Below are 48,740 nucleotides of genomic sequence, written 5' to 3'. Positions count from 1 at the left end.
CACAACACCACCCCCCACCACCCCCCTCACCAAAAAGTACAACACTCCGTTCCTCCCTACAAGGGGTTTGGGTGTCCGCCCCCCCGCCCCCCACACCCCCCGCCCCCCCCCCTCTTGGCGGCCCCCCGCTTCTCATTCGATGGGTTGTTCGGATGCGAAGGATTCGATGGCGCCGATGCCGAGGGCGGCATCCTGGCAGACCGAGTTGATCACCCGTGGTCGGGGGCCCGAGTTGACGCCGACGGCGTTCGCCGCGGCTACGCCACGGGTGGTGTCCCTGGCCCACGACCAGTTCCCGTTCCTCGCCTTGGCGGCGGCGGCGCAGTAGCCGTTGACGACGTTGACGTAGGCCTCGCAGTCGAGCTCGTCGCAGGCCCTTTCCGCGGCCCGCTCGGCATCGCGTTGGCTCGAGTAGTTCCACGACGCGCCGGTCGCGCCGGTCCGCTGCGAAATGGCGATCGAGGCGTAGAGGGTCGAGTCGGCCGACGCTGGGGCGGCGGTGACGGTCGCTCCGATACCAGCGAGGGTGGCGGCGGAGATCAGCTGGAAGCCAAGTGCAGCACAGGATTTCATGCTGTTGATGATTGGCCGGGTCGGTTGCGGAATCCTTGGCGGCGGCTATCGGCCGCCGCCGACTTCTTGGGCGGCAGGGGCGGATTCGGTGGGATCAGGTCGGATTGGCGGCCAGGACTCTGGCGGTTTCGCGGGCTGTGGGGGCGGGGGTGGCCAGGCCTTTGAGGCCTGCGACTTTGGCGTTGATGTTGTCGGCGACGGTGATCGGGGGGTAGCCCTGTTCGCCGGGGGCGAGGGTGCCGGGGAGGGCTTGGATTATCGCGTCGTGGTTGCCGTCGAAGAAGAAGGCGGCCGAGCGGCGGCGGCGGATGTGGCCGTCGATGATCGGGGGGTCGACGCGGTGCAGGGTCGACATCCAGCGGTCGTTGGTCCAGCGGGCCATCGCGTCGCCGAGGTTGATGAGCAGGGCGTCTTCGGCGGGCTCCACGTTGTGCCAGTGGCCGTGTTTGTCGAGCACTTGCAGGCCGGGGACGCGGTCGGCCCACAGGATGGTGAGGATGCCGAAGTCGGTGTGCGCGCCCATGCCGGTCATGTCGCCGTCGAGGCGCAGTTCGCCTTCGGGGAGGGCGTAGTTGTTCATCTTCAGTGCGTCGATGGAATGGTCGGTGAGGGTGTCGAAGTAGTCGGCGGGCAGGTTCAGGGCTGCGGTGAAGGCGCGCAGCAGGATTCGGGACAACCGCTGTGCGTGGGCGAAGTAGGTGTCGATCGCGGGGCGGAAACCGGGGGCGGCATCGGGCCAGTTGTTGGCGGCATAGGACGTCGCGGGTAGGTCGAGGCCGGGGAAGTCGGCGGACTGGGTGCCGACGATGAAGGCCTCGTAGAAGTCGTTCATCTGGTTCGCCGTCGGCAGACCGAGACTCAGGCTCAGTGCTTCCGAACGCGGCGGCGAGTAGCCGCGGTTCTCCGAGGTCGAGCGCCGGTAGCGCTTCTTGACCTCCAACGGCAGCGCGAAGAACTCGTCGAGCGCGTCGGTGAGGCCGGTGAGCACCGCGTCGGGGATGCCGTGGCCGACGATCTGGATGAAGCCGACCTCGCGGCACGCGGCATCGATCTCGGCGGCGACGGCCGCGCGACCGGATTCGTCGGCATCGGTCAGGAACGGGGTGATGTCGATGGTGGGGACGGTGAACGGTGGAGTCATCCCATCACGGTCCATTGCATGTATTGCCTCCGTATTACCGAATCGAAGGAAGAACAGACATGTAGTGAAGACGTAACGGCCGCGAAACTGCCCGGACGTTGCATGTAGACGTCGCGGGAATGCCGCGACGGCGAGGAGATCGACATGCAAAACCACCGTAGGCGCGCTGCTACCTCGGGAGCAGTGCTACTGGCCGCACTGCTCGCCGTTGTCGGTTGCGGCTCCGATACCGCGGACCAGGGTGGCGCAGCCGCCGCCCTCGAACCCGCGGCGCCCGCACAGACTCTGCGCGGGGTGTGTCCGGACACGGTCACCATCCAGCTGCAGTGGCAGCCGCAGTCCGACCAGGGCGGGCTGTTCCAGCTGCTCGGTCCCGGGTACCGGGTGGACGAGGAGACCAAGTCGGTCGAGGGGCCGCTGGTGGCCGGCGGCAAGGACACCGGTGTGCGGTTGCAGTTGCGCGCGGGTGGGCCCGCGATCGGGTTCCAGTCGGTGCCGTCGCGGATGTATGTCGACGACGCGGTCACGCTCGGGGTGGTGCACGGAGAGCAGGTGATCGCGGCGGGCGCGGCCAAGCCGGTCGTTGGGGTGACGCCGTTGCTGAAATACAGTCCCTCCATTCTGATGTGGGATCCGGCGACTCATCCGGACTGGAAGTCGATCGCCGATATCGGTCGTTCGGATGCGCCCGTTGTGGTGTCGAAGGAGCAGATCTTCCCGCAGTGGCTGGTGGCCAAGGGTCTGTTGAAGCAGTCGCAGATCGACACCGGATACGACGGCGCCCCAGCACGTTTCGTCGCCGATCCCACGATCGCCCAGCAGGGTTTCGCCAGCGCGGAACCGTATGTCTACGAGCACGAGGCCCGTGCTTGGAAGAAGCCCGTCGCCTACGACCTGATCAAGAACTCCGGCTTCGATGCCTACCCCTCGAATCTCTCCGTGCGGGCCGACAAGATCGACGGGCTGGCACCGTGTCTGGCCAAGTTGGTGCCGATCGTGCAGCAGGCGGGCGCCGACTTCGCCGCGGCACCGGCCGATGCCAATGCGAAGGTCGTCGATGTCGTTTCTCGCACACCGGCATTCAATCCGTACCCCGCGGGTCAGGCGGAGTTCGCCGCGAAGCAGCTCGTCGATCTCGGCCTGTTGGCGAACGAGGCCGACGGCTCCTTCGGCACCTATGACCAGGCCCGCACGCAGCGCAACCTCGAAGACCTGCGGCCGATTCTGGATGCGGGCGGCAGGGCTGTTCCGCCGACATTGACCGCAGCTGAGATCTTCACCAACCGATTCTCCGACCCGAAGATCGGCATTCGCTGAACTGTGTTCGGGCGGAAGTCCTTTCGTAAGCCCTAGGCCTGGCTCATCGGCTCGTCCTGTCGGCAGGGCGAGCCGGGAGAGTTACTCCGCCGGTACTACTTCCAGGCCGGGAGCGGCGGTAGGGGACCGGTCAGATCGCTGCCCGAGGTGCGGCCGACCAGCCAACCGAGGAGGGCCCAGGAGGGGCCGAGGACGGTGTGGTGGGGTCGGCCCGGGCCGATGGTGGCGATGAAATCTGTGTCGGTGGATTGGATGTCGAAAGTGGGGGTGGCGTCGGGGTGGAGTTTGGTGGAGAGGTCGGTGATGGTTTCGGGGAGTAAGCGGGCGACGAAAGGTGCCGGCCAGTCGGCGGGGGTGTAGCCGATGTCGAGATCCACGTGGTGGATCTCGGTCTCGCGCAGCCGCATCCAGGGAATCTGATCGGCGGTGAGAGTGCCGCCCTGGCGATTGCGAACCTCGGCCTGCCACTCCGCGGCGGGCATGGTGGTGGCGACGGCCTGCCAGCGATGCGCGGTGGCGGTGAAGTCCGCGTGCTGCACGGTGAGCGGCCGAGGCGCCCCCGCCTCGATATCGGCATCCCGCACCTCGACATTCGGATACTGCGGCAACTCGACCCCCGTGCGAGCCCACAGCAGCAGATTCAGCAGGCTGTCGGCATTGCGCGACAGATGCGCCAGCACATGCCCGCGAGTCCACCCCGGTAACAGGGACGGTTCAGCCAATGCCGCATCGGTGAGCGTCCCGATCGCGGTATCGAGGCACGCGGTCGAGGTGGCGACCTGATCGAGCAGGTCGGTCGGAGTTGCCGTTTCGCTGGTCACAGATCCGACAGTAATCCTCCGCTCCCGCCGCCCCGCGACAAACGACGACGTCGAAATTGCCCTGTGGATAACTCCGAACCTGTGGATAACTGGGGATATTTCGGCCGTCGACCCCGGCGAGCGGGCGTCGGCACATGTGACGATTCAGCCAGCGATGATCGCGTCCGCCTCGATCTCCACCAGCAGATCGGGGGCGATCAACGCGGTGACCTCGTACATCGAGGCCGCGGGGCGGATCGTGCCGAACACCTCGGCATGGGCGGCCGCGACTTCGGGCCAGCGGGCGATATCGGTGACGAACATGCGCGTACGAACCACGTCGCGCAGGCTCGCACCGGCCTGCTCGAGCGCGGTGGCGATACGGGCCAGGACCTCACGGGTCTGGGCACCGATGTCGTCGCCGCCGACAGCGCCACCGCCGGCGACAGCGGCCGTGGTGCCACTGACGACGACCTGGTTGCCGACCCGCACGGCCCGCGAATACCCGACGACATCTTCGAAATCGGAGGCTGAGGAAATGTTCACCCGAGTTGTGGTCACGATTGCCAGAATGGTCCACCGCGTGGTGGATGACAATTCATTTGCCGGTCGTCTGCCGGTCGGCTCGCGCCGGTATGCATGGCGGGTGAACGCACGTCCAGGTCTACGCCTCTTTCCTCTTACCGCTGCTCTGTGCGCTGCCGCCGTTGTGGCGGGCTGCTCGCCGGATCCCGATGCCCGCTTCACCGCGGGTAAGGATCAGCCGTTGGTGATCTCGCTCGACGAACTGCTGGACAAAGCGGGCGCGAGCGCGGCGCTCGGGGTCGATCTCGAGCCTGAGCACGGCAATGTCACACGCCGTGCCGACGGTGCCTACGTCTACACGCCGAGCGCCGGGTACACCGGGCTCGACCAGTTCACCGTTACCACCACCGATGCGGTTCGCCTCTACACCACCGACATTCCGGTGCTCGGCGAGTTCGGCGGGGCCACCGTGCAGGGCAGTGGGTTCGGTTCGGCGTGGACTCCGGTGCCGGGTAGTGCGGACGAGTTCTATGGGCTCACCGATCGTGGGCCCAATGTGGACGGGCCTGCGAAGAACGAGAAGATCTCGCCGACACCGGGTTTCGTGCCCAAGATCGGCCGGTTCGAGTTGGTCGACAACAAGGCTGTGCTGCAGTCGAGCATCGAGCTGCGCAGTAAGTCGGGTGTGCCGTTCAACGGGCAGGTCGACATCTCGGCGAGCACCGGGGAGACCATCAAGGATCTGCAGGGCAATGTCTTGCCGCCCACCGATCACGGTATCGATCCCGAGGGGCTGGTCGCGCTGGCCGACGGCACCTTCTGGGTCTCCGACGAATACGGCCCGTTCCTGGTGCATTTCGATGCCAAGGGGACTGAGATCGAGCGGCTCGCGCCCGGTAGCGGCCTGCCGAAGGAGATCGCTTTACGCACCCCGAACCAGGGCATGGAAGGGCTCACCATCACGCCCGACGGCAGCACCCTGGTCGGCGTGGTGCAGAGCGCGCTCAACACTCCGGGCCTGAGCGGTTCGGCCAAGGAGGTGCCGTTCGCGCGGATCGTGACCGTCGATCTGAAGACCAAGGCGCAGAAGGAATTCCTGTACCCGCTGGAGAACCCGAAGCAGTCCAAGGTCGCGGTCTCGGAGATCACCGCGCTCAGCGCCACCACCTTCCTGGTCGACGAGCGCGACGGCAACCTCGCACCCAAGTCGGACAAGAAGATCTGGACCATCGACATCGCGGGTGCGACCGATGTCGGCCCGCAGTCGACGGTGCCCGGCGCGACCTATGACGCCGAGAAGGGTGGCCTGCTGATCGACGGCAAGCCGCTGGAAACCCTGATCGGCGTCACCCCGACCGCCGACGCCGTCGCCGCACTGACCAAGGCGGGCGTCACCCCCGTCGCCAAGAAGAGCAACCTCGACTTGTCCGCGCTGGTCGTCGCGCTCGACGAGAAGGGCAGGTTCTTCGGCCACGACAAGATCGAAGGTATCGCCACCCTGGACGGCGGCAAGATCATCTACATCGCCAACGACAGCGACTTCGGTCTTGCGGCGAGCCAAGGCGAGGTGCCGCCGTTCGGCTTGAAGCCCAAGACGCTGCCCGACGGTACCCAGGACACCGGCGAGATCCTCGCGGTCGACACCACCAAGCTGCCCGCGAAGCTGGACGGCTACACCGTGAAGATCACCGTCGAGTAGTCGGCTCGCGCGCCTCGACCAGCACCGCAGCGGCCAGCGCGAGCAGCCAGACCGACATCGCGGAAACCTGGATGCGCTGGGCGATGCCGAGTGCGTAGGAGCCGGAGAGGTTGTCGGCGACCATCATCCAGATGGTTGCCGCCGACCCGATCGCCAATACCGCGACGCCGAACTCGCGCAGAATCCGCCAGCGGTGATAGCGGTAGGCGGCGACGCTGAACGCGAACGCGGCCACCGCGATCGAGGTGACGGCGAGTGTGCTGGTCAGCGCGTGAGGTTGGTGTAGCTGGGGGAACAGCCCGCTGCCGCACTCCTCGGCAGCCGGGTCGCAATCGCTCAGCGGAAACATGGTGTCGGCGATGGTGGACGCGCCGAAACACAGCAGCGCGATCCAGCCGATCGTGGTCAACCGGCGGCGCGGAAAGACGAACAGTCCGCCGAGCGCCGCCGGGATCAGTAGGAAGCCGACCACCTTGTCGGCGGTCGCGAACACCTCGCGGTAGGGCTTGCCCTCGGCGTCGAGTTCGCTGAGGAAGGAGTTGACCGGGTCGGTGTCGATCGGCAGCACGAATTCCAGCAGCCAGGACGAATAGCACAGGCCGGCGACGGCTGTCGCGAGAGCGATCAGCAACGAGTAGCCACGGGTGTGCCGTGCGGATTCGGTCACATCGACCATTGTGCTCGGCAGGTCCGGCCAGCACGGATAAGGCGCGGCGAGTGCTCGGACGTGGTTTCATTCCTGGCACGCACAGGTTGCTGTCAGGTTCACCGGGCAGGGTGGGTGGCAACCAAACGGAAAGGTCTCAGATGAGCTATGTGATCGCGCTGGCAAGCTTCGCCACGATCCTCGCGCTGACCGTGTCCGGTTTCGTCGCGGTGGACGCGTCGCGTGCGCGGGTGCGGGTTCGTGCCGAGAACACTCCGCGTCGTCGCTGAGTAACCCCGGGTCAGGGCTGGGAACGCGCGCGCACCAGTGAGCCGATCTGCTCGGCCGCCGCGTGTGGATCTTCGTGCTCCCACACCCGAACCACCTGCCAGCCCGCCGCGGTCAACGCGGCATCGGTAGCCCGGTCACGGGCCACATTCCCGGCCAATTTGTCGGCCCACCACTGCGCGTTGTTCTTGGGGTCGGTCGCGTGGTCAGGGCAGCGATGCCAGAAGCATCCGTCGACGTAGATCGCGATCCGCAGTCGGGGAAACACCACATCCGCGCGTCGGCGCTGGCCCTTGATGGGTGGGCGGTCGACGAAATAGCGCAGGCCCGCGCGGTGTAATTCGCGGCGAAGGGCCAGCTCAGGGCCGGTATTCGCGCGGCGTTGTTTGGACATGCGTGCGCTCGTCGCCGAGTCGGTCACGAGTTTTCGCGCGGTCGATGACGAAGTCCGCGGCGGCGGGCCCTGTGTGGATGTCGGCTCGGGCAACGCACCCCCACCGCGCCGCGCGCTCATGCCGCCCAGCCGCCCATGCGGTCGAGGTGGTCGCGGACGTCGTCGAGGAAGCCGGGCGGGAAGCGGAGGTTCCCCATCGACGTGCGGCGCAGGAATCCGGCGGTGGCGCGGGGGGAGAGCAGGCGGGGTTCGGTGAGGAAGTTCTTCAGGTCCTCGTAGGGCTCGTGGACCGGCCAGGTCGACAGCGGAACCCGGTGCACCACACCAGCATGCCCCCAGGCGGCGCTCGGCCACGGTTGGCCCGCGGTGATCGGCTCGCCGAGGGTGAGCGGGTCCGACGGTGCGGCCAGCCGTTCGCCGACCCAGTTCGCCATCCGCACGCTCACCGCGTTGCCCACCAGTTTCCAGCGGTGACCGTGGCGCACGCCCGGCACGTCGAGGGCGGGGGCCGTCCAGTCGGCGTCGAAGCCCTGTAATCGCTCACCGTCGACGATGCCCGGCGTCACGATCTCGCCCGCGGGCAGTCGCACGGCGGGCGGACTGGCGATGCCGAGACCGGAACCTCCCTTGAGGGTGGGCACCGCGTTCACCGCCCAGCCGAGGCCTCGCACGCCCTCGGTCCAGTAGAAGCCGCACGGATCGCAGTCCGGATCGCCGTAATCGCGCGGGCCCGCGTCGTCGCCGAAGAGCACCTGACGTGGGTCCTCGGTGCGTGAAGCCAGCATCAGCACGCGCTGACGCCGCTGGGGTAAGCCGAACGCGCGTCCGTCGACGACCCGGTAAGCCCACGTGTATCCGAGTTCCTCCAGCGCTTCGGTGATGTGGCGCATGGCCGCACCGCGCCCGAGCTGGAGCATGAACGGCACGTTCTCGATCAACAACCACCGCGGACCGCGCTGCCTGCGCACCAGCCGGAACACCTCGTCCACGAGCCCCGATCGGCGACCGGTGATGCCTGCGGTGCGTCCGGCTTGCGAAAGGTCCTGGCAGGGAAAACCCGCCGCGACCAGCTCGGTACGGGCGGGCAGGGAGCGCAACCGGGTGATGTCGCCGTGCAGATCGGTGTCGGGGAACCGCGCGGCGAGCACGCCCTGGGCGCCGGGGTCGATCTCGCACAACAACTCCGACGACCAGCCGTGCCTGCTCAGGCCGAGTTCGAGCCCGCCGATCCCGGCGAACAACCCGACCATCCGCATGCAGGACCCCTGTGTCTGTGGAACGCCGACGCGCTCGAGTTCGCGGCCCTGATCGGCCGCTGCTCAGCGCTGGTGATAGCTCACGCTTGCGCCGCATTGTATCGGGCGGCCGAACAGCGACCAGGTCTCGAGTCCGCTGGGATCCGAGTGGGCCACCGGCTCGAGCGAGCCGGTTCGGTCGGAAAATCGGTGGCCGGGGGAGGGGCTGCTCTGGGACGCTTGATGGACCGAACTTGTCGGACCCTGGTGCGAACATCACTGGGCGTCCGTTTCCGGAAAACCAACCAGCCGACCGGGCACCAAGGGGGAGTTTTGTCTGTCACATCAGAGCTGGCGACCGCCGAATCGGAGGCCGACAGATCGGAGCGGCCAGCGCCGCGGTCGAGTGGGGGAATGCGATCGCTGCGGCGGTTTCTGCCCTTTCTCCGGCCGTATCGAACGCCGCTGCTGCTGGCCAACGCGCTGGCGATCCTCATGGCGAGCACCGCGATCGCGATTCCGCTCGTCATCGCGCGGGTGATCGACGGGCCGATCGCGCGGCGGGATTTCGTCGGTCTGCTGGTGCCGGTCGCACTGATCTTCCTGCTCGGCTCACTCGAATCGTTCGGCATGTGGGGCAGGCGATGGCTGGTGTCCAAGCCCTCGACCATGTTCGAGATCACCATGCGCGCCAAGCTTTTCACGAAGCTGCAGGCGCTCTCGATCGGACGCCACGACGGTTGGCAGTCGGGTCAGCTGCTCTCCCGCGCCATCGACGACATGTCGGTGATGCGGCGGTTCGTCGCGTTCGCGGGCCCGTTCCTGATCGTCAACGGGGTGATCATGCCGACGGGGCTGATCGTGCTGTTCGCGATGAATTGGCAAGTGGGACTGATCTTCACGGTGACCTCGCTGCCGCTGACGGTGTTCTGCGCGCGATTCGTGCGCCGATTCGAAGGGGCCTCGCGGCGTTCGCAGGACCAGTCCGGTGACCTGGCCACCATCGCCCAGGAATCGGCGCAGGGTGTGCGGGTGCTCAAGGCGCTGGGGCGCGGCCGGTTCTTCGGTGCGCGATTCACGGCGCTGTCCCGCGAGTTACAGCGCACCGAGATGGTGAAGGTGCGCCTGGATGCGACGCTGTGGGCGGCGCTGGTGACCCTGCCGACCTTGTCGATCGCGGTGTCGCTCGGAGTGGGTGGCTACTCGGTGGTGCACGGGACGATGACGATGGGCACGCTCGTCGCGAGCATCACCCTCGCGACGTTCCTGCAGTGGCCGATCATCTGGCTCGGCTTCCTGCTGTCGGAGCTGTTCGAGGCACGCACCGCGGCCGATCGCTACTGGGAGATCATCGACACCCCACTCGACATCGCCGACCCACCGCACCCGGCGGAGCTACCCGCCGCGCTGCACGGGGAACTGGTCATCGACCGTGTCCGCTTCGCCTACCCGCGATCGGATGACGGGCCGGAAAAGGCGGTGCTGGAAGAGATTTCGCTGCGGATTCGGCCGGGCGAGACGGTTGCGCTCGTCGGCGCTACGGGCAGCGGTAAGACCGCGTTGCTCGAACTGATTCCCCGGCTCTACGACGTCAGCGCGGGCAGCATCACCATCGACGGCGTCGACATCGCCACCCTGCGATTGGCCGAGCTGCGCCGGGTGGTGACGGTGGCCTTCGAGGAACCGGTGCTGTTCTCGGCCAGCGTGCGCGAGAACGTGGCACTGGGGGACCCGAACGCCACCGACGCCGACGTGCGCCAGGCGCTCGACATCGCGCAGGCGAGCGAGTTCGTCGACGCGCTGCCGTGGGGGCTCGACACCCGCATCGGCGAGCAGGGCATGAGTCTGTCCGGTGGACAGCGTCAGCGGCTGGCCCTGGCCAGGGCCGTGCTCACCGGTGACACCGAAGCGCACGGCCGGATCATGGTCCTCGACGATCCGCTCTCCGCACTGGACGTGGAAACCGAAGAGCGCGTGCAGGATCGGCTGCGCGCGGTGCTCTCCGGGGCGACCACCCTGTTGGTCGCGCACCGGCCGTCCACCGCCGCGCTGGCCGACCGTGTTGCCCTGCTCGCCGACGGGCGCATCGTCGCCGAGGGCAGCCACGAGAAATTGCTGCGCACGAGCAGGCACTACCGCGAACTGATGGGAGGTGAAGCATGAGCACCGAGACCACGGAAAAGGCGGTGCCGGAGGAGAAGTCCGATCTGGCGGCGGACTGGCGCGGCATCGCCAAGGAGGACGATACCGTCACCGGAACCGGAAACCTGGTGCTGGCCGGGCGATCCCGGCGCTTGCTCCTCGACCTGGTGCGGCCCTACCGCAAGCAGGCGATTCTCACCTTCGTCCTGATCCTGCTCGACAACGCGGCCAAGGTATCGCTGCCGCTGTTCATCGCCTACGGGCTCGACCACGGCATCGACCAAGGCCGACAAGGCAATTGGGCGCCGATGATCGCGACCGTCGCCGGTTTCGTCGCGGTGACATTGCTGTCGGGGCTCACCACGTTCGCGTTCCTGCGGGCCTCCGGGACGCTGAGTCAGCGGGTGCTGTTCGACCTGCGGGTGCGTGCGTTCGGGCACACGCAGCGGTTGAGCGTGTCGTTCCACGAGAAGTACACCTCGGGCAAGGTCGTCACCCGGCTCACCAGCGATATCGAAGCACTGCAGGAGCTGCTCGAAGGCGCGCTGAATCAGGCGCTGAGCGCGGTGATCTCGGTGGTGACCATCGCGGCGCTGCTGATCTGGCTCGACCCGCTGCTCGCCTCGATCGTGCTGATCGGGTTCGTGCCGCTGGTGCTGGTCACTCGGTGGGCGCAGCGGCGTCAGCGGGCGGGGTACCGGCGCACGCGCGGTGCCATCTCGCGCGTGGTCGTGCAGTTCGTCGAATCGATGAGCGGCATGCGGGCGGTGCAGGCATTCCGGCGCGAGCACCGCAACGAGGAGGTCCTCGGGGTCGAGGATTCGGCGTACCAGAAGGCGACCACCACGGCGGTCCGCGGCATGGGCGACTACGTGGGGCTGTCCAATTTCATCGGCAAGCTGACCACGGTGATCGTGCTGCTGGTCGGGGCATGGCAGGTGATGGAGGGCAATCTCGCGATCGGTGTGCTCGCCGCGTACCTGCTCTACCTCGACCAGTTCTACGGTCCGCTCGACGAACTCGCGCAGGTGTTCAACTCCTACCAGTCGGCCGCGGCCGCGTTGGAGAAGATCTCCGGCGTGCTCGAGGAGGAACCGGCCGTCGCCGAGCCCGAACAGCCGGTCGTCCTCGAGCGGGCGAGCGGTGCGGTGCGGATGGACAAGGTTTGGTTCGGCTACAACGCCGCCGAGGTGCTGCCGGAATTCGACCTGGAGATTCCGGCCGGGCAGGTGGTGGCGCTCGTCGGTGCCACCGGTGCGGGCAAGTCCACGCTGGCGAAACTGCTCACCCGGTTCTACGACCCGAGCGGTGGCGTCATCACGCTCGACGGTGTGGATTTGCGCCACCTCGCCGATACCGAGTTGCGCAGGCACGTCGTGATGATCACGCAGGAGGCGTACCTGTTCTCCGGCACGATCGCCGACAACATCCGGCTCGGCAGGCCCGACGCGACCGATGCCGAGGTCGCCGCGGCCGCGCGTGCGGTGGGGTTGGACGTGTTCGTCGCGGGACTCCCGGATGGCTACGCCACCGATGTGCGAACGCGTGGCGGCAGGCTTTCGGCGGGGCAGCGTCAGCTGGTGGCGTTCGCGCGGGTGTTCCTGGCCGATCCGGCCGTGATCGTGCTCGACGAGGCCACCTCCAGCCTGGATATCCCCGGTGAGCGGCTGGTTCAGCACGCGCTGGAGACCCTGCTGCGCGACCGCACGGCCGTGATCATCGCGCACCGGCTGTCCACCGTGGCCATAGCCGACCGGGTGCTGGTGCTCGACGGTGGCCGGATCGTGGAAGACGGTTCACCCACCGAGCTGATCGCGGGCCAGGGCCGCTTCGCCGGATTGCACGCCGCATGGCGGGATTCGCTGGTGTGATGCGCCCGTGTTGTGCAGCCGTGGGGCTGGTGTCGCTTACCGTAGAGAGGTGACGACCCCAGCCCCGGGCCCGGCCGACGGCCCCACCGAGATCAAACCGGCCTCCCGGTGGCCTTCGGTGCTCACCTGGCGTGCCCACGACAACACCCGCATGGAATCGGTGCGGGTGACGGTGAACGGCAATCGGATCAGGGCCGCGGGCCGATTGATCGGCAGCGCGAGCGACGAGCACCCGGCGTTCAGCGCGTCGTATGACCTGGTCACCGACGAAGCGGGGGCCACCCGGCGACTGTCGCTGCGAACCACCACCGCGGCCGGTGAACGCCACGCCTCGATCTCGCGCGACGAGGAGAACTACTGGCTCGTCGACGCGGGCGGCACCCACGTGCGCTCCACCTTCGCCGGTGCACTCGACGTCGACGTGGTGCTGAGCCCGTTCTTCAACACCCTGCCGATCCGCCGCTTCGGCCTCCAGAACGCCGTCGGCGATGTGCAGGTACCGGTCGTCTACGTGCGATTGCCCGACCTGCTGGTGCAGGAAGCCGAACTCACCTATTCGAGCGCGGCCGACGGCATCAACGTCCTCTCGCCCGTCTCGAGCGCCACCCTGACGGTCGATCCGGAAGGTTTCGTCCTCGATTACCCGGGGCTTGCCGAGCGAGCCTGACACCACAGTGCTTCGCGGACAGCGGCGCACGCATAGCAGTGCCGTGGTCGCTGCGAGCGTGACCGGATCGCCTGTGTGCGGTTGTCCGCGCCGACCAGGCCAAACGGTGGGCAATCGAGGTCGGTCGATCGCGTCATCGAACACGGCCCGCGAGCGAGTTAGATCGCGCGCAGTACTCCGCCGTCGCGGCCTGCGCGACGCAGTTCGCCGAGCCAGTCGCCGGTGCCTGGCTCGATGCCGGTGATATCCCAGGTCGTGCGGTTGTCGTAGGCGGTGCGGCCCTGGAAACCCGTCTCGACAAGGTCGCCGAGAGTGCCGTCCGCGCGCAGGGCGTCGCGGGCAGTGACCAGTGTCTCGATGGCCTCGTCGAGCACCCGTTCCAGTGCGGTCGCGTTCGGTTCGCAGATGGCGCGAACGAGGTCCGGCGCGGTGCCCGCGACACGGGTTCCGTCGCGGAACGAACCCGCCGCCAGGCCGAGCGACAACTTCCCGCCGGCGGCTCCCGAGGCGGCCAGCCCTTCGGCCAGCACATGCGGCAGATGTGAGATCCGCGCGACGGCCTGATCGTGTTCTTCGGCGACGACCGGAACCACCACCGACCCGCAGTCCAACGCCAATCGCACCACCCGCGACCACGGTTCGACCTGCGTGCCCTCATCCACTCCCACGGCCCATACGGCACCTTGGAATAGCTCCGAATCGGTTGCGGCCCAACCGGATTGGGACGTGCCTGCCATCGGATGCCCACCCACGTACAGCCCCTCGAGCCCATGCTTGCGCACTGCGCCCAGCACCGGCCCCTTCACGCTCACCACATCGGTCAGCGGGCATCCGGGCGCGAGCGCGGCGATGTCGGACAGCAGGGAGTCGACCGCGGGCATCGGCACCGCGATCACCAGCAGCGCATCCACCTCGGCCGCCCGACGCAACACCGCGGACAGGTCGCCGGACACATCGAAACCGTCCGCACACGCCGCCGAAACCCCGGATGCGGAGCGGTTGTACCCGAACGCCGCATACCCCGACGCGACGGCGGCGCGCAGCAATGAACCGCCGATCAGGCCCGTCCCGAGCACGCAAACAGCCCCACGCTGGTCGATGTTCATGCGAACAGATTGGCACACGAGTTCATCATTAGGGGTGGGACAGACTACCGTTTGGTCCATGGCAGCACAGCGCTCGGGCACGAACAGGGCGACGTCGGATGACGACTTCGACGTCGAAGGGTTCGCAGTGGCCGTGGTCCGCGAAGAAGGCACGTGGCGGGTCAGCCCGCTGAGCAACGACGCGCTGCACGATCTGTCGGCCGCCGAGACCGAACTGAAGAGTTTGCGCAGCTCAGGTGCGGTGTTCGGGTTGATCGACGTCGACGACGAGTTCTTCGTCGTGTTGCGTCCCGCGCCGAGCGGCACCCGCCTGCTCGTCTCCGACGCCACCGCGGCGATCGACTACGACATCGCCGCCGACGTCCTCGACGCGCTCAATGTCGAGATCCCCGACATCGACCCCGACGACCTCGACGACGTCGAACCGTGGGAAGAAGGCGACCTCGGTGTCCTGGCCGACCTCGGCCTGCCCGAACCGGTCCTCAGCGTGATCATCGCCGAAACCGACCTCTACCCCGACGAGCAGCTCGGCATGATCGCCCAGCGCCTCGGTTTCGCCGACGAATTCGCCGCGGTCCTGGACAAATTGCCCAGGTGACCGAAGAAGACATGATGCGCGCCGCGCTAGCGGCCGCAGCCGACGCCGACCCGCGCGATGTGCCGGTCGGCGCCGTCGTCTTCGACGCACAGGGCCGCGAACTGGCCCGCGCCACCAACGCCAGAGAAGCCCTCGGCGACCCCACCGCGCACGCCGAAGTCCTCGCCTTACGCGCGGCCGCCGCAGTCCACGGCGACGGCTGGCGACTCGAAGGCGCGACCCTCGCCGTCACCCTCGAACCCTGCACGATGTGTGCGGGCGCCCTGGTTCTGGCGCGAATCGGCAAGGTCGTCTTCGGTGCATGGGAACCCAAAACCGGCGCCGTCGGCTCCCTCTGGGACGTCGTCCGCGACCGCCGCCTCAACCACCGCCCCGAAGTTCGCGGCGGCATCCTCGAACCGGACTGCGTGGCCCTGCTCGACACCTTCTTCAAAAACCAACGCTGACCAGCCGATTTAACAATCCCCGGACCCGTCCGGTACCGTAGTCGGCGGTGGCGTGTCCGAGCGGCCTAAGGAGCACGCCTCGAAAGCGTGTGAGGGGTAACCCCCCTCCGAGGGTTCAAATCCCTCCGCCACCGCCAAGAGCCCCTCACTTGTTCACGCAGGTGAGGGGCTTTTTCTTGTCTGGAAGGTGCGGCGGTAGGCCGAGGGGGAGGTGTGGACTGCCTTCGCGAAATGGTGACGGAAGGTGACCGGGGTGGCGAAGCCCGCGGCGGTCGCGATTTCCTCGATGGGGGCATCGCCGGTTTCGAGCATGACCAAGGCTGCCTGGATTCGTTGGGCGATGAGCCATTTGCTCGGGGTCGAGCCGGTTTCGCGGGTGAAATGGCGCAGGTAGGTGCGGGGGGACAGGCCTGCTACGCGGGCCAGGTCCGGGATGCCGATCGGGTCGGCGAGGTGTTCGAGGGCCCAGGAGAGGCTGCGGGCGATGGGGGCGTCGAGGGGATCGGGGGGAATCGGGGACTCGATGTATTGGGCTTGGCCGCCGGTGCGGTGGGGTTGGATGACGAGTCGGCGGGCGACGGAATTGGCGACGGATGCGCCCAGGTCGTTGCGGACCAGGTGGAGAGCTAGGTCGAGGCCGGCGGCGCAACCTGCGCTGGTGAGGATGTCGCCTTCGTCGGTGTAGAGGGGTTCGGGATCGACCTCGACCAGGGGGAAGCGCTCGCGCAGCAGGTCGGCGTAGCGCCAGTGGGTGGTGGCTCGACGGCCGTCGAGCAGGCCTGCGGCGGCGAGGGCGAAAGCGCCAGAGCAGATCGAGACGATCCGGGAGCCGTTGCTGTGCGCCTGCCGAAGCGCGTCGATCAGTTCCGGCGAGGTCGGCGCGCGGGGGTCGGCGACGCTCGGGACCACGACCGTGTCGGCAGCAGCGAACTCCGCGAGACCGTACGGGGTGGTCATGGTCGCGCCGCCGATCACCCGGATGGGGGCGGGGGTTTCGGTGCAGATCTTCAGCTCGTACCAGGGCTGGTCGATATCGGGCCAGGTCAGGCCGAAAACCTCGATGATGATGCCGGTTTCGAATGCCGTCATCCCGTCGTACGCCAACACGGAGACCGAACTCATGTCTAAATCTTAGCGGTAGTAGTCATCTACGCCACTTCTCCCGATGGCGCGGAAGTCAGACCATAGAGATATGTTGAAGCAACTGAAGGACTTCGCCATCGGAATCCACGCCGCCAACGCGATCAGGCACGGCATCCGCCCGCCTGCCGCCGCTCGGCCCGAATGCGGCAAGGCTCGATGCGCGAGGAAGACCGGCTAGCGAACGAGAACTGTTGTCGGGTATTCACCTCGTCCGACCTGCGGTGTATTCCTCGCGTAATAGACTGGGTTACACCGATATCCGGGAAGGAACGATGATTATGCGCGGGCGACAGCCGCCACCCGCGAAGTCCGGGATCGGGCTCGGGGGAAAACTTCTGGTTCTCGTTGTGCTCGGCTGGGTCGCCGTCGGGCTGCTCGCCGCGGGCCAGCGGCACCACTTCGCTCAACTTCCGCGCGAATGCTCGGACTGGGCGACCATCGCGGTCACCGCCGCGGCGGGGCCTGCGAACTACGTCGGGCTCAATCCGCGCGTCACCGAATGCCAAGTGCCGCAACCGAGTCAGTAGCCGGGGAACCCGAAGGCTCCCCGGCCGTCGGACTCAGCCTTGCGGTGGCGCGATCCTGCGCCGCTCGGCCTGGATCTCCTGCAGTCGCGTGCCCTCGACATCGATATCGGGCACGATCCGATCCAGCCACTTGGGCATCCACCACGCCCACTTGCCCAGCAGCACAAGCAGAGCCGGGATGAGCACCATCCGGACAACGAACGCGTCCAAGGCCACGCCCGCGGCCAGCGCGAAGCCCATGGACTTGGCGGTGGGATCGGATTCCAGCAGGAACGAACCGAACACCGAGATCATGATGATCGCCGCCGAGGTCACCACGCGCGCACCGTGGTGATAGCCCTTGATCACGGCCTGGGTGGGGTCGGCGCCGTGCACGTATTCCTCGCGCATGCGCGTCACCAGGAACACCTGGTAGTCCATGGCGAGCCCGAATACCAAGCCGATCAACATGATCGGTAGGAAGCTGACCAGCGGATGTGGGTCGTCGATCAGCCCGAGCTTGCCCTCCTGGAAGATCAGCACGGTCGCGCCGAAGGTGGCCGCCATCGACAGCAGGAAGCCGAGTGCGGCGGTGAGCGGGACGAGGATCGAGCGGAACACCAGGATCAGCAAGATGAACGCGGCACCGGCCACGATCGCCATGTACGGCACGATCTTGCTCAGCAGCACATGGTCGATATCGGCGTAGATCGCCGTGGTGCCGGTGATGCCGTACGTCATCTTGTACTGCTCGTTCAACGAGGATTCCGCATCACGCGCAGACTGCACGAGGTCTTTGGTCGACTGCGCGTTCGGTCCGGTCTTCGGGATGCCGTTGATCAGAGCGCCCGCACCGTCTTCGCTCATCTGCGCTTCGGTGACCAGGTCCATATCGGGATAGGACTTCAGCTGTTCGCGCAACGCGTTCAGCGCGGCGGGCCGCTGGTCGGGTGGGGTGTCGCTGAGGTCGACGGCCACCTGCAGCACGCCGTTGCTGCCCTCGCCGAAACCCTCGGTGCGCAGGTCGTAGGCCTTACGGACGGTGGTCGACTTGGGCAGACTGTCCTCGCCGGGCAGACCGAGGTTCAGGTTCAGCGCCGGTGCGGCGAGCAGACCGAGCACCGCGATCGCCAGGATCATCGTGATCGCGGGGAACTTGGCGATCACCCTGGCGACCCGGGTGCCGTTGGTGACGACGTTGTCGTCCTCGGGATCGTGCTGGGCGATCAGCGGCAGCTTCGGCTTGAACAGGTACTTGCCGAAGGCGCCGAGCAGCGCGGGCATCAGGGTGATGGCGGTGAGCACGGCGAACGCGGCCGCGACGGCACCACCCAGACCCATGAAGGTCAGGAACCTGACACCGACGATGCTCAGCCCGACCAGCGCGATGATCACGGTGAGCCCGGCGAACACGACCGCCGAACCCGCCGTGCCCAGCGCGGTACCGGCGGCTTCCTCGGCCGAATCCTGCACGTGCAGTTCGTGTTTGTAGCGGGAGACGATGAACAGCGCGTAGTCGATCGAGAGCGCGATGCCGATCATCGACGCCAGGAACGTCGTGAAACTCGGCACCGACACGAACGACGTGGACAGGAAGATCAACGACGTCGCGGCACCGAGGCCGACGATCGCGGTGATGATCGGCACGAACGCGGCGACGATCGCGCCGAACGCCACGATCATCACCACCAGCGCCACGGCCATGCCGATCAGCTCGGCCTTGCCGCTCGGCATCTCCTGTTCCATCGCGATGGTGCCGCTGATCTCGACCGTCAGCCCGGCCGCGCGCGCGGAATCGCCTGCCTTGTAGGCGGCCTCGCGGTTCTCGGCGGTGACGTCGGCGAACTCTTTGATGGTGAACGGAACGCTGAAGAAGGCGACGGTGTCGGGCGCGGTCTTGTTCAGCACGTTCAGGGGCGCGCCGCTGCACGTCGACGGATCGGGTTGCGCTGTGAGACAGCCCATTTGCTCGGTGGCGGTGATCGGATCCTCGATCGGCTTCGTATCGTCGACGATGTCGAGCCGGCCGATCTGCTCGATCAGCCCGGTGAGCGCCGCGCGGTTGGCCGGGTCGGTGAGCTTCTGCCCGGCGGGCGCGCCGACGACATACGTGCCGGTCACCGCGTCGAACGCGAAGGCCGCCGACATGCCGGGGAAGTGCTTGTCGAGGATGTCGGTGGCGCGTTCGGAGGGCAGGTTCGGCATGGAGAAGTCGTCGGTCATCGGCTTCTGCAGGGAGGCGCCGAGGCCGCCGAGGATCACGAACAACAGCAACCAGACGGGCAGCACGATCCATTTGCGGCGGAAGGCCAGCTTGCCCCACCGGTACAGGTAGATGGACACGGTTGTTCTCCTCGAGGATCGGTGCGTGGCGCGGATCTTCCGGTCGAACTAACCCTTGAGTCTGCTGCCCAGCAACCCTGATATCAAGCACCGGTCCAGCACAGATGTGGAAAACAACACGACCCCGCAATCCGGTAGCGGACTGCGGGGTCGTGCGGGTGTGGAACGGATCAGCTGACCGAAACCGGCTGCTTCACCATCGTCACGGCGTTCTGGTTGCGCAGCTCCTCGAGCTTGGCACCCTCGACGTCGATATCGGGCACGATGCGGTCGAGCCACTTCGGCATCCACCACGACCACTTGCCCATGATCACCAGCAGCGCGGGCACGATGATCATGCGGACGATGAACGCGTCGATCGCCACACCGGCGGCCAGCGCGAAACCGAACGACTTCGCGGTGACGTCGGTTTCCATGATGAAGGAACCGAACACCGAGATCATGATGATCGCGGCCGAGGTCACCACGCGGGCACCGTGGTGGTAACCCGACACCATCGCGTCCTTGGGCGACTTACCGTGCACGAATTCCTCGCGCATGCGGGTCACCAGGAACACCTGGTAGTCCATCGCCAAGCCGAACACCAAGCCGATCAACATGATCGGCAGGAAGCTGACCAGCGGTTGTGGATCGGAGATCAGGCCGAACGCGCCCTCCTGGAAGATCAACACGGTCGCACCGAAGGTGGCCGCCATCGACAACAGGAAGCCGAGCGCCGCGGTGAGCGGAACCAGAATCGAGCGGAACACCAGGATCAGCAGCACGAACGCGGCACCGGCCACGATCGCCAGGTACGGCACGATCTTGCTGAGCAGCACATGGTCGACATCGGCGTAGATGGCGGTGGTGCCGGTGATGCCGTACTGCATGCCGTACTGCGCGGCCAGATCGGCTTCCGCGCCGCGGGCGTCGGCGACCAGTTCCTTGGTGTCCTGGTTGTTCGGACCGGACTTGGGGACACCGTTGAGCATGGCGCCCTGCTTGTCCTCGCTCCACTGCGGCTCGGTGACGTAGTCCATGCCGTCGTAGGAGGCCAGCTTGTCGCGCAGCGCGGTGACCGCGGCGTCACGCTCGCCCTCGGGGGTCGCGGACAGGTCGGCGACGACCATGAGCACACCGTTGCTGCCTTCGCCGAAACCTTCGGTCCGCAGGTCGTAGGCCTTACGGATGGTCGAGGTCTTCGGCATGCTGTCGTCACCGGGCAGGCCAAGGTTCAGACCGGCGGCGGGCGCGGCGAGCGCACCGAGCACGACCACCGACAGGATCAGCGCGACCCATGGTGCCTTGGCGATCAGCTTGGCGAAACGCTGACCGTTGGTCACCGAGGAGTCGTCGTCGGGGTCGTGCTGGGCGACGAGCGGCAGCTTCGGCTTGAACAGCGCCTTGCCGAAGGCACCCATCAGCGCGGGCATCAGGGTGATGGCGGTGAGCACGGCGAACGCGGCGGCGATGGCGCCACCCAGACCCATGAAGGTCAGGAACTCCACGCCGACGATGCCGAGCGCGCCGAGCGCGATGATCACGGTGAGCCCGGCGAACACCACGGCCGAACCGGCGGTGCCGAGCGCGGTACCGGCGGCTTCCTCGGCCGAATCTCGCACGGCCAGTTCGTGTTTGTACCGGGAGACGATGAACAGCGCGTAGTCGATCGACAGCGCGATACCGATCATCGAGGCAAGGAAGGTGGTGAAGCTCGGAACTTCCATGACCGAGGTACCGAGCATGATCACCGAGGTCGCCGCGCCGAGGCCGACGATGGCGGTGACGATCGGCACGACCGCGGCGACGATGGCACCGAATGCCACCACCATCACGATCAGCGCGACCGCCATACCGATCAGCTCGGACTTGCCGCTCGGCTGTTCCTGCTTCATCGCGATCGAGCCACTGAGTTCGACGGTGAGACCGGCGTTGCGGGCTTCCTCGCCGATGTCGAAAGCGGCGTCGCGGTTGGCGTCGGTCACGTCGGTGATGGTCTTGATCGTGAACGGGACGCTGAGCACGCCGACGGTGTCGGGTGCGGTCGCGTTCAGCACGTTGAGCGGCGCCGAGGAGCACTTCGACGGGTCAGGGTTGCTCAGGCAGCCCATCTGGTCGGTGAGCTCGATCGGGCTGGTCAGCTTCTGCTCGGGGTCGACGATGTCGAGGGTGCCGAGCTTGGCGACGAACGCGTCGATCGCCGCGCGGTTGGCCGGGTCGGTGAGCTTCTGGCCCTCCGGCGCGCCGATCACATAGGTGCCGGTGACGGCATCCATGGAGAACTGCTGGGACATGCCGGGGAAGTGCTTGTCGAGGATCTCGTTGGCGCGGGCCGACGGCAGTTCGGGCATGCTGAAGTCGTTGGACATCGGCTTGGCCAAGGTGGCGCCGAGGCCGCCGAGGATCACGAACAGCAGTAGCCAGACCGGCAACACGATCCATTTGCGGCGGAAAGCGAACTTTCCCCATCTGTACAGGTATACGGACACGCGGGTGCTCCTAGCGCGAAGAACGGGTGGGATAAGGGCTCGTAGACAGCACATACGGGCCACCCCTCGGGCCCGCCTCCACAACATCGTTTTCTGCCTACCGTGCGGTAGGTAGACTACCGAGAGAGTAAGTGGAGGAGCAACCTCAATTTTGGGGGCGCCGAATCCGTCACACTGAATCATGGGAGGATTGGCGCCATGCCCGCCCGAGACATCGCCGACACCGTCACCGCAGGTGGGGGCACCAAACAGGCGATCCGCGACGCCGCGGTCGCACTTTTCGCCGCCAAAGGATTCGAGCAGACGAGCCTGCGCGAAGTCGCGGATGTGGTGGGAATCACCAAGGCATCGCTCTACTACCACTACGCGTCGAAGCTCGATCTGCTCCTCGCGATCATCGATCCGATCATCGATCACATGCGCGACATCGTCGAGGACATCGACGCCGTCCCCTATGACGACGAGGGGATCCGCGCCGTCCTGCGCACCTATCTGCGCGGCATGATCCGCCACCGCGACGCAGGCGCGTTGTGCGTGCGCGACACCGCGGCCATCGTCAACGCCATCACCGACCGCTATCCCGATCTGATGGAACCCACCCGTGAGCTGCGGCTGTGGCTGGCCGGACCCGAACCGACCCAGGCCTCGACGCTGCGTGCCGCCGCGGCCATCGAGGTGCTCGGGGTGGCGCTGTTGTCGTCGGAGCTGGTACCGGGCGCCACCGACGAAGTGGTCGAGAAAACCCTCCTCGACGCGGCAACCTGCGTGCTCACTGCATGCGGGACCGCGTAGGTTCGACACGTGCATATCACCGCCCGAGTCGATTACGCGGTGCGAACGCTGCTCGAGCTCGCCGCGGCCGATGGCGTCGTCAAGTCCGAGGTCATCGCCGCCGCCGCGCAGATCCCGCCGAAAGTCCTCGAAACGGTGCTGGCCGAACTGCGTCGCGCCGAGCTCGTGCTGAGCAGGCGCGGGCCCGACGGTGGGTATCGCCTCGGTCGGCCCGCCACGGAGATCTCGGTGGCCGATGTGATCCGCGCGGTGGAATCGCCGCTGGCTTCGGTGCGCGGGCAGCGGCCGGAGGATGTGCGTTATCCCGGTGCGGCGGAACCGTTGCAGCAGGTGTGGATCGCGCTGCGAGTGAACATCCGGGCGGTTCTGGAGAACGTTTCGATCGCCGATATCGCGGCCGACCGACTGCCCGGTTTCATCGGTGAACTGGTCGCTGACCCGGGCGCATGGGCGCGTCGCGAGCCGCGCACACCGGCCGGGGCCTGAGTTATCCACAGGCTTCGATTTATCCACAGGGTGGGTAAAACCGCGGGGCAGCGGTGACCTGCGCGAGGTAGCCTTCGATCCATCATGTTGATCACCCTGCTGAGGACCTACCTCACCCCCTACCGGCCGCAATTGGCGGCTGTGCTGGTCCTCCAGCTGATCTCGGTTATCGCGATGCTCTACCTGCCGAGCCTCAATGCCGACCTGATCGACGACGGTGTCACCAAGGGCGATATCGGATTCATCTGGACCACCGGCCTGTGGATGCTCGCGGTGAGTTGCGTGCAGATCGTGGCCTCGGCGGCGTCGGTGTACTTCGGCGCGCAGGCGGCGATGGGTGCGGGGCGGGATATGCGCGGTGGGGTGCTGCACCGGGTGGAGACGTTCTCGGCGAGGGAGGTCGGGATGTTCGGCGCTCCGTCGCTGATCACCCGCTCCACCAACGACATCCAGCAGGTCCAGCTGCTCATCGTGATGTCGGTGACGATTCTGGTGATGGCGCCGATCATGTGCGTCGGCGGCGTCATCATGGCGCTGCGCGAAGATCTGGGGCTGTCGTGGTTGCTGCTGATCGCGGTGCCTGCCCTTGCTCTCGCGATGGGCACGATCGTGGCCAGGATGGTGCCGGGGTTCCGGCAGATGCAGGAGCGCATCGACGGGGTCAACCGGGTGTTGCGCGAGCAGATCACCGGCATCCGGGTGGTGCGCGCGTTCGTGCGGGAGCGCCAGGAGATCTGGCGCTTCGGGATGGCCAACACCTCGCTCACCGACGCGTCGCTGCGCGTGGGCAAGCTGATGGCGCTGATGTTCCCGACCGTGATGTTGATCAGCAATCTGACCGCCGTCGGGGTGATCTGGTTCGGCGGGCACCATGTGGACAACGGCACGATGCAGATCGGCTCGCTCACCGCGATGCTGTCCTACGTCATGCAGATCCTGATGGCCGTCATGATGGCCTCGTTCCTGGCGATGATGGCACCGCGTGCCGCGGTATCCGCCGATCGGATCGGGGCGGTGCTCGAGACCGAGTCCTCGGTGCGCCCGCCCCGGCTGCCGCAACCCTTCAAGAGTGATCCGGCCACGGTCGATATGCAGTTCGCGGAATTCGCCTACCCCGGCGCGGAGAAACCGGTGCTGCGCGGCATCCGGTTCACGGCCACGCCCGGCACCACCACCGCCGTGGTCGGTTCGACCGGCTCGGGCAAGACCACGTTGATCAATCTGATCCCGCGGCTGATCGACGTCACCGATGGTGCGGTCTACGTCGGCGGCACCGATGTGCGCCACCTCGACCTCGAATCGCTGCGTAACGGAATCGGATTGGTGCCGCAGAAGGCGTACCTGTTCTCGGGAACCATCGCCACCAACCTGCGCTACGGCAAACCCGACGCCACCGACGACGAACTCTGGCACGCGCTCGAGGTCGCCCAGGCGGCCGATTTCGTGCGCGAGATGCCGCAGGGTCTCGACACCCCGGTGGCCCAGGGTGGCACCACGGTGTCCGGCGGTCAGCGCCAACGTCTGTGCATCGCCCGCGCGCTGGTGCGGCAGCCGCGCGTCTTCCTTTTCGACGACTCGTTCTCCGCGCTCGACGTGGCCACCGACGCCCGGCTGCGTGCCGCGCTGAAGCCGGAAACGGCCGATGCGTCGGTGATCATCGTGGCCCAGCGGATCCAGACCATTCGCGACGCCGACCAGATCGTCGTCCTCGAGGACGGCGCGATGGTCGGAATCGGAACCCATGACCACTTGATGCAGCGCTGCTCGGAGTACCGCGAGATCGTCGAGTCCCAGCTGAGCGCGGAGGAAGCCCGATGAGGCCAGGTGGACCCGTTCCCGGAGCACCGGGAACGAAGGCCAAGTCGTTCAAACCGTCGCTGAAGCGACTGCTGAGCAGACTGGCTCCCGAGAAGTTCACCGTCGGCGTGATCGTGGCGCTGGTGATCACCTCGGTCGTGCTGAACACGCTCGGCCCGTGGTTGCTCGGCAAGGCGACGAACCTGGTGTTCGACGGCTTCGTCGGCAAACAGCTCGAACCCAGTCGCACCAAGGATCAGACCGTCGAACTGCTGCGCAGCCAGGGCGAGAACACCCGCGCCGACATGCTCTCGGCGATGAACGTGATCCCCGGAACCGGCATCGACTTCGACGCGGTCGGTCGCGTGCTGATGCTGGTGCTGGTGCTGTATGTGGCTGCCTCGCTGTTCGGCTGGCTGCAGGGCTACCTGCTCAATATCGTGATCAACCGGACCGTGAAGCGCCTGCGCGACGAAGTGGAACAGAAGCTGCACCGGTTGCCGCTGCGCTACTTCGACACCGCACCGCGCGGTGACGTGCTCAGCCGCGTCACCAATGACGTCGACAATGTCTCGCAGAGCCTGCAGCAGACGATGAGCCAGCTGCTGGTCTCGCTGTTCACCGTGGTCGGCATCCTGATCATGATGTTCTGGATCTCGCCGCTGCTGGCGCTGATCGCGCTGCTCACTGTGCCCGCCGCGATCGTGGTCACCGCGCAGATCGCCAAGCGATCCAAGCCGCACTTCGTCAACCAGTGGAAATTCACCGGTGAGGTGAACTCCTCGGTGGAGGAGGCCTACACCGGCCACGAGATCATCACCGCGTTCGGTCGTGGTCGTGAGGTCGGCGAGGAGTTCGACAAGCGCAACAACAAGCTCTACGACGCGAGCTTCAAGGCGCAGTTCATCTCCGGCCTGATCATGCCGGCGATCATGTTCCTCGGGAACGTGAACTTCGTGTTCATCGCGCTGGTCGGCGGGCTGCGGGTGGCCACCGGCAATCTCTCGCTCGGCGATGTGCAGGCGTTCATCCAGTACTCGCGCCAGTTCAGCCAGCCGCTCACCCAGATCGGCGCGATGGCGAACCTGCTGCAGTCCGGCGTGGCCTCGGCGGAACGGATCTTCGAGATCCTCGACGCCGAGGAGCAGAGCCCCGATCCGGTGGTGGAGAACCAGCGGCCGGTCGATCGCGGGCGGGTGGAATTCGAGGCGGTGTCGTTCGGCTACGACCCGGAAACGCCGGTCATCGAACGGCTTTCGCTGGTCGCCGATCCCGGGCACGTGGTCGCGATCGTCGGACCTACCGGCGCCGGCAAGACCACACTGGTGAACCTGCTGATGCGCTTCTACGAACTCGACGCGGGCACCATCGCGATCGACGACGTCGACATCACCACCATCACCCGCGACCACCTGCGCTCCCGGATCGGTATGGTGCTGCAGGACACCTGGCTGTTCAAGGGCACCATCCGCGAGAACATCGCCTACGGCAATCCCTCCGCGTCCGAGGAAGACATCCTCGCCGCCGCGCGCGCTGCCTATGTCGACCGATTCGTGCACTCGCTGCCCGACGGCTACGACACGGTCATCGACGAAGAGGGTGGCGGGGTGAGCGCGGGCGAGAAGCAGTTGATCACGATCGCGCGCGCGTTCCTGGCCAAGCCGTCGATCCTGATCCTGGACGAGGCGACCAGCTCGGTCGACACCCGCACCGAGTCGCTGGTCCAGCACGCCACCGCGGCCCTGCGTCGCGATCGCACCAGTTTCGTGATCGCGCATCGGCTTTCGACGATTCGGGACGCCGACCTCATCGTGGTGATGGACAAGGGCCGGATCGTCGAGCACGGGACGCACGAACGGCTGCTCGCCGAGCGCGGGGCGTACTACAACCTGTACAACGCCCAGTTCGCGGCTGTATCCAATTGAGCGCTGGCGCGCTCGAGTTCGCGGCCCCTTGTGTCCCGTACCCGCCGCTTGGCGGCGGATCCCTCCTCGAGGTCGGGATGTTCGGGGCCGGGTTTGGTGTTGGTCGTGTCACTGGCACGATGAGTGCGTGGCTGATACCAGCGAGTTCGCGTTCACAGTAGGCACCCGTCTCGACGGGGGTCGGCACGGTCGCACCGGAGTGATCAGCACCCCGCACGGTGAGATCGCGACGCCCGCGTTCATCCCGGTGGGGACGAAGGCGTCGGTGAAGGCCGTGCTGCCGGAGACCATGCGCGAGATCGGGGCGCAGGCGCTGCTGGCCAACGCCTACCACCTGTACCTGCAGCCCGGTTCGGATGTGGTCGACGAGGCCGGTGGGCTCGGGAAGTTCATGAACTGGCCGGGTCCCACCTTCACCGACAGCGGCGGGTTCCAGGTGATGTCGCTCGGGGTCGGGTTCAAGAAGGTCCTCGCGATGGAGGCCGTCGGGGTCCGGTCCGATCAGGTGATCGCCGCGGGTAAGGAACGGCTGGCGACGGTCGACGATGACGGGGTTACCTTCCGCTCGCACCTGGACGGTTCGAAGCACCGGTTCACGCCCGAGGTGTCGATGGGGATCCAGCACCAGTTGGGCGCCGACATCATGTTCGCCTTCGACGAGCTGACCACGCTGATGAATACCCGTGGCTATCAAGAGAAGTCGCTGCAGCGCACGCACGAGTGGGCGCAGCGGTGCATCGACGAACACGAACGGCTGACCGCCGCGCGCAGTCATCGGCCGTATCAGGCGCTGTTCGCGGTGATCCAGGGCGCGCAGTACGAAGACCTGCGCCGCAAGGCTTGTCGTGAACTGGAGACGATCCGGGGAAGTGGCGGAACGGAATTCGACGGTTACGGCATCGGCGGTGCGCTCGAGAAGCACAACCTCGGGACCATCGTCGGCTGGTGCTGTGACGAGCTGCCCGAGGCGAAACCGCGCCACATGCTGGGGATCAGCGAGCCAGAGGACATGTTCACCGCGATCGAGAACGGGGCGGACACGTTCGACTGTGTGAACCCGTCACGGGTGGCGCGCAACGCGGCGATCTACGTCGACGAGGGCCGGTTCAACATCAACACCGCCCGATTCAAGCGCGATTTCACCCCGATCGACGAGAACTGCGACTGCTACACCTGCGCCAACTACACCCGCGCCTACCTGCATCACCTGTTCAAGGCCAAGGAGATGCTCTCGGCGACGCTGTGCACGATTCACAACGAGCGCTTCACGATTCGTCTCGTCGACCGGATCAGGGCCAGCATCGAAGGCGGGTACTTCGACGAGTTCAAGAAGGAATTCCTCGGCCAGTGGCGGGGGCGGATCAAGGTGCCGGGGGAGTAAGGGGTGGTTGTTCGGCAGAGCTTCGGGGTTTGAGTAGTCCCAGATGGTTTGACGCTGTGTTTATTGGAGCGCTGGCGCGCTCGAGCGCGGCCCCCTGGGGGCCGCGAGTTAGCCGCCGTTGCTGGAGGCTTCGCCTCGTCGCAACGGCGGCTAACTCGCGGCCGGGCCGCTACCGCCGCTGCGCGGCGGCCCTCCCTAGGGGTCGGGCGTGGGGGCTGGGAGGGTGGTTATGGTGGAGCTGGGGGGTGTCAGTCGTGGAGGGCGGGGGCCTTCGCGGGGGCGTAGGTGGGTTCGGTCTTTTTCAGGATCGCGATGACGCGGTAGGTGATCGGCATGACCAGGATCTCGCACAGGGTCTTCCACAGGAAGCCGACGATCACGTAGTTGATGAACGACTGCCAGGTGTTGATGCCGATGGCGGTGGCCGCGATCGAGCAGAAGATGAGGGTGTCGGCGAACTCGCCAACGACGGTCGAGCCGATGAGCCGGGCCCACAGGTGCTTTTCCTTGGTGCGTTCCTTGATCAGCACCAGGGTGGCCGAGTTCAGGAGCTGGCCGACGAAGTAGCCGGCCAGGCCCGCGAGCACCAGCTGCGGAGTGGTGCCGAGAACGGTGCGGAAGGCTTCCTGGTTCTCGTAGAAACCGGCGGCGGGCAGGCCGATAGCCACGTAGAAGCAGCCGACGGTGAGCAGCAGCGCGGCGAAACCGGTGTAGATGGCGTGGCGGGTGGCGCGGAAGCCGTAGACCTCGCTGAGCACGTCGCCGAGGATGTAGGCCAGCGGGAACAGGAAGAAGGCGCCGTCGGTCGCGATCGGCAGGATCTGGATCGGGCCCAGCATCACCGAACTGTCGGTGAAGAACTCCACGCCCTTGGTGGCGCAGATGTTGGAGATGATCAGCGTCGCGGTGAACAGCGCGACGATTACCGGATAGAACCCCCGCGCAACCTGGGCGAATGCCGCATGTTCCGGCGCGGGGTGCCCAGATTGAGCGGGCTTGTCGAGCGAATTCGTATCAGTCACGGCCCCTATTCTCCCAGGTGCCGAACGGGTCCGCCTCGACAGCGCCAGCGCTCAACGGGCGCTGATGGAATACGCTGTCGTTATGACGAATCCCGGCGATTCCGACGAGTGGTGGAAGCAGTACGGCGGCTCTGGCGTGTCGCCGGAGTCCGGCGCGCCGGGTTCGGTGCCGCAACATCCCCAGCCGTCGCAGCCTTCTAACTACCCGTCGTCGCCGCAGTACCCACAGCAGCCGGCGCCGCCTCCTTCGCAGCCGCAGTATCCGCAGCAGTCGCAGCCGCAATACCAGCAGCCCGGCCAGCCGCAGTACCCGCAGCAGCCCGCTTACGGGCAGCCGCCGCAGTACGGCGGTTATCCGGCCGCGGGTGCGTACCAGCCGTACGGGCAGTACCCGCAACCGCAGGGCACCAACGGGCTGGCGATCGGCGCGCTGGTGTCCTCGCTGATCGGTTTCTGCAGCTGTGGCCTCGGCTCGGTGGTCGGCATCATTCTCGGCGTGATGGCACTCAACCAGATCAAGGAACGCGGCGGCGAAGGTAAGGGGATGGCGCAAGCGGGCATCTGGATCGGTGTCGCCGCGATCGTCGGCTGGATTCTCTACATTCTGTTTTTCGTCGTGCTCGGCGTGATGGGCGAGATGGACTCGTCTACCTACTGATCTCGAACGAACAGGGGCGCTTCCGGCAATCCGGAAGCGCCCCTGCTGTTTTCGTCAGGTGAAGGGGATCAGCCCTTGACGACCTGCGTGCCGCCTGCGAACTTGTCGTGCCAGCCCTGCTTGTTCGGGTCGTTGCTGATGGTGACCGCGATGTAGATCATCAGGCCGACGCTCACCAGCTGGCCGATGCAGTAGATGGCCTGCGGGACCAGGAAGATGTTGCGCTTGAGCGAGGTCTCGGGGGTGAGCTTCGGTGCTCCACCGGGGGCGAGGACCCGCAGGCCGAGCAGCTTCTTGCCCAGCGTGGTGCCCTGGGTCACCTCGAAGGCGACGTTGTAGCCGACGTAGGCGATCGCACCGATGAGCGCGGTGATGATGTTGCCCACGATCATGTTGTCCAGGAAGGCGAAGCCGATCGCCATGTTCACGAAGAACATCGGAACGCCGATGATGAGGCCGTCGATGAACCGCGCACCGAAGCGGATACCGAGGTCGGCAGGCTGCACGCCGCCGAAGTCCTGCTGACCGTAGCTGGCCTGGCCGTAAGCGGGCTGCGCGTACGGGTCCTGGCCGTACGGCGGCTGCTGCTGACCGTACGGATCCGGCTGGCCGTAACCCGGCTGGGGTGCGCCGCCGTGTGCGGGCTGGCCGTACGGCTGCTGCTGTCCGTAGCCCGGCTGCGGCTGCTGCTGGCCGTAGGGGTCCTGGCCGTAGCCGCCGGGCTGACCGCCCTGCGGGTACTGGTTGGGGTCGTAACCACCGCTGGTCATAATCTCAGTCCTCGTTTTGATCTTCTAGATCGGTCGATGCGTACGTTACGGACATCGGTCTGGTCGGAACAACCCGATGGGCTCGAGTATCCATGGTTTCTCAGGGATGCGGGTGGGGTCGAAAACTTCGCGTAGCTCGGCAGTCGTGCGTGCGGTGTATCCGAGTGAATCCGCGATCGCCGCCACCACGTCCTCGGGCGTGTTGCCCAGGGCGAGCTGGTCCGAAAGGCTCACGGCCCCATCGCGTTTGGCCAGGCGTTTGCCCTGTTCGTTGAGCACAAGGGGCACGTGCGCGTAGGTCGGCACGGTGAGTCCGAGCAGTTGCGCCAGGTACGCCTGACGCGGGGTCGACGCCAGCAGGTCGTCACCGCGAACCACCTGGTCGACGCCTTGGGCGGCATCGTCGACCACCACGGTGAGGTTGTAGGCGGGGATGCCGTCGCCTCGGCGCAACACCAAATCGTCGACGGCGCCCCGATATCGGCCGTGCAGCAGGTCGGTGAATTCGTATTCGTTCACCTCGGCTCGCAAACGCACTGCGCCGACGCGACCTTCGGCTCGTCGGGCGGTGCGCTCGGCCTCGCTCAGGTCGCGGCAGGTGCCGGGGTAGGCGCCCATCGGTCCGTGTGGGGCGGTGGCGGCCTGCTGTATTTCTCTTCTGGTGCAGAAGCATTCATAGGTGCGCCCGGCTGCGGTCAGCTCGGCGACCGCGGCCTCGTAGAGCGGGAGCCGATCGGATTGGTAGACCACCGGTCCGTCCCAGTCGATGCCGATCGCGGCGAGGTCGTCGAGCTGGCGTTGGGCGGCGCCGGGGCGAACGCGGTCGAGATCGTCGACACGAATAAGGAACTCTCGCGCGGAAGTTCGCGCGAACAGCCAGGCCAGCACGGCCGTGCGCAGGTTGCCCACGTGCAGCTCGCCCGACGGACTCGGGGCGTAGCGCCCGGCTCCCGGACGCGCGTTGTCCACGGCGCTCGCAGGCGCGCCGTTGCTGGTCGGCGGACTCGTCGGCACCCCTGGATCCTATGCGGGCGCTCGGCGCAGTCGTGTACGCAGCTGTTCCTCGGTGATCGGCGCACCGGCGTCGAGCGCGTCGAGCAGCTCCCGCGCGTGCGCGATCAGCCCGGTCAGGTCCACATCGTGCTGCTGGGCGTTCGCCGGATAGGACCCGAGTCGCTCACTGGCCCGGCGCAGCAGAGTACCCGCACCTTTGGTGTTGCCACGCTGGATGTGGGTGAGGCCGACGGCGTATTGGGCCAGTCCCTGCCAGAGCATCCGCTCGGCAACCGGGCCGTTCTTCCATGCCGCTTCCAATACCTCGTGGGCGTTGAATGCCAATCCGTCGTCCAGCAGTTGCTGAGCGAAGGTGAGAGTTTGCTGGGGTCCGAGCTCGAGATCGTCGGGGATTCGGGCGACTCCGGCACTGCCGGGGGGCAGCGGTCGGCCGAGTCGGTCGCGGGGTCGGTCGTTACGGGCACGACCTGCAGTGTCACGGTCACGGGCGATCATTACCCCATGATCCCTGTCCGCCCTCGATGGTGCTGATGTGACAGATGTTGTGCTCGAGAATTTGACGTATCACGGACCAATCACATGGAGGTAAATCCGGATGTGTCAACCGGATGGGGAATGGGTAAGGCGGCTGGCAATGTCCCCGCAAACGTGAAGCTTCGCAACCTTGGCAAAACGAAATGGGAAAGCAAATTCTCTTCCGCAACATTGCGGAAGACCTGCTAGTGTTTCTTCCGCGGGGGCAGCCCCCGGAGGCGGAAACACCTCGATGTGCTGGTTCGTGCCGGTCGGTTGCGCGCCCCGTGTGGCAGTGCCTTGTGTGCCACGAAGTAACTCATCGCTTCTGCCGGATTTCGACAATGTTCAACGAATCCAGGAGTTATCCCTCTTCTCGATGAACCAAAGGAGCAAGTGTCGTGGAAGTTGATGTGACCGACGCTGTGTGGCGGAAGAGCACCTACAGCGGACCCGATGGGAACTGCGTCGAAGTGGCCTTTCTCGCCGGCGGCGATATCGCCGTTCGCGACACCAAGGACCGCGGCCGCGGACCCGTGCTGGCCTTCGGTCCGGGGCAGTGGCAGGCCTTTTTGGCTGATGTCACCGCCGGAGAGTTCGCGCGCGGCTGAGCCGTGCGCAGGCGTATGAAACGGGCAACACCGGCCCCGAGTCGAACGGACTCGGGGCCTTCTCAGTGACCTGAACGGGTTGGCCTATCGTGGCCGGATGACCACGATGGCCGCGCGTGACGCGACGATGTACTGGCTGTCGCGCCGCACCGCCAACGATGTGTTCCTGCTCTACTCTTTCGCCGAAACCGATTCCGCCACCGACGAACTGCGCGCAATCGTCGCCGCGCGCGCCGCGTGCATTCCGGACCTCCGGATCCGGTTGCGCGAGATTCCGGGCGATTTCGGATATCCACGCTGGGTTCCCGCCGAATTCGCGTCCCAGCAATTCGTGCACCACCAGCCGGACGGGCTGTCCTGGCAGGCGCTGCTCGCCGATCTGGGCGAACTTCTGGGAACCGGCGTAGTCGCGACCGAATATCCCTGGCGCATCCATGTTTTCCGTGGTGTCCGCGGTGCGCCGCGGACGTCGGAGCCCGTTGTGGTGGTGGTGCTGCAACTTTCGCACGCGCTCGCCGACGGCACCCGCGCCGCCGCCATCGCCCGAGCCCTCTTCGGCGCTGCTGTTGTCCACAGCACACCCGGTGCGCCTGTGGATAACTCGGCATATCTCCCGGTCGGACCTGCACAAACTTCCACACAGCCTGTGGAAACCTGTGGACAACCCTGTGGATGGATTGCTCGACGGGTAGATCCGAGATGGCTTGGAGTGCTGCGTTTTCCCCAGCAACTGGCTGCCACGATGTGGCGCGGACGTGCCGCCTACCTGGCGCAGCGGGAATTGGCCGATCGAACCGAAGCGGGTGAAGTACCCGCGGCCGCAACCGGATTCGCGCCGTGCGCGCTGAACCCGGCAGTTGCGGTGGGTGATCGCAGTGTGCGCATGCTGGTCATGGACGCCACCGATCTCCGCAATCTGGGCAAAACCGTCACTGTGCTTGCGCTGACGGCGATTTCGCGAGGATTGTGTGACTACCTCACCGAGCGCGGCGAGCGACCCGAAAGGCTGGGGACGGCCCTGCCGATGGCACTTCCGACTCGCGGCAAGGCCCGCAACAACTACCGCGGACTGTCCATCGACCTGCACATCGACGAACCCGACCTGCGCCTGCGCGCGAACCTCATCGCCGAAGAACTCGCCGCCCGTCGCGAACGGGCGCTGAATCCGCTGTTCCTGGCACAGGATCGAGTCGGCGAGGTGGTGCCGTCTGTGCTCGCGGTACGCGATGTCGAACGCGCCGACCTGGACACCGTTCCCGCCGCGCTCGACGGCAACACCGTCGTCTCCAGCGTCTACCGAGGTGCCGACGACCTCGCCTTCGCCGGGGCCCCGGTCCTGTTCACCGGCGGTTTTCCCGCCTTGGGCACCGTCATGCACGTGACCCACGGCGTGCACGGCATCGGCGAAACCGTCACGCTGTCAGTACATTCCGATCTGCGAGTAATGCCCGATCCTGATCGCTATCTGGAACGGCTCACCGACGCGCTGGCCGCGGTGGTCGCGGCGCATCGTTGAGCCCCTTCACCGAATCAGACCGAGGCCGACGCTGTTTCCCGCTCGGTTCAACTCGGCGCCCACCGCCAGTAGCGCTGAGTGCAGCGCTGTCGCCGGATCGGTTCCGCCCGCTGATCCTTCGATCACGCCGTCGATCCGGAACGGGCAGAAGTAGCCTGCGCCGCTGTGGGTCTGGTGCGGTCGCCCGATCTCGATGAGCGGGGGGTGCGCGGTGGCGATCGCCAGGCCGGAATCGGCCGCACGTGGATCACGCCGACGGGTGACGGGCAGCGCCGACTGCGCGTGCACCCGCTCGTACCAGGCGATTACCTCGAAAGATGCAGCCCGCGTACCGGTTTCGTAGTGACCGAGCGCGGCCCTGCTGTACGGAACGCGCGTGGCCAACGCGGCCAACGACAATCCGGCTTCTTCGCGCAACCGCCGCAACCGAGCTCCGACGACGCCGTTCCCCTGCTCGCCCCGACTGGACATGAATCCATCGTAGAGAACTGTAGACGTTTGTAGACGCTTTTTGCTGTCCAAAAGGTCTTGACGGCGACCATACTTTTTCTCGGCGGCTCAGCGACCACCATACGCGCCACTCGTGCAGACACCGACTCGATTCGGAGGGGAACCGATGGAGATCTATCTGTGGATTGCTCTGGGGCTGTTCGTGTTCGGGGCGCTGTGCCGCTACCTACTACTCACCCCGCCCGCCGAACGCACGCGACCGAGCGTCGGCGAGATCCGGCGGCGGCTTCAAGCAGAACGCGAGGGACCCGGCCACGACTCGACGCTGCCATCGGTGCGCAACATCTCCGCGAGCAGCTTCTCGGCATCGGACTTCTCCCGCGCCAGGACGCTCCAACCGCGCACGAGACCGTCAGGGCCCGATTTCGTCGTCCACGAGCCGACCGCATGAGCACCCTGGGGATGCAGCGCGTAGTAGATGGTGCCGACCGGGAACGCGATATCCATCCCGCGCATCCATCCCGTGAGCGCCTCGCCCTCCCAGACGCGCATCTCGCCGCGCATCTGCGTGGTCGGATCAGCTTCGGGCGCAGGCGGTTCGGCGGCCGAGTCGAGCATCAGATGGTCGCCCTCGTGCCGGATGGTCACCGCCGCTACCTCGACCTCGTCCGGGTGATTCGCCGGTTTCTGCCAGGCTGCCCACCAGCGACCGGCCAGGTCGACGCGGTTGTCCACGATGCCCGCCAGTTCCGCCAGCGAGACCTGCAGCGCGTCGGCCAGCCGGACCGCGACCGGCAGCGTGGGCGACTGCTCCTCGGACTCGTACCTGGTGATCTGGCGCGAGCTCACCCCGATCGCGGTAGCCAGCGCGGGCTGCGAGAGCCCGAGCAACCTGCGCCGCTCCTGGATCACTTTCCCCGTCCCGGTGTTCATGCAGTCATCGCCTCCATTGCCGGCCCCTCCCGTCACACCCTGCTGGACACATCCGCACCGACATCACACGCCGCCCTTCGCTGTCACGAAGAGCACTGGCGCGCCGCACATGCCGACTGTGCGGCCGATTCTTCCATTTCTTCGCTGCAGCAGGCCCGTTTCGTGCTGACTCAACACAATGACTGCGGTCCCCGCTGCCTCCAGCACCTGACCGCGACGGCCTACAGCACCGGCCTCATCGACGACGACTGAGGGGTGAACTCCAGGTCAGTGGGCCCGACACGTTGACGAAGTGATTGCGAGATGCCGAACGGCCTGCGATCCCCACTACCGTCGAGGTATGAGTGCGGACCCACTGGCGGAAGGCGACGGCGCCACCATTACCGAACGCCCAGGTCTGCGACAGCGCTGGTGGCGACTGCGCCGGCCGTTCGTGCTGCCCTCCCAGCGCGCCACCGCCGACAACATCGTCGCCGCGCCGACCCCGCTGCAACCGATCGACCTGTCCGACGATGCCGAGGTCTCGCAGGTGCTCGACCTGGCGGTGCGGGTGGGCGAGGTCGTGCTCGCGGCGGGTACCGGTGTCGGTGACACCACCGCGCAGGTCCGTTTCATCGCCTCCACCTACGGTCTGAACAACTGCGACATCGACGTCACCTTCGACGCGATCCGTATCTGGGCCGACCGTGGGACGCGACTACCGCCCGCCAGCGACATGCGCGTGGTGAAGTACCGCTCGCTCGACTTCACCCGGCTGGCCGCGGTCGACCGCCTCACCCGCCGCATCCGCAGCCAGATCGTGCCCGTCGATCAGGCGCACGCCGCGCTCGACGAACTCATCTCCTCGCGCCACCCCTATCCGCGCTGGGTATCCACGGCGGGCTGGTCGCTGCTGGCGGCGGCGATCGCGGTGCTGCTCGGCGGTGGGTTCCTGCTCGCCGCGATCAGTTTCGCCACCACCGCGGTGATCGATGTGGTGAACCGGGTGCTGCATCAGCTCGGTCTGCCGCTGTTCTTCCAGAACATGATCGGCGGCGTCGTCGCCGCCACTCCCGCCATCGCGCTCGCCGCATTCAGCGACCACTGGAAGGCCGACGCCGCGCTGATCGTGGCCGCGGGGATCACGGTGTTGCTGTCGGGTTTGCAGTTGGTGGGTTCGGTGCAGGACGCGATCACCGGCGCGCCGATCACCGCCGCGGCCCGCATGCTCGAAGTGGTGATGATGACCGCGGGCATTGTCGCGGGTATCGGCCTGGCGCTGCGTATTTCGACCATGTTGGGGATCGCGGTACCGGAGATCGCGGCGAGCGCTGGTCGCGATATCGAGTATCTGCCGATCAAACTGATCGCCGGTGCTGTCGCGGCGATCGCGTTCGCGATGGCCTGTTACGCCGAGCGGCGGGCGCTGGTCGCGGCCGGGCTCAGCGGCGCGGGCGGCACCATGGTCTTCCTCGGCGCACAGTACGTCGGCTTCGGTCCGGTGGTGGCATCGGGCCTGGCGGCGACGCTGATCGGTCTCGTCGGTGGTCTGATGGCGCGTCGCGCGCTCACGCCGCCGTTGGTCGTCGCCGCGGCGGGGATCACGCCGCTGCTGCCCGGTCTGAAGGTGTATCGCGGGCTGTACGCCCTGCTCGATGACGAGACGGTGCTCGGGTTCGGGCAGATCCTCGGTGCGTTCGGTGTGGGCTGTGCGCTGGCGGCGGGCGTCATCCTGGGTGAGTGGTTCGACCGCTTGCTGAGTCGCCGTGGTGCGCCGCGCGACTTCGACCCGACTTACACCAGCGACCGATGAATTAGATCTGGACGAGTGTTCGGGGCCCGTCGGCCGCTGTGTCGGCGGGCGCCGGGTCCTGGATGCGCGGCTTGCCCGCCGCCCAGCGCATCTGGCTGCGGGCCGCGGGCGCCTCGGTGGCCGCGGGGATGACAAGCAGCGCGAGCGCGGCGCCGTTGCTGCCGACCACGTGCATGATGCGCGCGGCCTGCTCGTTGTTGGTGGTGCTGTCGCCGGATTCGCCGGTGGTCCAGTCGAATCCGAGTCGGGCCAGTTTGCCGATCCGCGGTCCGACCGCTGCCACCAGTTGGTGCATCTCGGTCATCGGCTGATCGGTTCGTGGCCACCAGGCGCCGTCGATGGGCCCGGTGGTGGTCTTGTGGTCACGCAGCATCAGCCGGATCGGCCCGGACGCGTCGCGCCCGATGCTCGTTTCAGGTGCTGTATTCACTTCGTTCTTACTTTCTGATTTCTGTGCGGTCGACGCGCTCATGGCGTCGACCGGCGCGGTCCGAGTTCGAACCTGCGCAAAGGCTTATATACCCACGGGACTGTGTCGGCACGCACATCAGTGTTGGGGCGGCGACGACAATATGTGGGTGTGGTGGGGGTCTCCCGCACCGTCGGGGCTCACTCTACGGGGGCACACCGACAGATCCACCGATTAAACGAACAGGGCCCCGACCGGCGAACCGATCAGGGCCCTGCTGTTGCGGAGGATAGGGGATTTGAACCCCTGAGGGCGTTAACCCAACCCGCGTTCCAGGCGAGCGCCATAGGCCACTAGGCGAATCCTCCGTGGAGCAGCATAGCGGGTCGCAGGGGGTCGATGCCAAACCGGCCCCCCGCGACCCCATCTGACCTGCTACTTCTTCAAAGCGGCCATGGCCTTGCGGACCTGCGCTTCGGCGGCGGTCGACATCGCGGCACGGTCGTAGCTGCCCAGGGTGGACACCTTGATCTCCACCTTCACCGACACATTGCTGTCGATCGCGGCGACGACGTAGCTGTAGTCGTTGTTGATCGAGCTGTAGGTGTGCTGCTCGCTGGCGTAGTAGGCCTCGCTGCCGAGGCCGTTCACCGGGCCGTTCTCGTAGCCCTTGCCGGTGGTCCTGGTGTCGGAGCTCTTCCAGCGGGCGTAGTCGGACTCGGTGCCGGTGTCGGATTTGAACTCGACGTGCAGCGACAGGCTCGCCTCGTCGGCGTTGCGGCCGGAGTCCTTGTTCTTGGCCTCGCAGTTGTAGGAGCCGCCGCCGATGTACTCGTAGGGCTCACGCTCGGTGTGCGTGGTCGTCTCCCTGGTGGTCGCCCACTGGTTCAGCACGGAAAGATCGACCAGATCGCAGGCGTTCTTGCCCTTCTGGAACTCGTAGTTGCCCGCCCACTTCTCCGAGTCGGGGCCGAGCGCGTCGCCTGCCTTGTTCACCGCGAAGGCAATGCCCGCGATCACCAGGACGGCGACGACCGTGATCGACCCGAGCACCCACCACAGAGCCTTGTTGCTGGAGGAGGACGGCCGCGGCGGCGTACCCCACTGCGGCTGCGGCGCCTGATAACCGGCTTGCGGCTGCGCGAACTGCTGAGGCTGGGCGAACTGCTGAGGCGGGGGGAACTGCTGCGGATACGGCTGCTGGTTCGCGCCGCTCTGATAGGGCGTCGGCGGCGCGGTGTACGGATTGGCCCCGCTCTGGTACGGCGTGGCCGCAGGTGGTGCCGTGTACGGGCCGGGCGCGCCGATATTGCCGCGCAGCACCGTCGGATCGGCCTGCGCGGGGTTCTGACCTGCGCCTTCGCCGGGGCGCTCCCACCAGGCGACGGTGGGGTCGGACGGTGGCACGCCGTCGCCGGGTGGTTTCTGATTCGGGCCGGTCACGACCGAGCCCCCCTCTCCTGTCATGGGGAACACCGCACCCCCGCTGCCGATATCGGGTAGATGGTAGTCAGCGTCACCGACAGCGTGGTGACTATACGGCTGCGTACACTCGAGGATCGGTCACTCGCTGTGGTGGCAACCGCAGAATATGAGGAGGAACACGTCGTGGGTACCGCGCGAACTCCCCGGGCCAGATGGGTCGAGGAAGGCCTGTCCGTGCTCGCGTCGTCCGGTGTCGACGCGGTGCGGATCGAGGTGCTGGCCAAGCGCATCGGCGTGACCAAGGGCGGCTTCTACGGCTACTTCGCCGACCGTGACGCGCTGCTCACCGCCATGCTCGAGGTGTGGGAAAGCGAGGCGACCGACCAGGTTCTCGAGCGCGTCGCAACCCTCGAACCGAGGACCAAGGCGCGCATGGCCGGGCTGCTCACCTTCTCCAGCGATCGGCTGCTCCCGATCGACCTCGCGATCCGCGACTGGGCCCGCCGCGACGACGATGTCGCCGCGCGCCTTCGCCGCGTCGACAATGCGCGAATGGCGTTGCTGCGCGAGACAATCGGTGTGTTCTGCGAAGACCCCGACGAGGTCGAAGCCAGGAGCCTGCTCGCCTTCTGCGCCACCATCGGCAGCCATTTCCTTGCCGCCGACCACGAGGGCCGTACCCGCCTCGAGGTCCTCATGCGCGCCGCCGACCTGCTGTTCGAAGACCGGAATCGCTAGTAGCCGAAACTACCGCTACACTGGCCGACGGATCCCGCGCGGCGAGCATCCTGTGAACTCCCCCAGGGCCGGAAGGCAGCAAGGGTCAACGGGCTCTGCCGGGTGCGCGGGGTCCCCTTTAATTTCTGGGGACCGCCACCGGCCTACGCACCTTCGCAGCGTGCGAGCCGGATTGGGGCTGGATACCCTGCCGATTCCGAGCGAGCGCCGGGTAACGTTGCGGGCAAATCCCACCTTGCTGCTTCGAAAGGCTGCCCAGGATGCCCCGGCAAACGCAGATCGGTTTGATGAGCCACGAGGAACTCGTGTCCGAGCACGAGTCCCAGACCGCGAATTACGCGACGCTCCAGACCGAGAAGCTCACGCTGGATCTCACCCGAGGTAAGCCATCGCCGGAACAACTCGACCTGTCCTCGTCGCTGCTCTCGCTCCCCGGCGACGGCGACTTCCGCGACGGCTCGGGCACCGACTGCCGCAACTACGGTGGCCTCACCGGCCTGCCCGAACTGCGCGCGATCTTCGGCGAACTGCTCGGCATCGGAGTCGACCAACTGCTGGCGGGCAACAACGCCAGCCTCGAGATCATGCACGACATCATCGCGTTCTCGATGCTCTACGGCACCCCCGATTCCTCGCGCCGCTGGGTCGACGAGCCGATCAAGTGGCTGTGTCCGGCCCCCGGCTACGACCGTCACTTCGCCATCACCGAGGCGCTGGGCATCGAGATGATCACCGTCCCGATGCGCCACGACGGCCCCGACACCCACGCCATCGCCACCCTGCTCGCCAACGATCCGCAGATCAAGGGCCTGTGGGCGGTGCCGAACTACTCCAACCCCACCGGCGTCGTCTTCTCCGAAGAGGTTGTCCGCGAACTGGTTTCGATGCCGGCCGCGGCACCGGACTTCCGCCTGTTCTGGGACAACGCCTACGCGGTGCACCCGCTCACCGATACCGCGGCCCCGGTCGTCGACGTGCTCGGCCTCGCCGCGGCGGCGGGCAACCCGAACCGTCCGCTGGTGTTCGCTTCCACCTCCAAGATCACCTTCGCCGGTGCGGGTGTGAGCTTCTTCGGCGCGTCGAAGGCCAACATCGACTGGTACCTGGGTCACGCCTCGAAGAAGAGCATCGGCCCCGACAAGCTCAACCAGCTGCGGCACCTGCGCTTCTTCACCGATGCCGAGGGCGTGCGCGAGCACATGCAGAAGCACCGCGCTCTGCTCGAACCCAAGTTCGCGCTGGTGCGCCGCATTCTGGAAGACCGCCTCGGCGCGTCGAAGGTGGCGTCGTGGACCGAGCCCAAGGGCGGCTACTTCATCAGCCTCGACGTGCTCGACGGCACCGCCGCCCGGGTGATCGCCCTGGCCAAGGACGCGGGCATCGCGCTCACCGCCGCGGGCTCGGCCTTCCCGTACGGCAAGGACCCCGAGGACAAGAACATCCGCATCGCCCCCAGCTTCCCGCAGCTGCCGGAACTGGAAAAGGCGATGGACGGGCTGGCCACGTGCGTGCTGTTGGCGGCCACCGAGAAGCTGCTCGAAGGCTGAAGCCCGCTAGGCCTTGTGGGCCAGGGCGCCGAACAGGGTGACCGAGATGTGGATGTCGCCTCGGTCGGCGCCCGCTTGCAGGTCGGCGAGGAGTTGGTCGCGTTCGGCGGCGGTGATCACGCCGCGCAGGGCGGCGAGGTCGGCGATTCGGCGGACCAGGGCGCCCGCGCCGACGGTGCGGTCCTGGACCAGCGCGTGCGAGCCGATTTCGTCGACCCGCAGCCCCGCTCCGGTGAGCAGGCCGGCGAGCCGACGACCCGAGAGCGGGTTGGTGGTCGACGAGATGAGGGTGTCGATCACCGCGCGCACCACCCTGGGGTTGCCGGGATGCACGATCGCGGTCGCCCAATCGCAGTCCACCACCACCGCGCGCCCGCCGGGACGCAGCACCCTGGCGATCTCGCCTGCCGCCCGCGCGGGTGCGGTGAGGTGCTGGAACACCCGTTCACACAGCACCGCGTCGAAGGTGTCGGCGCCGAACGGCAGTCCATAGGCGTCGCCGGAGACGAACGTCGCGCGCGAGCCGGACTCGACCGCGCGCCGCTGTGCGGAGGCGAGCAGATTCGGATCCGGCTCGACCCCGACAGCGGTGCCGTCGGACCCGACTTCCTCGGCGAAGGTGAACACCTCCGATCCGGTGCCCGACCCGATATCGAGGGCACTCTCGCCGGCCCGCAGCGCCAGCGCGGTATGACTCCACGCGCCGAGCGTGCGCATGCCGGGTTGGGTGACTTCCAGATCATGGGCGTCGATCAGCTGATCGCGGGCCGCTTGGTCGAAGCGGGCCGGTCGCGGGGTGTAGTCGGTCATTCGCACCGCCAGTGTGGGAGCAGGCCTCGTGAGCATGGTCTCAGAGGGTACTGGTGAGATGTGTCACCATGACTGTATGACTCGCACACTGTGCCTCGCGCAGGAATCCGAGGCCGACGAACTGCTCAGCACCGACGACTTCGCGCTGCTGCTGGGAATGCTGCTCGATCAGCAGTACCCGATGGAGCACGCGTTTCGTGGGCCGCGCAAACTCGCCGAGCGGATGGGCGGGTTCTCGCTGCGGCAGATCGCCGAAGCGGATCCGGCCGAGTTCGAGGAACTCGCGGCCACCCCGCCCGCGATTCACCGATACGGGCGGTCGATGGCGCGCCGGGCGCAGGCGCTGGCCCAGTATGTGATCGAGCATTACGACGGTGTCCCCGCGCAGATCTGGACCGAGGGCGACCCCGACGGCAAAGAGGTGCTGCGCCGGTTGCAGGACCTGCCGGGGTTCGGGGCGCAGAAGGCGAAGATCTTTCTCGCGCTGCTCGGCAAGCAACGTGGCGTGCAACCGGAGGGGTGGCGCAAGGCCGCTGGTTCCTATGGCGATGACGGGTCGCGGCGCTCGGTTGCCGATGTCGTCGACGCCGAAACGCTTTCGGAAGTAAGGGAATTCAAGAAACAGGCCAAGGCCGCCGCCAAGACATCCAAGTGAATTCTTAGTTAAGATCTAGCTGCTTTTTTCCCTCGTCACGGGGGTGGAACTGCTCGAAGCTTGCTTCTCGAACAGCTCCACAACAGATGAGGGATGGCAGTTTTATGAAGATGAGGAAGTTCGCCGTTGTCGCGGCGCTCCTGACCGTGGCTACCGGCATCACCGCCGGCACGGTCAACGCCGCGCCGGTCGAAGAAGCCGCCCCGATCAACTACACCGCCGAGGTCGTCGACGGGTCCAATGCCGTGATCACCACCGACGCGGGTTCGCTCGTCGCCGAGGACGGCCAGTTCAAGATCAAGGCCGCCGACGGCAAGACCGTTGCCTCGACCGCGCTGTCCTACCAGCTCGATGACTACGTGCTGCCGATCATCGCCGAGATCTCGGGCAACACCGCGACCCTGACTCCGGTGACCGACCCGGCGCAGGCCGTCTACAAGCCCGTCGCCCTTCCGTACGAGGACAAGGCGCCGTGGAAGACCGAGTACGAGCGTGAGCAGGCCGCCTGGAGCCGCCTGACCTCCACCATCTCTATGGGCGCCACCGTCGGCACCCTGGTCGGCGGCCTCGCCGGTGCGGCCATCGGCTGCGTCGCCGGTGCGCTCGCGGGCACCGTCGTGACCGCCGCGCTGGCCACCCTGTTCGGTGCGGGCCCGGTCGTCGGCTGCATCGCGGGTGCGGGCGCTGTCGGCTTCATCGGTGTGCTGATCGGTCAGATCTTCGTGACCGGCCCCGTCGCGATTGCGGCCGCGGTGCAGTACTTCACCACGATCAACCAGCCGTTCGTCGCCCCGGCAAAGTAGGTCCGATCGAGTCGTCGAAACCCCCTGTAGGAACATCGGTTCCCGCAGGGGGTTTTCGTGTACCGCCATTGCGCCTGTCCCGCACTCCGCTGACCTGCGGCGATGATGTGCCGCAGCGCACAATTCGCCGGTTCGGCTTGGATGGGTGCGGATTCGGTGTTAACTTGATTGTTATGTCCGGCAACGATCTCACCGCCCAGCGGGTCACCTACGTGACCGCCGCTCTGGGTCTGCGGTTGCCGTTGACGCGTGAACTGTGTCGTTCCTGCCACTGCGGCTGAGCCCTTCCGGCTCCTGCGCCGCCACGTTATACGTGTAGGCAATCCCGTTGGGACAACGGGATTTCAGCAAGGAACTTCATATGTCTGCTCCTATCATCGACCGCCCCTCCGCTCGGACCGGCGCCGGTCGTCCTCGAGTCTCCCGACCTGTCGTGCCGCCGGAACTGCGGCTCGGCGACAACCCCGCCGCCGCCGTGCTGCGGACCGCGGCCTCCGGCCCGATCTCGCGCGACAATGCCGCTCGGGCAACGGGTTTGAGTATCGCCACCGTGAATCGGCAAGTGGCAGCGCTGCTTTCGGCGGGACTGCTGCGTGAGCGGGCCGATCTCACCGCCGCCGGTGCGGTCGGCAGGCCGCGGGTGCCGTTCGAGATCGATCACGACGCGTATCTGACGCTCGGCATCCACATCGGCGCCGAGGCGACGAAGATCGTCGCCGCGGATCTGCGCGGACGCATTCTCGGCGGGCTCGCCATCGCGACGCCGCAGACCGGGCAGGAATTCGCGGTCACCACTGTCGCTCGCAGCGCCAAGGCGTTCCTGCAGCGGTGGCACCGGCGGACGCCGCTGTGGGCGGGTGTCGCGATCGGTGGGCGGGTGGATACGCGCAGCGGTGTGGTCGACCATCCGAAGCTGGAATGGGCGGGCGCACCGATCGGGCAGGTGCTCGGTGATGTGCTCGAGCTGCCGGTTTCCGTCGCACCGCACGTCGAGGCGATGGCGGCTTCGGAGCTGCTGCTGCCGAGCTTCGATGCACGCAGGCCCGAGCCTGAGCTTCCCGCCGCTCAGCACGGCAGCAGCCTCTACTTCTACGTTCGTGAGACCGCGGGCATCGCGGTCACTCTCGACGGTCGGGTCCATACGCCGAGCAACGGTCCCGGTTCGATCGCGCATCTGCCGACGGGCTCCGACGTGCAGTGCACGTGCGGGCGGCGCGGGTGCTTGGAAGTGACCGTCGGTGACCGGGCGCTGCAGGCTCGGGCCGTGGGCCGCGGAATCATTCCGGCGCACAACGGAACCGCGGGGACGACGATCAACGATCTGTATCGGGCGGCGGAGTCCGGATCCGAGTCGGCGCGGGAACTGCTCGCCGAGCGGGCGACGATGCTCGGACAGACTGTCGCGCTGGTGCGCGACATGTTGAACCCGGATCGAGTTGTGCTGGGCGGGCAGGCGTTTACGGGGTACCGGCCTGCGCTGGGGCATGTGGCTCGGGCGTTTTCGCAGAGTACGCAGTTGCCGGCTACGGATATTCGGATCAGTGGATTCGGGGGGAAGGTGCAGGAGTTCGCGGCGGTGGTTACTTCGTTGAGTGCGCTGTACGCGGATCCGTTGGCGGCTGTGCGCCGGGTTTAGTTCCGGGGTTGTGGCAGGGCTCCGGCGTTTGGGTAGTCCCAGAGGTTTGACGCTGTGTTTATTGGAGCGCTGGCGCGCTCGAGTCGCGGCCCCGAGAGGCCGCGACCGGCCACTGCGTGGCCGCTGCTCCCTATGGGTCGCAGGTGGGGTTGGGTTGTGCGGTTATGGCGGATTCGGGGTTTTACGGGGTGGCTTGCTGTTCAGCGCGGGTTAAAAGCGGATTCCAGTGCTGTGATGAAGAAGGGGAATTGGGAGGCGAAGCGGTGGAGGTTGGGGTCTTGGTCGTAGCCGGCGAACCAGTAGAGGCCTGGTTGTGAGTCGGCGGCGGGGTTCATGTCGCGGAAGGTGCGGATCCAGTTGTCTGCTCGGCCGCTGATCACTGTGTAGGGGAGGGCGCGGGAGAAGATCGTTTCCTGGTCGATGGGCGGGATGCGGTCGCGGGTGACCGTGTCGAGGCCGCGGTGCATGGCACGGATGCGGCCTGCGACGGTGTCGCCCAAGGGGGTTCGAACGGGGAGGTAGTTGGGGAGCAGCATCGCCGCGCCGCCTGCGAGGGCGATGGCGACGCCGACCAGGGCGTGGCCCGCGGTGAGGGCGAGGGCGAGGGTGACGGCCAGGCCGAGTGCGATCAGGGCGGCGCCGATCCAGCGGGGGAGGGCACGCTGTTTCGGATCGGCGAAGGCGCCGGTGGCCACGGCATCGTTGCGCATGGCGGCGCGGATCGGTTCCAGTTCCAGGCGGCCGGGGGCGCGCAGTTCGCGGACGGCGACGGTGTCGGTGCCCTCGGGCAGCAGCATGTCGTAGACGACGCGTTCGTATTCGCGTAGCTGGTCGTCGGGGGCGTTGACGCGGCTGATCCGCCAATCGTCCTCGCCGCGTGCGTTCACGGGGGTGATCCACAGGTAGCGGCGGACGGCGAGATCGACGACGGTGGCGGCGATGTCGACCGGGTCGGCGTGCTCGTCGATGATCAGGCCCGCTTCACCGGGCAGCACACCATCGGGGGTGGTGAACTCGACCCGGTCGCCCTGCTGGATCAGCGGGTCGAAGGTGTCGCTGCTCGCGATCGCGGTGGCGGCGCGCTTGCGGGCCAGCAGCACGTAGGCGATCATGCCGACCAGCGCGAGCAGGAAGGCGCCGAACGCGACGAACACGGGCGTGGTGAAGGCGAACGGGCCCGTGCCGCCGCCGCGCACATCGGCATTCGCGGGCACGGTGCCGGGCGGCATCTGCAGGGTGAGGTCGATGGCGTCGCCCTTGCGCAGGTCCGTTTGGTACAGGTACATCACGCCGTCGGGTTCGGTGCGGACGTCGGCGCACGGCTTGGCATTACCCGCGGAGCCGAGTTTGCAGTCCACGATGCCCATTTGGAACGTCGGGCTGATCACCGAGACATCGAGCACGGCGATATCGGCATTGAGCACGCCCAGCCAGTGGAACACCTGGGTGCCCGGCATGTCGGAGACGGTGTTGTGCACCGTATACGTGAACTTCGATTCGCCGGGCTTCGCCTCGACGATGAACTGGTCGTTCGCGGTGGTCGCCGTGCCCGCGCCGCTCTGGGTCACATCGGTGACCTTGAAAACCCGCTCGACATCGTCACCGACCTTGAGGCGCAACGGCAGCGACATCGTGAAATTTCCGTCGGCGGGCACCACGACAGTTTCGATGACCTCGAGCACACCGGTTTCGGTCAGCGTGAGATCGGCGGTGATCGAAACACCGGTGGTCACGGGCTCCGTGTGGGCGACCGGCGCGGCCACGAGCAAACCCGCCGCGGCGAGCAGCAGCGCGCCTACGGCGCCCCCCCGAAAAGTCAGCATGGGTGCTTACTCTAGACAGCTTGCTATTCTGCGTCAGCGGCTGTCGATCACAATACTCATGAGACGAGGGGGGTACGGGGGAGTGACTCAACCACCGTACGGTTATGGGCCGAATGGTCCAGGTGGACGACCGGTTCCACCACCTCCTGGCTATGGTCCGCCTCCTGGATACCGGCCGCAACCCGGATATGGGCCGCCACGTTATCCACAGCCGCAAAGTTATCCACAGGGTTACGGCCAGCGTCCGGCCTATGGTCCGCCGCCGGGATACCGGCCACCGCCCATGCCCTACGGGCCGCCGGGCAGGCCGACTCCGCCGCCACGTAAGCGCGGCGGCGGCTTCACCTCGGTGATCCTGCTGCTCATCTTCCTGCTGGTCGGCGGCCTGGTGAAATACGCCGTCAACACCGGCGTCGACCTCGGGATCGGCGCGATCGGCCCGAAACCGACCACCACCTACAACCCCCAACCCGGCACCGCACCCGCCGCGACCAGCGACAACCCGCTGCTCACCGACTCCGACGGCACCCTGGTCCCCGCAGCGTGCGACTACGCGCCATGGGGCACCCAGGTCGACAAGGCCCGCGCCTTCTTCGAGTCGGCCGCGACCTGCCTCGAATCGGCGTGGAAGCCCCTGCTGGCCGAGAACAACCTGCCCTTCGAGTCGCCGACACTGAGCGTCACCGCGACCACCGACGGCATCACCACCCCGTGCACCGGATCGACAAGCAACTTCGCCGCCTTCTACTGCCCGGCGAACAAGACCATCTACATGCCGATCAGCCAGCTGCAGACCGAGCAGTTCCGCGACAACTGGGTCGTGTACCTGTCGGTGTTCGCGCACGAGTACGGCCACCACGTGCAGGCCCAGTCGGGCATCCTGCGCAAGGCGAACAGCGAGCGCGTCGACGCGGGCGCCCGCTCGGACAAGGGCCTCGAGCTCTCGCGTCGAGTCGAGTTGCAGGCCAACTGCTTCGACGGCATGTTCATCGCCTCCTCGAAGGGCGGCGGTTCGCTGACGTCGTCGCAGGTCACCGTCGCCACCCGGGATTCCTACGGCCGCGGCGACGGCCCCGGTGACATGCGCGACCATGGCACCGCCGAGCACGGTGGCCAATGGTTCGAAACAGGCCTGACCAACCTCACTCCCAGCTGCAACACCTTCACGGCAGCTGTCGGCGAGGTGAGCTGAGGTTCCGGCAATGTTCGGCGAGCACATGGGTAACTCGTCGGGAACGGGGTAACTCACCTCATGCCGAACAGCCGGTCGCCAACGCTGCCGGACCGGGCACACGAGCCTGGCCTGAATTACGCGGAGAGGCGGAC

The 48,740-nt window shown here is 66.8% G+C and carries 47 protein-coding genes, 2 tRNA genes and 1 other RNA gene (1 of these 50 only partly in view); 27 read left to right on the top strand and 23 right to left on the bottom strand.

What is annotated here, in order from left to right; all coding sequences use genetic code 11:
• Window positions 1-132: 132 nt before the first annotated feature.
• Together ACFWUP_RS25185 and ACFWUP_RS25180 are read right to left on the bottom strand one after the other, a co-directional pair.
• A complete protein-coding gene (locus ACFWUP_RS25185; protein ID WP_379238281.1) occupies window positions 133-573 on the bottom strand; it encodes a DUF4189 domain-containing protein in 441 nt (146 codons plus the stop codon).
• A gap of 94 nt (window positions 574-667) precedes the next feature.
• Window positions 668-1,714, bottom strand: coding sequence for an isopenicillin N synthase family dioxygenase (locus ACFWUP_RS25180; protein WP_379238279.1), 1,047 nt, complete (start codon window positions 1,712-1,714; stop codon window positions 668-670).
• Window positions 1,715-1,858: 144 nt separating this feature from the next.
• Here ACFWUP_RS25180 and ACFWUP_RS25175 point away from each other — a divergent pair, with 144 nt between their 5' ends.
• Complete coding sequence (locus ACFWUP_RS25175; protein WP_379238277.1) at window positions 1,859-3,031, top strand: nitrate ABC transporter substrate-binding protein; 1,173 nt, start codon at window positions 1,859-1,861, stop codon at window positions 3,029-3,031.
• Window positions 3,032-3,126: 95 nt separating this feature from the next.
• On the opposite strand, the gene ACFWUP_RS25170 is transcribed toward ACFWUP_RS25175, so the two are convergent.
• Together ACFWUP_RS25170 and ACFWUP_RS25165 are read right to left on the bottom strand one after the other, a co-directional pair.
• The gene (locus ACFWUP_RS25170) at window positions 3,127-3,852 is read right to left on the bottom strand and encodes a maleylpyruvate isomerase family mycothiol-dependent enzyme (protein WP_379238275.1); all 726 of its coding nucleotides are present in this window, start codon (window positions 3,850-3,852) and stop codon (window positions 3,127-3,129) included.
• 144 nt (window positions 3,853-3,996) lie between these two features.
• Window positions 3,997-4,392 (bottom strand): RidA family protein, encoded by a 396-nt coding sequence (locus tag ACFWUP_RS25165; RefSeq protein WP_379238273.1) that lies wholly within the window; start codon window positions 4,390-4,392, stop codon window positions 3,997-3,999.
• A gap of 85 nt (window positions 4,393-4,477) precedes the next feature.
• Here ACFWUP_RS25165 and ACFWUP_RS25160 point away from each other — a divergent pair, with 85 nt between their 5' ends.
• A complete protein-coding gene (locus ACFWUP_RS25160) occupies window positions 4,478-6,055 on the top strand; it encodes an esterase-like activity of phytase family protein (protein ID WP_379238271.1) in 1,578 nt (525 codons plus the stop codon).
• On the opposite strand, the gene ACFWUP_RS25155 is transcribed toward ACFWUP_RS25160, so the two are convergent.
• Window positions 6,042-6,722, bottom strand: coding sequence for a DUF998 domain-containing protein (locus ACFWUP_RS25155; RefSeq protein ID WP_379238269.1), 681 nt, complete (start codon window positions 6,720-6,722; stop codon window positions 6,042-6,044). The genes ACFWUP_RS25160 and ACFWUP_RS25155 overlap by 14 nt on opposite strands.
• 140 nt (window positions 6,723-6,862) lie before the next feature.
• On the opposite strand from ACFWUP_RS25155, the gene ACFWUP_RS25150 reads away from it, so the two are divergent.
• The gene (locus tag ACFWUP_RS25150; RefSeq protein ID WP_379238267.1) at window positions 6,863-6,991 is read left to right on the top strand and encodes a hypothetical protein; all 129 of its coding nucleotides are present in this window, start codon (window positions 6,863-6,865) and stop codon (window positions 6,989-6,991) included.
• An 11-nt stretch (window positions 6,992-7,002) separates the two neighbouring features.
• Here ACFWUP_RS25150 and ACFWUP_RS25145 read toward each other — a convergent pair whose 3' ends face one another.
• Together ACFWUP_RS25145 and ACFWUP_RS25140 are read right to left on the bottom strand one after the other, a co-directional pair.
• A complete protein-coding gene (locus tag ACFWUP_RS25145; RefSeq protein WP_379238265.1) occupies window positions 7,003-7,410 on the bottom strand; it encodes a very short patch repair endonuclease in 408 nt (135 codons plus the stop codon).
• Window positions 7,411-7,499: 89 nt separating this feature from the next.
• A complete protein-coding gene (locus ACFWUP_RS25140) occupies window positions 7,500-8,633 on the bottom strand; it encodes a DNA cytosine methyltransferase (RefSeq protein WP_379238306.1) in 1,134 nt (377 codons plus the stop codon).
• Window positions 8,634-9,032: 399 nt separating this feature from the next.
• Between ACFWUP_RS25140 and ACFWUP_RS25135 the strand changes: the two genes are divergently transcribed.
• Genes ACFWUP_RS25135 through ACFWUP_RS25125 form a run of 3 tightly spaced genes read left to right on the top strand, consistent with a single transcriptional unit; the run spans window position 9,033 to window position 13,298 of the window.
• Window positions 9,033-10,781, top strand: coding sequence for an ABC transporter ATP-binding protein (locus ACFWUP_RS25135; RefSeq protein ID WP_379238263.1), 1,749 nt, complete (start codon window positions 9,033-9,035; stop codon window positions 10,779-10,781).
• Window positions 10,778-12,631, top strand: coding sequence for an ABC transporter ATP-binding protein (locus tag ACFWUP_RS25130; protein ID WP_379238261.1), 1,854 nt, complete (start codon window positions 10,778-10,780; stop codon window positions 12,629-12,631). The genes ACFWUP_RS25135 and ACFWUP_RS25130 overlap by 4 nt, the downstream gene beginning before the upstream one ends.
• A 49-nt stretch (window positions 12,632-12,680) precedes the next feature.
• Window positions 12,681-13,298 (top strand): putative glycolipid-binding domain-containing protein, encoded by a 618-nt coding sequence (locus ACFWUP_RS25125; RefSeq protein ID WP_379238259.1) that lies wholly within the window; start codon window positions 12,681-12,683, stop codon window positions 13,296-13,298.
• A gap of 158 nt (window positions 13,299-13,456) precedes the next feature.
• On the opposite strand, the gene ACFWUP_RS25120 is transcribed toward ACFWUP_RS25125, so the two are convergent.
• Window positions 13,457-14,404 (bottom strand): prephenate dehydrogenase, encoded by a 948-nt coding sequence (locus ACFWUP_RS25120; RefSeq protein ID WP_379238258.1) that lies wholly within the window; start codon window positions 14,402-14,404, stop codon window positions 13,457-13,459.
• A gap of 58 nt (window positions 14,405-14,462) precedes the next feature.
• Here ACFWUP_RS25120 and ACFWUP_RS25115 point away from each other — a divergent pair, with 58 nt between their 5' ends.
• The 3 genes from ACFWUP_RS25115 to ACFWUP_RS25105 all read left to right on the top strand — a co-directional run bounded on the left by ACFWUP_RS25115 (window position 14,463) and on the right by ACFWUP_RS25105 (window position 15,585).
• Entirely contained in the window at window positions 14,463-15,002 is a 540-nt protein-coding gene (locus tag ACFWUP_RS25115; RefSeq protein ID WP_379238256.1) for a tRNA adenosine deaminase-associated protein, read from the top strand.
• An 11-nt stretch (window positions 15,003-15,013) separates the two neighbouring features.
• Window positions 15,014-15,448: a nucleoside deaminase gene (locus ACFWUP_RS25110; protein ID WP_378638685.1), complete on the top strand. Its 435-nt coding sequence runs from the start codon at window positions 15,014-15,016 to the stop codon at window positions 15,446-15,448.
• A gap of 46 nt (window positions 15,449-15,494) precedes the next feature.
• Window positions 15,495-15,585, top strand: a tRNA-Ser gene (locus tag ACFWUP_RS25105).
• A gap of 16 nt (window positions 15,586-15,601) precedes the next feature.
• On the opposite strand, the gene ACFWUP_RS25100 is transcribed toward ACFWUP_RS25105, so the two are convergent.
• Entirely contained in the window at window positions 15,602-16,570 is a 969-nt protein-coding gene (locus ACFWUP_RS25100) for a GlxA family transcriptional regulator (protein WP_379238254.1), read from the bottom strand.
• A gap of 70 nt (window positions 16,571-16,640) precedes the next feature.
• Here ACFWUP_RS25100 and ACFWUP_RS25095 point away from each other — a divergent pair, with 70 nt between their 5' ends.
• Both ACFWUP_RS25095 and ACFWUP_RS25090 read left to right on the top strand, forming a co-directional pair.
• Entirely contained in the window at window positions 16,641-16,769 is a 129-nt protein-coding gene (locus tag ACFWUP_RS25095) for a hypothetical protein (protein WP_379238252.1), read from the top strand.
• Window positions 16,770-16,869: 100 nt separating this feature from the next.
• Window positions 16,870-17,118, top strand: coding sequence for a hypothetical protein (locus ACFWUP_RS25090; RefSeq protein ID WP_379238250.1), 249 nt, complete (start codon window positions 16,870-16,872; stop codon window positions 17,116-17,118).
• 33 nt (window positions 17,119-17,151) lie between these two features.
• On the opposite strand, the gene ACFWUP_RS25085 is transcribed toward ACFWUP_RS25090, so the two are convergent.
• Together ACFWUP_RS25085 and ACFWUP_RS25080 are read right to left on the bottom strand one after the other, a co-directional pair.
• The gene (locus ACFWUP_RS25085; protein ID WP_379238248.1) at window positions 17,152-19,440 is read right to left on the bottom strand and encodes an MMPL family transporter; all 2,289 of its coding nucleotides are present in this window, start codon (window positions 19,438-19,440) and stop codon (window positions 17,152-17,154) included.
• A gap of 170 nt (window positions 19,441-19,610) precedes the next feature.
• On the bottom strand, window positions 19,611-21,908 hold the full coding sequence (locus ACFWUP_RS25080; RefSeq protein WP_379238246.1) for an MMPL family transporter: 2,298 nt from the start codon (window positions 21,906-21,908) through the stop codon (window positions 19,611-19,613).
• Between the two features lie 198 nt (window positions 21,909-22,106).
• Between ACFWUP_RS25080 and ACFWUP_RS25075 the strand changes: the two genes are divergently transcribed.
• The 5 genes from ACFWUP_RS25075 (at window position 22,107) to tgt (ending at window position 28,289) form a co-directional block, all read left to right on the top strand.
• A complete protein-coding gene (locus ACFWUP_RS25075) occupies window positions 22,107-22,700 on the top strand; it encodes a TetR/AcrR family transcriptional regulator (RefSeq protein ID WP_379238244.1) in 594 nt (197 codons plus the stop codon).
• Between the two features lie 9 nt (window positions 22,701-22,709).
• Complete coding sequence (locus tag ACFWUP_RS25070; protein WP_379238242.1) at window positions 22,710-23,186, top strand: RrF2 family transcriptional regulator; 477 nt, start codon at window positions 22,710-22,712, stop codon at window positions 23,184-23,186.
• An 84-nt stretch (window positions 23,187-23,270) separates the two neighbouring features.
• The gene (locus ACFWUP_RS25065) at window positions 23,271-25,004 is read left to right on the top strand and encodes an ABC transporter ATP-binding protein (RefSeq protein WP_379238240.1); all 1,734 of its coding nucleotides are present in this window, start codon (window positions 23,271-23,273) and stop codon (window positions 25,002-25,004) included.
• Window positions 25,001-26,908, top strand: a complete 1,908-nt coding sequence (locus ACFWUP_RS25060; protein ID WP_379238238.1) for an ABC transporter ATP-binding protein — start codon at window positions 25,001-25,003, stop codon at window positions 26,906-26,908. The genes ACFWUP_RS25065 and ACFWUP_RS25060 overlap by 4 nt, the downstream gene beginning before the upstream one ends.
• A 127-nt stretch (window positions 26,909-27,035) precedes the next feature.
• The gene (gene tgt, locus ACFWUP_RS25055) at window positions 27,036-28,289 is read left to right on the top strand and encodes a tRNA guanosine(34) transglycosylase Tgt (RefSeq protein ID WP_379238236.1); all 1,254 of its coding nucleotides are present in this window, start codon (window positions 27,036-27,038) and stop codon (window positions 28,287-28,289) included.
• Window positions 28,290-28,537: 248 nt separating this feature from the next.
• Here tgt and ACFWUP_RS25050 read toward each other — a convergent pair whose 3' ends face one another.
• Window positions 28,538-29,311: a queuosine precursor transporter gene (locus tag ACFWUP_RS25050; RefSeq protein ID WP_379238234.1), complete on the bottom strand. Its 774-nt coding sequence runs from the start codon at window positions 29,309-29,311 to the stop codon at window positions 28,538-28,540.
• Window positions 29,312-29,393: 82 nt separating this feature from the next.
• Between ACFWUP_RS25050 and ACFWUP_RS25045 the strand changes: the two genes are divergently transcribed.
• On the top strand, window positions 29,394-29,969 hold the full coding sequence (locus tag ACFWUP_RS25045; RefSeq protein WP_379238232.1) for a DUF4190 domain-containing protein: 576 nt from the start codon (window positions 29,394-29,396) through the stop codon (window positions 29,967-29,969).
• Between the two features lie 68 nt (window positions 29,970-30,037).
• On the opposite strand, the gene ACFWUP_RS25040 is transcribed toward ACFWUP_RS25045, so the two are convergent.
• Genes ACFWUP_RS25040 through ACFWUP_RS25030 form a run of 3 tightly spaced genes read right to left on the bottom strand, consistent with a single transcriptional unit; the run spans window position 30,038 to window position 32,248 of the window.
• Window positions 30,038-30,739: an RDD family protein gene (locus ACFWUP_RS25040; RefSeq protein WP_379238230.1), complete on the bottom strand. Its 702-nt coding sequence runs from the start codon at window positions 30,737-30,739 to the stop codon at window positions 30,038-30,040.
• Window positions 30,740-30,784: 45 nt separating this feature from the next.
• Window positions 30,785-31,708 (bottom strand): tRNA glutamyl-Q(34) synthetase GluQRS, encoded by a 924-nt coding sequence (gene gluQRS, locus ACFWUP_RS25035; RefSeq protein ID WP_379238304.1) that lies wholly within the window; start codon window positions 31,706-31,708, stop codon window positions 30,785-30,787.
• Window positions 31,709-31,762: 54 nt separating this feature from the next.
• Window positions 31,763-32,248 carry a DUF309 domain-containing protein gene (locus ACFWUP_RS25030; RefSeq protein ID WP_379238228.1) on the bottom strand — a complete coding sequence of 162 codons (486 nt, stop codon included), beginning with the start codon at window positions 32,246-32,248 and terminating at the stop codon, window positions 31,763-31,765.
• 419 nt (window positions 32,249-32,667) lie between these two features.
• Here ACFWUP_RS25030 and ACFWUP_RS25025 point away from each other — a divergent pair, with 419 nt between their 5' ends.
• Window positions 32,668-32,877 (top strand): DUF397 domain-containing protein, encoded by a 210-nt coding sequence (locus ACFWUP_RS25025; protein WP_067454579.1) that lies wholly within the window; start codon window positions 32,668-32,670, stop codon window positions 32,875-32,877.
• Between the two features lie 97 nt (window positions 32,878-32,974).
• Window positions 32,975-34,393 carry a hypothetical protein gene (locus ACFWUP_RS25020; RefSeq protein WP_379238226.1) on the top strand — a complete coding sequence of 473 codons (1,419 nt, stop codon included), beginning with the start codon at window positions 32,975-32,977 and terminating at the stop codon, window positions 34,391-34,393.
• A gap of 6 nt (window positions 34,394-34,399) precedes the next feature.
• Here ACFWUP_RS25020 and ACFWUP_RS25015 read toward each other — a convergent pair whose 3' ends face one another.
• Complete coding sequence (locus ACFWUP_RS25015; RefSeq protein ID WP_379238224.1) at window positions 34,400-34,864, bottom strand: helix-turn-helix domain-containing protein; 465 nt, start codon at window positions 34,862-34,864, stop codon at window positions 34,400-34,402.
• Window positions 34,865-35,131: 267 nt separating this feature from the next.
• On the bottom strand, window positions 35,132-35,776 hold the full coding sequence (locus ACFWUP_RS25010; protein ID WP_379238223.1) for a helix-turn-helix domain-containing protein: 645 nt from the start codon (window positions 35,774-35,776) through the stop codon (window positions 35,132-35,134).
• 340 nt (window positions 35,777-36,116) lie between these two features.
• On the opposite strand from ACFWUP_RS25010, the gene ACFWUP_RS25005 reads away from it, so the two are divergent.
• A complete protein-coding gene (locus ACFWUP_RS25005; protein ID WP_379238221.1) occupies window positions 36,117-37,568 on the top strand; it encodes a threonine/serine exporter ThrE family protein in 1,452 nt (483 codons plus the stop codon).
• Between the two features lies 1 nt (window position 37,569).
• On the opposite strand, the gene ACFWUP_RS25000 is transcribed toward ACFWUP_RS25005, so the two are convergent.
• The 3 genes from ACFWUP_RS25000 to ACFWUP_RS24990 all read right to left on the bottom strand — a co-directional run bounded on the left by ACFWUP_RS25000 (window position 37,570) and on the right by ACFWUP_RS24990 (window position 39,444).
• On the bottom strand, window positions 37,570-37,998 hold the full coding sequence (locus tag ACFWUP_RS25000) for a DUF5994 family protein (RefSeq protein WP_379238219.1): 429 nt from the start codon (window positions 37,996-37,998) through the stop codon (window positions 37,570-37,572).
• Window positions 37,999-38,260: 262 nt separating this feature from the next.
• A tRNA-Ser gene (locus ACFWUP_RS24995) sits at window positions 38,261-38,345 on the bottom strand.
• A 67-nt stretch (window positions 38,346-38,412) separates the two neighbouring features.
• Window positions 38,413-39,444 (bottom strand): hypothetical protein, encoded by a 1,032-nt coding sequence (locus ACFWUP_RS24990; RefSeq protein ID WP_379238217.1) that lies wholly within the window; start codon window positions 39,442-39,444, stop codon window positions 38,413-38,415.
• A gap of 141 nt (window positions 39,445-39,585) precedes the next feature.
• Between ACFWUP_RS24990 and ACFWUP_RS24985 the strand changes: the two genes are divergently transcribed.
• From ACFWUP_RS24985 to ACFWUP_RS24975, 3 genes are all read left to right on the top strand, one after another.
• Window positions 39,586-40,140: a TetR/AcrR family transcriptional regulator gene (locus tag ACFWUP_RS24985; protein ID WP_379238215.1), complete on the top strand. Its 555-nt coding sequence runs from the start codon at window positions 39,586-39,588 to the stop codon at window positions 40,138-40,140.
• 26 nt (window positions 40,141-40,166) lie between these two features.
• Window positions 40,167-40,261, top strand: an RNA gene (gene ffs, locus ACFWUP_RS24980) — signal recognition particle sRNA small type.
• A gap of 139 nt (window positions 40,262-40,400) precedes the next feature.
• Window positions 40,401-41,687 (top strand): aminotransferase class I/II-fold pyridoxal phosphate-dependent enzyme, encoded by a 1,287-nt coding sequence (locus ACFWUP_RS24975; RefSeq protein ID WP_379238213.1) that lies wholly within the window; start codon window positions 40,401-40,403, stop codon window positions 41,685-41,687.
• 6 nt (window positions 41,688-41,693) lie between these two features.
• Here the strand turns inward: ACFWUP_RS24975 and ACFWUP_RS24970 are convergent, their stop codons facing one another.
• Complete coding sequence (locus tag ACFWUP_RS24970; protein WP_379238211.1) at window positions 41,694-42,497, bottom strand: methyltransferase domain-containing protein; 804 nt, start codon at window positions 42,495-42,497, stop codon at window positions 41,694-41,696.
• 76 nt (window positions 42,498-42,573) lie between these two features.
• Here ACFWUP_RS24970 and ACFWUP_RS24965 point away from each other — a divergent pair, with 76 nt between their 5' ends.
• The 3 genes from ACFWUP_RS24965 to ACFWUP_RS24955 all read left to right on the top strand — a co-directional run bounded on the left by ACFWUP_RS24965 (window position 42,574) and on the right by ACFWUP_RS24955 (window position 45,591).
• A complete protein-coding gene (locus ACFWUP_RS24965) occupies window positions 42,574-43,152 on the top strand; it encodes an HhH-GPD-type base excision DNA repair protein (protein ID WP_379238209.1) in 579 nt (192 codons plus the stop codon).
• 104 nt (window positions 43,153-43,256) lie between these two features.
• On the top strand, window positions 43,257-43,955 hold the full coding sequence (locus ACFWUP_RS24960) for a hypothetical protein (RefSeq protein WP_379238208.1): 699 nt from the start codon (window positions 43,257-43,259) through the stop codon (window positions 43,953-43,955).
• A gap of 361 nt (window positions 43,956-44,316) precedes the next feature.
• Entirely contained in the window at window positions 44,317-45,591 is a 1,275-nt protein-coding gene (locus ACFWUP_RS24955) for an ROK family protein (RefSeq protein WP_379238206.1), read from the top strand.
• Window positions 45,592-45,791: 200 nt separating this feature from the next.
• On the opposite strand, the gene ACFWUP_RS24950 is transcribed toward ACFWUP_RS24955, so the two are convergent.
• Entirely contained in the window at window positions 45,792-47,414 is a 1,623-nt protein-coding gene (locus ACFWUP_RS24950; RefSeq protein ID WP_379238204.1) for a DUF2207 family protein, read from the bottom strand.
• Window positions 47,415-47,697: 283 nt separating this feature from the next.
• On the opposite strand from ACFWUP_RS24950, the gene ACFWUP_RS24945 reads away from it, so the two are divergent.
• Window positions 47,698-48,606, top strand: coding sequence for a neutral zinc metallopeptidase (locus tag ACFWUP_RS24945; RefSeq protein ID WP_379238202.1), 909 nt, complete (start codon window positions 47,698-47,700; stop codon window positions 48,604-48,606).
• A 133-nt stretch (window positions 48,607-48,739) separates the two neighbouring features.
• On the opposite strand, the gene ACFWUP_RS24940 is transcribed toward ACFWUP_RS24945, so the two are convergent.
• Window position 48,740 carries a 1-nt sliver of an ammonium transporter gene (locus ACFWUP_RS24940; protein ID WP_379238200.1) on the bottom strand. 1,265 nt of this gene lie beyond the right edge of the window, so just 1 of its 1,266 coding nucleotides falls inside the window; its start codon lies off the right edge, out of view — the gene reads right to left on this strand; the stop codon is cut by the window's right edge — 1 of its three bases falls inside, at window position 48,740.

This window comes from Nocardia sp. NPDC058658 (assembly GCF_042716665.1).
Classification (GTDB): domain Bacteria; phylum Actinomycetota; class Actinomycetes; order Mycobacteriales; family Mycobacteriaceae; genus Nocardia.
This window is presented reverse-complemented; position numbering and strand designations above follow the sequence as displayed.

Bases quoted from the DNA above. Each gene is read 5' to 3' on its own strand.
- ACFWUP_RS25180 (WP_379238279.1), bottom strand. From the start codon at position 1,714: ATGACTCCACCGTTCACCGTCCCCACCATCGACATCACCCCGTTCCTG.
- ACFWUP_RS25060 (WP_379238238.1), top strand. From the start codon at position 25,001: ATGAGGCCAGGTGGACCCGTTCCCGGAGCACCGGGAACGAAGGCCAAG.
- ACFWUP_RS24965 (WP_379238209.1), top strand. From the start codon at position 42,574: ATGACTCGCACACTGTGCCTCGCGCAGGAATCCGAGGCCGACGAACTG.
- ACFWUP_RS24945 (WP_379238202.1), top strand. From the start codon at position 47,698: ATGCCCTACGGGCCGCCGGGCAGGCCGACTCCGCCGCCACGTAAGCGC.
- ACFWUP_RS25040 (WP_379238230.1), bottom strand. From the start codon at position 30,739: ATGACCAGCGGTGGTTACGACCCCAACCAGTACCCGCAGGGCGGTCAG.
- ACFWUP_RS25120 (WP_379238258.1), bottom strand. From the start codon at position 14,404: ATGAACATCGACCAGCGTGGGGCTGTTTGCGTGCTCGGGACGGGCCTG.
- ACFWUP_RS25005 (WP_379238221.1), top strand. From the start codon at position 36,117: ATGAGTGCGGACCCACTGGCGGAAGGCGACGGCGCCACCATTACCGAA.
- ACFWUP_RS25030 (WP_379238228.1), bottom strand. From the start codon at position 32,248: ATGATCGCCCGTGACCGTGACACTGCAGGTCGTGCCCGTAACGACCGA.
- ACFWUP_RS24950 (WP_379238204.1), bottom strand. From the start codon at position 47,414: ATGCTGACTTTTCGGGGGGGCGCCGTAGGCGCGCTGCTGCTCGCCGCG.
- ACFWUP_RS25110 (WP_378638685.1), top strand. From the start codon at position 15,014: ATGATGCGCGCCGCGCTAGCGGCCGCAGCCGACGCCGACCCGCGCGAT.
- ACFWUP_RS25090 (WP_379238250.1), top strand. From the start codon at position 16,870: ATGCGCGGGCGACAGCCGCCACCCGCGAAGTCCGGGATCGGGCTCGGG.
- ACFWUP_RS24990 (WP_379238217.1), bottom strand. From the start codon at position 39,444: ATGACAGGAGAGGGGGGCTCGGTCGTGACCGGCCCGAATCAGAAACCA.
- ACFWUP_RS25065 (WP_379238240.1), top strand. From the start codon at position 23,271: ATGTTGATCACCCTGCTGAGGACCTACCTCACCCCCTACCGGCCGCAA.
- ACFWUP_RS25130 (WP_379238261.1), top strand. From the start codon at position 10,778: ATGAGCACCGAGACCACGGAAAAGGCGGTGCCGGAGGAGAAGTCCGAT.
- ACFWUP_RS24955 (WP_379238206.1), top strand. From the start codon at position 44,317: ATGTCTGCTCCTATCATCGACCGCCCCTCCGCTCGGACCGGCGCCGGT.
- ACFWUP_RS25010 (WP_379238223.1), bottom strand. From the start codon at position 35,776: ATGAACACCGGGACGGGGAAAGTGATCCAGGAGCGGCGCAGGTTGCTC.
- ACFWUP_RS25045 (WP_379238232.1), top strand. From the start codon at position 29,394: ATGACGAATCCCGGCGATTCCGACGAGTGGTGGAAGCAGTACGGCGGC.
- ACFWUP_RS25115 (WP_379238256.1), top strand. From the start codon at position 14,463: ATGGCAGCACAGCGCTCGGGCACGAACAGGGCGACGTCGGATGACGAC.
- ACFWUP_RS25140 (WP_379238306.1), bottom strand. From the start codon at position 8,633: ATGGTCGGGTTGTTCGCCGGGATCGGCGGGCTCGAACTCGGCCTGAGC.
- ACFWUP_RS25095 (WP_379238252.1), top strand. From the start codon at position 16,641: ATGTTGAAGCAACTGAAGGACTTCGCCATCGGAATCCACGCCGCCAAC.
- ACFWUP_RS24970 (WP_379238211.1), bottom strand. From the start codon at position 42,497: ATGACCGACTACACCCCGCGACCGGCCCGCTTCGACCAAGCGGCCCGC.
- ACFWUP_RS25020 (WP_379238226.1), top strand. From the start codon at position 32,975: ATGACCACGATGGCCGCGCGTGACGCGACGATGTACTGGCTGTCGCGC.
- ACFWUP_RS25175 (WP_379238277.1), top strand. From the start codon at position 1,859: ATGCAAAACCACCGTAGGCGCGCTGCTACCTCGGGAGCAGTGCTACTG.
- ACFWUP_RS25135 (WP_379238263.1), top strand. From the start codon at position 9,033: ATGCGATCGCTGCGGCGGTTTCTGCCCTTTCTCCGGCCGTATCGAACG.
- ACFWUP_RS24960 (WP_379238208.1), top strand. From the start codon at position 43,257: ATGAAGATGAGGAAGTTCGCCGTTGTCGCGGCGCTCCTGACCGTGGCT.
- ACFWUP_RS24975 (WP_379238213.1), top strand. From the start codon at position 40,401: ATGCCCCGGCAAACGCAGATCGGTTTGATGAGCCACGAGGAACTCGTG.
- ACFWUP_RS25015 (WP_379238224.1), bottom strand. From the start codon at position 34,864: ATGTCCAGTCGGGGCGAGCAGGGGAACGGCGTCGTCGGAGCTCGGTTG.
- ACFWUP_RS25185 (WP_379238281.1), bottom strand. From the start codon at position 573: ATGAAATCCTGTGCTGCACTTGGCTTCCAGCTGATCTCCGCCGCCACC.
- ACFWUP_RS25100 (WP_379238254.1), bottom strand. From the start codon at position 16,570: ATGAGTTCGGTCTCCGTGTTGGCGTACGACGGGATGACGGCATTCGAA.
- ACFWUP_RS25150 (WP_379238267.1), top strand. From the start codon at position 6,863: ATGAGCTATGTGATCGCGCTGGCAAGCTTCGCCACGATCCTCGCGCTG.
- ACFWUP_RS25075 (WP_379238244.1), top strand. From the start codon at position 22,107: ATGCCCGCCCGAGACATCGCCGACACCGTCACCGCAGGTGGGGGCACC.